This window comes from Bradyrhizobium sp. BLXBL-03 (genome assembly GCF_051853015.1).
GTDB lineage: Bacteria > Pseudomonadota > Alphaproteobacteria > Rhizobiales > Xanthobacteraceae > Bradyrhizobium > Bradyrhizobium manausense.
Genome location: NZ_CP182470.1, coordinates 7,278,775 through 7,336,445, shown reverse-complemented (window position 1 = coordinate 7,336,445; position 57,671 = coordinate 7,278,775). Strand labels below are relative to the sequence as shown.

General features: G+C 58.7%; 41 protein-coding genes and 9 pseudogenes (2 of these 50 only partly in view). 31 read left to right on the top strand and 19 right to left on the bottom strand.

The window, feature by feature from the left end; translation table 11 throughout:
• Positions 1–327 (top strand): annotated as a pseudogene (locus tag ACNJX9_RS34875) (glycoside hydrolase family 172 protein); its annotated part reaches 429 nt to the left of the window's first position; the annotation flags it as partial.
• 147 nt (positions 328–474) lie between these two features.
• Here the strand turns inward: ACNJX9_RS34875 and ACNJX9_RS34870 are convergent.
• Both ACNJX9_RS34870 and ACNJX9_RS34865 read right to left on the bottom strand, forming a co-directional pair.
• Entirely contained in the window at positions 475–855 is a 381-nt protein-coding gene (locus tag ACNJX9_RS34870) for a hypothetical protein (RefSeq protein ID WP_439406581.1), read from the bottom strand.
• 292 nt (positions 856–1,147) lie between these two features.
• A complete protein-coding gene (locus tag ACNJX9_RS34865; RefSeq protein WP_439406580.1) occupies positions 1,148–2,572 on the bottom strand; it encodes an aldehyde dehydrogenase family protein in 1,425 nt (474 codons plus the stop codon).
• A 465-nt stretch (positions 2,573–3,037) separates the two neighbouring features.
• On the opposite strand from ACNJX9_RS34865, the gene ACNJX9_RS34860 reads away from it, so the two are divergent.
• The 7 genes from ACNJX9_RS34860 to ACNJX9_RS34830 all read left to right on the top strand — a co-directional run bounded on the left by ACNJX9_RS34860 (position 3,038) and on the right by ACNJX9_RS34830 (position 10,789).
• Positions 3,038–4,723 carry an MFS transporter gene (locus ACNJX9_RS34860; RefSeq protein WP_439406579.1) on the top strand — a complete coding sequence of 562 codons (1,686 nt, stop codon included), beginning with the start codon at positions 3,038–3,040 and terminating at the stop codon, positions 4,721–4,723.
• A 1,025-nt stretch (positions 4,724–5,748) separates the two neighbouring features.
• A complete protein-coding gene (locus ACNJX9_RS34855) occupies positions 5,749–6,810 on the top strand; it encodes a polyamine ABC transporter substrate-binding protein (protein ID WP_439406577.1) in 1,062 nt (353 codons plus the stop codon).
• 205 nt (positions 6,811–7,015) lie between these two features.
• Entirely contained in the window at positions 7,016–7,189 is a 174-nt protein-coding gene (locus ACNJX9_RS34850; protein WP_439406575.1) for a hypothetical protein, read from the top strand.
• Between the two features lie 18 nt (positions 7,190–7,207).
• On the top strand, positions 7,208–8,221 hold the full coding sequence (locus ACNJX9_RS34845) for a sterol desaturase family protein (protein ID WP_439406573.1): 1,014 nt from the start codon (positions 7,208–7,210) through the stop codon (positions 8,219–8,221).
• Between the two features lie 115 nt (positions 8,222–8,336).
• On the top strand, positions 8,337–8,657 hold the full coding sequence (locus tag ACNJX9_RS34840; protein WP_439406572.1) for a Rieske 2Fe-2S domain-containing protein: 321 nt from the start codon (positions 8,337–8,339) through the stop codon (positions 8,655–8,657).
• A gap of 24 nt (positions 8,658–8,681) precedes the next feature.
• Positions 8,682–9,557, top strand: a complete 876-nt coding sequence (locus ACNJX9_RS34835) for a sugar phosphate isomerase/epimerase family protein (protein ID WP_439406571.1) — start codon at positions 8,682–8,684, stop codon at positions 9,555–9,557.
• 14 nt (positions 9,558–9,571) lie between these two features.
• Positions 9,572–10,789 (top strand): NAD(P)/FAD-dependent oxidoreductase, encoded by a 1,218-nt coding sequence (locus ACNJX9_RS34830; RefSeq protein WP_439406569.1) that lies wholly within the window; start codon positions 9,572–9,574, stop codon positions 10,787–10,789.
• Positions 10,790–10,806: 17 nt separating this feature from the next.
• On the opposite strand, the pseudogene ACNJX9_RS34825 reads toward ACNJX9_RS34830, so the two are convergent.
• Positions 10,807–11,909: pseudogene (locus tag ACNJX9_RS34825) on the bottom strand (IS630 family transposase).
• Between the two features lie 384 nt (positions 11,910–12,293).
• Here ACNJX9_RS34825 and ACNJX9_RS34820 point away from each other — a divergent pair.
• Positions 12,294–13,505 (top strand): annotated as a pseudogene (locus tag ACNJX9_RS34820) (IS3 family transposase).
• Positions 13,506–13,845: 340 nt separating this feature from the next.
• Here ACNJX9_RS34820 and ACNJX9_RS34815 read toward each other — a convergent pair.
• Genes ACNJX9_RS34815 through ACNJX9_RS34795 form a run of 5 tightly spaced genes read right to left on the bottom strand, consistent with a single transcriptional unit; the run spans position 13,846 to position 19,519 of the window.
• Positions 13,846–15,678 carry a phosphoenolpyruvate hydrolase family protein gene (locus ACNJX9_RS34815; RefSeq protein ID WP_439406568.1) on the bottom strand — a complete coding sequence of 611 codons (1,833 nt, stop codon included), beginning with the start codon at positions 15,676–15,678 and terminating at the stop codon, positions 13,846–13,848.
• A gap of 42 nt (positions 15,679–15,720) precedes the next feature.
• Positions 15,721–16,785, bottom strand: a complete 1,065-nt coding sequence (locus ACNJX9_RS34810; protein WP_439406567.1) for a Gfo/Idh/MocA family protein — start codon at positions 16,783–16,785, stop codon at positions 15,721–15,723.
• A 26-nt stretch (positions 16,786–16,811) separates the two neighbouring features.
• Complete coding sequence (locus ACNJX9_RS34805) at positions 16,812–17,441, bottom strand: cupin domain-containing protein (protein WP_439406565.1); 630 nt, start codon at positions 17,439–17,441, stop codon at positions 16,812–16,814.
• A gap of 21 nt (positions 17,442–17,462) precedes the next feature.
• On the bottom strand, positions 17,463–18,320 hold the full coding sequence (locus ACNJX9_RS34800) for a phosphoenolpyruvate hydrolase family protein (RefSeq protein ID WP_439406564.1): 858 nt from the start codon (positions 18,318–18,320) through the stop codon (positions 17,463–17,465).
• Positions 18,317–19,519, bottom strand: coding sequence for a Tm-1-like ATP-binding domain-containing protein (locus ACNJX9_RS34795; RefSeq protein ID WP_439406562.1), 1,203 nt, complete (start codon positions 19,517–19,519; stop codon positions 18,317–18,319). The genes ACNJX9_RS34800 and ACNJX9_RS34795 overlap by 4 nt, the downstream gene beginning before the upstream one ends.
• Positions 19,520–19,652: 133 nt before the next feature.
• Between ACNJX9_RS34795 and ACNJX9_RS34790 the strand changes: the two genes are divergently transcribed.
• The 10 genes from ACNJX9_RS34790 (at position 19,653) to ACNJX9_RS34745 (ending at position 31,477) form a co-directional block, all read left to right on the top strand.
• Positions 19,653–20,243 (top strand): phosphoenolpyruvate hydrolase family protein, encoded by a 591-nt coding sequence (locus ACNJX9_RS34790; RefSeq protein WP_439406561.1) that lies wholly within the window; start codon positions 19,653–19,655, stop codon positions 20,241–20,243.
• 696 nt (positions 20,244–20,939) lie between these two features.
• Positions 20,940–22,001 (top strand): ABC transporter substrate-binding protein, encoded by a 1,062-nt coding sequence (locus ACNJX9_RS34785; RefSeq protein ID WP_439406560.1) that lies wholly within the window; start codon positions 20,940–20,942, stop codon positions 21,999–22,001.
• 106 nt (positions 22,002–22,107) lie between these two features.
• Positions 22,108–22,893, top strand: coding sequence for an ABC transporter permease (locus tag ACNJX9_RS34780; RefSeq protein WP_439406559.1), 786 nt, complete (start codon positions 22,108–22,110; stop codon positions 22,891–22,893).
• A gap of 11 nt (positions 22,894–22,904) precedes the next feature.
• The gene (locus ACNJX9_RS34775; protein ID WP_439406558.1) at positions 22,905–23,717 is read left to right on the top strand and encodes an ABC transporter permease; all 813 of its coding nucleotides are present in this window, start codon (positions 22,905–22,907) and stop codon (positions 23,715–23,717) included.
• Between the two features lie 153 nt (positions 23,718–23,870).
• Positions 23,871–24,971 carry an ABC transporter ATP-binding protein gene (locus ACNJX9_RS34770; protein WP_439406556.1) on the top strand — a complete coding sequence of 367 codons (1,101 nt, stop codon included), beginning with the start codon at positions 23,871–23,873 and terminating at the stop codon, positions 24,969–24,971.
• 573 nt (positions 24,972–25,544) lie between these two features.
• On the top strand, positions 25,545–26,228 hold the full coding sequence (locus tag ACNJX9_RS34765) for a transporter substrate-binding domain-containing protein (protein WP_439406555.1): 684 nt from the start codon (positions 25,545–25,547) through the stop codon (positions 26,226–26,228).
• 580 nt (positions 26,229–26,808) lie between these two features.
• Positions 26,809–27,789: an NAD(P)-binding domain-containing protein gene (locus ACNJX9_RS34760; RefSeq protein WP_439406553.1), complete on the top strand. Its 981-nt coding sequence runs from the start codon at positions 26,809–26,811 to the stop codon at positions 27,787–27,789.
• Positions 27,790–27,869: 80 nt separating this feature from the next.
• Positions 27,870–28,820 (top strand): LysR family transcriptional regulator, encoded by a 951-nt coding sequence (locus ACNJX9_RS34755; protein ID WP_439406551.1) that lies wholly within the window; start codon positions 27,870–27,872, stop codon positions 28,818–28,820.
• A 1,196-nt stretch (positions 28,821–30,016) separates the two neighbouring features.
• Positions 30,017–30,985: a hypothetical protein gene (locus tag ACNJX9_RS34750; protein WP_439406550.1), complete on the top strand. Its 969-nt coding sequence runs from the start codon at positions 30,017–30,019 to the stop codon at positions 30,983–30,985.
• Positions 30,986–31,303: 318 nt separating this feature from the next.
• Positions 31,304–31,477 carry a hypothetical protein gene (locus ACNJX9_RS34745; RefSeq protein ID WP_439406549.1) on the top strand — a complete coding sequence of 58 codons (174 nt, stop codon included), beginning with the start codon at positions 31,304–31,306 and terminating at the stop codon, positions 31,475–31,477.
• Positions 31,478–31,482: 5 nt separating this feature from the next.
• Here the strand turns inward: ACNJX9_RS34745 and ACNJX9_RS34740 are convergent.
• A pseudogene (locus ACNJX9_RS34740) lies at positions 31,483–32,136 on the bottom strand (IS110 family transposase); the annotation flags it as partial.
• Positions 32,137–32,400: 264 nt separating this feature from the next.
• Entirely contained in the window at positions 32,401–33,141 is a 741-nt protein-coding gene (gene istB / locus ACNJX9_RS34735; RefSeq protein ID WP_439406548.1) for an IS21-like element helper ATPase IstB, read from the bottom strand.
• A gap of 307 nt (positions 33,142–33,448) precedes the next feature.
• Between istB and ACNJX9_RS34730 the strand changes: the two genes are divergently transcribed.
• Both ACNJX9_RS34730 and ACNJX9_RS34725 read left to right on the top strand, forming a co-directional pair.
• Positions 33,449–33,922, top strand: a complete 474-nt coding sequence (locus tag ACNJX9_RS34730) for a helix-turn-helix domain-containing protein (RefSeq protein WP_439406547.1) — start codon at positions 33,449–33,451, stop codon at positions 33,920–33,922.
• Between the two features lie 267 nt (positions 33,923–34,189).
• Complete coding sequence (locus ACNJX9_RS34725; protein WP_439406546.1) at positions 34,190–36,256, top strand: recombinase family protein; 2,067 nt, start codon at positions 34,190–34,192, stop codon at positions 36,254–36,256.
• Here the strand turns inward: ACNJX9_RS34725 and istA are convergent.
• A pseudogene (gene istA / locus ACNJX9_RS34720) lies at positions 36,242–37,010 on the bottom strand (IS21 family transposase); the annotation flags it as partial. The gene ACNJX9_RS34725 and the pseudogene istA sit on opposite strands and share 15 nt — an antisense overlap.
• A 202-nt stretch (positions 37,011–37,212) precedes the next feature.
• Positions 37,213–37,320 (bottom strand): annotated as a pseudogene (locus ACNJX9_RS34715) (integrase core domain-containing protein); the annotation flags it as partial.
• A gap of 77 nt (positions 37,321–37,397) precedes the next feature.
• Here ACNJX9_RS34715 and ACNJX9_RS34710 point away from each other — a divergent pair.
• Positions 37,398–37,787 (top strand): annotated as a pseudogene (locus ACNJX9_RS34710) (IS110 family transposase); the annotation flags it as partial.
• 708 nt (positions 37,788–38,495) lie between these two features.
• Here the strand turns inward: ACNJX9_RS34710 and ACNJX9_RS34705 are convergent.
• Positions 38,496–40,025, bottom strand: coding sequence for a porin (locus ACNJX9_RS34705; RefSeq protein WP_439406544.1), 1,530 nt, complete (start codon positions 40,023–40,025; stop codon positions 38,496–38,498).
• A gap of 468 nt (positions 40,026–40,493) precedes the next feature.
• Between ACNJX9_RS34705 and ACNJX9_RS34700 the strand changes: the two genes are divergently transcribed.
• From ACNJX9_RS34700 to ACNJX9_RS34690, 3 genes and pseudogenes are all read left to right on the top strand, one after another.
• On the top strand, positions 40,494–40,976 hold the full coding sequence (locus ACNJX9_RS34700; protein WP_439410181.1) for a MarR family winged helix-turn-helix transcriptional regulator: 483 nt from the start codon (positions 40,494–40,496) through the stop codon (positions 40,974–40,976).
• A 161-nt stretch (positions 40,977–41,137) separates the two neighbouring features.
• Entirely contained in the window at positions 41,138–42,157 is a 1,020-nt protein-coding gene (locus ACNJX9_RS34695) for an IS110 family transposase (protein WP_439406482.1), read from the top strand.
• 236 nt (positions 42,158–42,393) lie between these two features.
• Positions 42,394–43,406 (top strand): annotated as a pseudogene (locus ACNJX9_RS34690) (IS3 family transposase); the annotation flags it as partial.
• An 8-nt stretch (positions 43,407–43,414) separates the two neighbouring features.
• On the opposite strand, the gene ACNJX9_RS34685 reads toward ACNJX9_RS34690, so the two are convergent.
• Positions 43,415–45,484: a recombinase family protein gene (locus ACNJX9_RS34685; protein WP_439406484.1), complete on the bottom strand. Its 2,070-nt coding sequence runs from the start codon at positions 45,482–45,484 to the stop codon at positions 43,415–43,417.
• On the bottom strand, positions 45,474–45,644 hold the full coding sequence (locus ACNJX9_RS34680) for a hypothetical protein (RefSeq protein WP_439406486.1): 171 nt from the start codon (positions 45,642–45,644) through the stop codon (positions 45,474–45,476). Before ACNJX9_RS34680 ends, ACNJX9_RS34685 begins: the two co-directional genes overlap by 11 nt.
• A gap of 426 nt (positions 45,645–46,070) precedes the next feature.
• Here ACNJX9_RS34680 and ACNJX9_RS34675 point away from each other — a divergent pair.
• Positions 46,071–46,250: pseudogene (locus ACNJX9_RS34675) on the top strand (IS3 family transposase); the annotation flags it as partial.
• A gap of 138 nt (positions 46,251–46,388) precedes the next feature.
• On the opposite strand, the gene ACNJX9_RS34670 reads toward ACNJX9_RS34675, so the two are convergent.
• The 4 genes from ACNJX9_RS34670 to ACNJX9_RS34655 all read right to left on the bottom strand — a co-directional run bounded on the left by ACNJX9_RS34670 (position 46,389) and on the right by ACNJX9_RS34655 (position 51,388).
• Positions 46,389–47,447 carry a hypothetical protein gene (locus ACNJX9_RS34670; protein WP_439406542.1) on the bottom strand — a complete coding sequence of 353 codons (1,059 nt, stop codon included), beginning with the start codon at positions 47,445–47,447 and terminating at the stop codon, positions 46,389–46,391.
• A gap of 508 nt (positions 47,448–47,955) precedes the next feature.
• Positions 47,956–49,101, bottom strand: coding sequence for an IS630 family transposase (locus tag ACNJX9_RS34665; RefSeq protein ID WP_439410180.1), 1,146 nt, complete (start codon positions 49,099–49,101; stop codon positions 47,956–47,958).
• A 108-nt stretch (positions 49,102–49,209) separates the two neighbouring features.
• A complete protein-coding gene (locus ACNJX9_RS34660; RefSeq protein ID WP_439406540.1) occupies positions 49,210–50,217 on the bottom strand; it encodes a LysR family transcriptional regulator in 1,008 nt (335 codons plus the stop codon).
• A gap of 274 nt (positions 50,218–50,491) precedes the next feature.
• A complete protein-coding gene (locus ACNJX9_RS34655) occupies positions 50,492–51,388 on the bottom strand; it encodes a LysR substrate-binding domain-containing protein (protein ID WP_439406539.1) in 897 nt (298 codons plus the stop codon).
• Positions 51,389–51,531: 143 nt separating this feature from the next.
• Between ACNJX9_RS34655 and hglS the strand changes: the two genes are divergently transcribed.
• From hglS to ACNJX9_RS34630, 5 genes are all read left to right on the top strand, one after another.
• Positions 51,532–52,983, top strand: coding sequence for a 2-oxoadipate dioxygenase/decarboxylase HglS (hglS, locus tag ACNJX9_RS34650; protein WP_439406538.1), 1,452 nt, complete (start codon positions 51,532–51,534; stop codon positions 52,981–52,983).
• Between the two features lie 63 nt (positions 52,984–53,046).
• A complete protein-coding gene (gene amaB, locus ACNJX9_RS34645) occupies positions 53,047–54,612 on the top strand; it encodes an L-piperidine-6-carboxylate dehydrogenase (RefSeq protein ID WP_439406537.1) in 1,566 nt (521 codons plus the stop codon).
• Positions 54,613–54,626: 14 nt separating this feature from the next.
• A complete protein-coding gene (locus ACNJX9_RS34640) occupies positions 54,627–55,859 on the top strand; it encodes a pyridoxal phosphate-dependent aminotransferase (protein WP_439406535.1) in 1,233 nt (410 codons plus the stop codon).
• 481 nt (positions 55,860–56,340) lie between these two features.
• Positions 56,341–57,090 (top strand): electron transfer flavoprotein subunit beta/FixA family protein, encoded by a 750-nt coding sequence (locus tag ACNJX9_RS34635; RefSeq protein WP_439406533.1) that lies wholly within the window; start codon positions 56,341–56,343, stop codon positions 57,088–57,090.
• Positions 57,090–57,671, top strand: the 5' portion of a protein-coding gene (locus tag ACNJX9_RS34630) for an electron transfer flavoprotein subunit alpha/FixB family protein (RefSeq protein ID WP_439406532.1). The gene runs 363 nt beyond the window's last position; only the first 582 of its 945 coding nucleotides appear in the window; its start codon is at positions 57,090–57,092; its stop codon lies beyond the right edge, outside the window. Before ACNJX9_RS34635 ends, ACNJX9_RS34630 begins: the two co-directional genes overlap by 1 nt.

Here is a 57,671-nt window from a genome sequence, read left to right as displayed (position 1 = left end):
GCCAATCACGGCCAGAGCGGCGGGCCCGCCTCATGCTATCTCGAATTCACCACGCCGTATGCTGGGTTGCCACAGGTCATCCGCCCGGACGGCGTGTACAGATCGCAGCAGCGCTTCGGCATGTACCGCTGGCATATCCCCGATCCAGTGCGCTTTCAAAGCGATTTGCGCGTGACGATACAGGCGCTCGGTTGGCGTTCTGGCGTCAAAATGCCGAAATATCTGCCTTTGCAGGACGACGTGGCCTCAGTCGCGTTCTGGTACCAGACGCTTCCGACAATGCCGTTTCCGGAGTTGCCGGGCCCGGGCTTCCTCGCGGTGGACTGAACTCGAACCACAATGACGACGTGGTGCGCCGGAATACACTGCACTTCGCCCTTTGTCCGTGAGTACTGGGGAGAGAGTAGACAGGGTCTGTCCATCGTCAATGGAGCAAGTTCACAAGGAGAGAGCTCGCCGTGAGGCACCCACTTTCTAACCGGGACGGTACGCAGCTGATGGATCAAATCGCTCGAGTATTACAGCTGCAATCTTTGCCTCAGATGGGCTTTGCGCGCGTTGACCGAGCGACGATGCGGGCGCACGAGATGCGGCCGCTTGGCAAGCTTCATGGCGATGCGGCGGATTTCCTGGATCGACCAGCGGATCAAGAACGATGCTTCGGTCGAGGCCGCGGTCGCTTGTTTTTTGAGCACTGGCCAGTTGGCCCGATGATAGAATACCATCCGATCCGGCTGGCAGGCGGCACCCAATCGCGAACTCATAAAGCTCGACCTCCGCATAAACGAGCCCGAGTTCACCAAGCAGCTCATCCGCAATTTCCGCGAAATCGCCCAGCTTTAGTGCCGACCACAACTAAGCTTTCCCGCTGACGTCCTGACCAGGCTATGGACGCCTCGACCTTTATGGTCTTATGGAACTTCGGCCCGTAGCGTTGTCGATTTTCGAGGATAAATCCCAACTGAAAGCAAGGCTTCGCACCGGCTAGCTCGGGCTCTTCGAAGAGCCGTTACGGTGCCATCCTGAACTCGGCGCCGAACCCGTCGATCCTACTAGGATTGATGAGCGTCATGCATCCTAAGAGTGATGGCTGACAGGCAAATCTCGCTTCCGCCCCTCGAGCCCCGACGACGTTATATTCTAATGACTATTTCGGCTCGTAGCCAAGCACGGCCTTCACCTCCAAGTATTCCTCGAGTCCCCACCTGCCGTTTTCGCGCCCATTCCCCGATTGTTTGTACCCGCCAAACGGTGCCATCCTGTCGGGTCCGGGGTAGTTGAGATGAACAGTTCCGGCGCGCATGCGGCGCGCTATGCGGCGCGCACGCTCGAGATCCGCTGATTGGACGTAGGCCGCCAGGCCGTAACGGGTATCGTTCGCGATCTCGATCGCCTCTTCTTCATCGCGATAAGGCAGGATTGACAGAACTGGGCCGAAAATCTCTTCTCGAGCGATAGTCATATCGTTTTTGACATTGCCAAATACTGTGGGTCGCACGAAATAGCCTCGTTTGAGGTGCTGAGGTCTGCCGAGGCCGCCAGTGACGAGCTCCGCCCCCTCGTCGATTCCGGCCTGGATTAGCCGCTGCACTCTGGTGAACTGCGCTTCGTTCACAACGGGCCCAAGGTTTGTCCTGGGATCTCGTACATCGCCCACGACAAGGCTCTCGGCCGCTGCCTTGGCTATCGCCTTCACCTCGTCGTGCCGGTCGCTCGGAACGAGCATGCGGGTAGGCGCGCTGCACGCTTGACCGCTATTGCGCGTCGCTCTGAGCACGCCATTTGTGACGGCGCCCCTAAAGTCGACGTCGGGCAATAGAATGTTCGCCGACTTTCCGCCGAGTTCTTGCGCCACGCGCTTGACGGTAGTTGCGGCAGACTGGGCAACCAAGATACCGGCGCGGGTCGAACCAGTAAACGACATCAATGCAATATCGGGATGGGCCGACATAGCTTCGCCCACCCTGGCGCCATCGCCCTGCACCATATTATAAACGCCTTTAGGTACGCCAGCAGCATGCATCACCTCCGACCAAATGATGGCGTTCAACGGCGACACCTCGGAAGGCTTGAGCACCATGGTGCAGCCCGCGGCGATCGCTGGAGCAACCTTCATGATGATTTGGCCAAGTGGCCAATTCCATGGAGCGATCAGGCCGACCACACCAATTGGCTCTCGGATAATTTTGGTGCTGCCTTGCATTTCTTCAAAACGATAGTTCTGAAGCACATTCATCATGCTAATCAAATCGACAGGTGCAGCTTGCTGCTCGCACGCAATGTGCAGAGGGGAGCCTATTTCCCTGCAGAGAACTTCGCCGATGTCGTTGCGCCGCTTCTCCAATTCCGCAAGAATACTCCCTAGCAGTTCCAGTCTTTCTTGCGGGGTGGTTCGCGAGAAGGCAGGAAACGCCGTGCGAGCGGCGGCGACAGCACGCTCAACATCCTTTGGACCGCCCAACGCGATGTGGGTGAAAACCTCCTCGGTCGACGGATCAACCACCTCGAGGAGGGTTGGCTGTAATGGAGTTACCCAAGCGCCATCCACATAATGCTCGCGTTCGTGCAGCACTCGGAAATCCTCCAAAATTGTTGAATGTTGCGCACTTTGCGCCACAGCATCTACCTGACGCCAATACCAAGTTCGGAGAGAACGATACCATGTTGGAATTGGCTTGCGTGCGTTCCCGAAGCCCGAGATCATCGGTCAAAATTGCGGAATGGTGCGGCGCTACTTATGATGCTCGTTAAATTACGCGACGTCTTTTGACAGATTGTGAGTTTCACTAAGCGAGTACGTTCGGAGAAAGGTGCTATCTGCACGACGGTCTCGCCCGTTCGCGTTAGCTTTCGTCGTATGTCGCGCGCGGGAAAGGGTGTAGCGACACAAAACAAAGCTGATCGCACGGCCGAGCTTTAAAAACCCCCAGCCGAGCCCACAGCACTCTCGACCACGAGAACTCTGGACTGTCGCGTTCTGCCGGAACCATATTGATCTGGTCCAGAATCAGCCATCGCAGCCCACCTGGGAATTGATATGAACGTGCCAAAGCCCAACCTCTCCAGCGTCGACGGCATCACGGCGCCGCTGCGGCATACTACTTTCCGGCGAATTTGGTTCGCCAGCCTGCTTTCCAATTTGGGCAACCTCATCCAGGGCGTCGGGGCGGCCTGGGCAATGACGCAGATGACATCGGGAGCCGGAAAGGTCGCGTTGGTGCAGACGGCTCTGATGCTGCCGGTGATGATAATCTCAGTGCCCGCCGGAGCAATCGCCGACATGTATGATCGGCGTATCGTGGCACTGGTTTCGCTCGGCATCGCACTCGCCAGCGCGGCCGCGCTGACAGGCGTGGCCTGGTTTGGCTTGATTACACCTCGCCTCTTGCTGGCGCTCTGCTTTGCCATCGGAAGCGGCATGGCTTTGTTAGGACCGGCCTGGCAATCCTCCGTCAGCGAGCAGGCACCAACCGAGACGCTTCCTGCGGCCATCGCGCTCAACAGCATCAGCTACAATGTTGCGCGCAGCGCGGCCCCGGCGATTGGCGGCCTTGTTGTCGCAGCTGCCGGAGCAGTGGCTGCGTTTGCGCTCAACGCCTTACTCTATCTGCCGCTGATCGTTGCTCTGCTTTTGTGGAAACGCATATCCGAACCTTCGCGTTTGCCGCCCGAAGGGCTTAGGCGCGCCATTGTTACAGGGGTGCGCTACATCACCAATTCGCCATCGATCAAGATTGTGCTGACCCGCTCGATCATCACCGGTGTGATCGGCGGTGCGATCATTGCGCTGATGCCACTAGTCGCGCGCGACCTTCTGAATGGGGGTGCCCAGACCTATGGCATCATGCTAAGTGCGTTTGGTCTGGGCGCCGTGATCGGCGCACTTAGTATCAACGGCGTGCGCAAGCGCATGAGCGGCGAGGCGGCGATCCGCGCCTGCGCGCTTTCTCTGGGCGGGGCGATTGCCGCGGTCGCGCTGAGCCGCGAACCGGTATTAACGGCGGTCGCACTTGTTCTCGCGGGCGCGGTGTGGATGATGATGTGGGCGCTGTTCAACATTGGTGTGCAATTGTCGGCGCCACGTTGGGTAGCCGGGCGCTCGCTCGCGGCCTATCAGGCGGCCAGTTCAGGCGGGATTGCCCTCGGCAGCTGGGGCTGGGGTCATCTGACTGATGCCGCCGGTGTTGAAGCGGCGCTCTTGGTCTCGGCAGCGCTGATGTTGGCCTCCCCACTCATGGGCCTGTGGCTGCAGATGCCGCGCATCGGCGCACGGGGCGAAGAGCCCGAGGTGCCCGCAGATCCCGAGGTGCGGTTGGCGCTGACCGGGCGCAGCGGGCCACTGGTGGTCGAGGTCGAATATCGCGTCACGCAGGAGAAAACGCGGGCCTTCTATGACGCGATGCAGGAAGTGCAGTTGTTGCGGCAACGCAACGGTGCCTACGGCTGGTCAATCGCGCGCGACATCGCAGATCCTGAATTGTGGACGGAGCGTTATTGCTGTCCTACCTGGTTCGACTACTTGCGCCAACGCAGTCGCTCGACCAACTCGGACCGCGAAATGGAAAGGAGAGCCATCGCCTTTCACATGGGCCCCGAGCCGGTGCGCGTCCGCCGTATGCTGGAGCGGCCATTTGGCTCTGTGCGCTGGAAGGACGACACTCCCAACCGCGCGGCAGCCGAAGTGCTGCCGGTGATCACAAGTGGTGCGGGTGGCAACACATAGCATCGATCAATAAGGCATGTGCCCATCGGCCTGGGCGAAAAAGGACACGCGCTCGGCGGCTCGATAGGAATCTCAAGCAGCGCGAGGACGTGGCTTTCCAGCCAACCGCGGAGAAGGCGACTGACGGCCTTTTCACATCTTTGATGTTGGCATCCAAAATGGCCGTCATTTTAACCTCGCCAATCGCCAGCTGGATACTTATTGCGCACCTTTTTTGGAACGATCGGATCGCCCCCCGACTCGCGAAGCGGCAGTGCGGTCTGTTTGAGTCGAAAGGCATGATGCCAGTTCTCACCAACTCATCACAGCATTCGCGCCGCGGGCGAAGAGATCGAGACTTCGTATGGGCCCAAATTCTTAATCGTCCGGCTTAGCGGCGGCGCGCCAGAAAGGCGCCCACGATCATCCGGCTCCTCGCACATCGTTATAGCGAGCTGCCGTCGTCGCGCCACAACTGCCTATCGGTGCGTCAAGGTCGATTACTTAAAGACTGAAGCGTGTTCCTTGCGTGTTGCCGTTGATCATATTTGATACCCGACTAGTCGTGCCAGCAAGGTTGTGCTCTAAAGGTAGCGAGCGTTACCTAAGACTCTCCTCGGTTGATCATCGCTGGGCGGCGCGCAATCCCAAGCCTGAGCGGCAGCGTCGATATCAACTGCAATGTCCACTGCACCCGTTTGGAGGACGCGCTAGAGGAAGCATTGATTCTGGCGCAGCCGGGCTTGGTGCATGAAGTTCGTAGAACGCCGACGCCCGAAATCGGCGCGGGCGCGCTCACGCGGAAGGCAACGCGGGAGCGTCAGACCGCTCCGAAGCAGGCCCATGGACTTCCAACGCGGTACCAATCACGAGGAATTCGGCGCGAGAACGCGCTCGGCACCGAGGCGTCGGCCCGAGATCCTTCTTAAGGGATTGGCGCGCAAACCCACATCAATTCCAAACTGATATTGATCAGTCCGAAATTGGTATTTGTGGCAGCGGAAGCGGACCTGCCATCATTGATCAATAAAACGAGGAAACAGTCCATGAGCAAAACAGTTTCAAGAGCGTCACGTCGCTCCTTCATGGCCGCGGCAGCCGGCGTCCTTGCGGCGCCAATGGTAATCAGGGCCTCGCGCGCCGCGGCCAAGGAGAACTCCGTGACGGTCACTGCGTATGGCGGGAGCATTCAAGAGATCCTGGTCAAGACTGTGACCAATCCCTTCACCGAGGAAACAGGAATCAAGGTCAACCTCATTCCTACTCCTGACCTCGCGAAATTGAAGGCTCAGCAACTCATCGGCAATGTCGAAATGGACGTGTTTGTCACCTCAGCTGTGGGGGCGGCGTTCGGATCCAAGGAGGGTTTTTGGGAGAAACTGGATCTTTCGATGGTTGATGTCGATGATATGCCGATTCCACCGGCGAGTGATAGCATCACGTTGAACTCCTATGCGGGCGGCGTAGGATGGGATCCGGCGAAATACGGGGCAGGAAAGCATCCGACGAATTTTGCCGAATATTTCGACCTGAAGAAGTTTCCCGGACGCCGCACCCTACGCAACCAACCCAACGAGACGCTTGAAATTGCGCTTCTCGCCGATGGCGTGCCGCCAAAGGAGATCTATCCCCTGGATATCGATCGCGCATTCAAGGTGCTCGATCGGATCAAACCAAGTATCGCCTCCTGGCTCAATACGAGTACTCAAACAATCTCCCTTCTGCAGACTGGCGAAGTCGATTTCAGCTATACCTACGCCAATCGCGTCAAAGCGACGAATGAGCCGGGCGGCGGAAAACCTTTGGCCTTGTCACTTGAGCAGAACCTGTTCGGTACCAACGTAAACGCGATTCCGAAGGGTGCACCGAACAAGGAGCACGCGATGAAGCTCGTCGCTTACTTCATGCGCCCGGAAGTTCAGGCGCGGCTATGCGAGGCGGCATCCTTCACCCCAAATTCTAAGAAGGGATTTTCGATGTTGTCGGCCGAGGCACGCAAATGGCTGCCTGATTTCAGAAATCCCAATCACCTCGTTCAGGACGGCGCGTATTGGACAGAAAATCTGGAGGTGGTATCTCGCCGGTTCAAAGAATGGGTCCTGACCTGATTGGTTCGTGGCCCTGGGACGGACCTGTGGCCGCTTCGAGTCAGCATCCCACTCAAGGCTCAGAGATACTCATGATTCGTAACATTCGAGCGGAGGCCTATGTTCATATTGTCGGGGTTGTCCGGCCAGCGGACATGGCAGCGTAGGGGAGGCGCCTTACTTGCCTTGCGGCCGCCAGCACTTGCGCTGGAGCTCACGCACCAGGATGAGCATGATCGCCGAACTGCTGGCCAGCCAATTTGACTATATGAACGGTCGGTCTCAGCATCAAGAAGCCAGCCGCAAGGCATCGTGTCTCGCCCCTACTACGCAGGGCGGGCTGTACGTACCCCTGGCCAATCCGAATCCCTGCCCCCAGCGCGCTTATCCGGGCTGCTGAGACACAATGGAGAGAGACGTGGACGAGACCCTATATGGTACACGTGATAAACGAGGAAACTGGCAGCCCCACATGCGGCCGACGCGGGCGCCGGTCTTCGTCTGGCCGGTCCAGCCAAAGAAATTTTTGATTTGGCTGTTCGGTTTTCCGGGATATCTGTGGCCCTGGAACGCGCTCTATTTTGCGATCTCGCTTATCGCCTGGCTGTACCTGACGCCTTCGCTGGAAACGATGCGGGATTTCGGCGTTGGTTGGGTTTCGCTCGTTCTGCTGCGCAATACTGCGCTGGCGCTCGTCGTCTATGGCGGCTTGCATACCGTGCTTTACATCCAGCGTCGCCAGCAGACTGACTTTAAATATAATGCCAAGTGGCCAGACACCGACAATTCGACGTTCCTGTTCGGAAGCCAAACCGCGGAGAATGTGTTCTGGACGATGTGCAGCGGTGTGCCGGTGTGGACGGCGTATGAGGTGTTTACTTGGTGGATGTTCGCCAACGACTACATCCCCTGCGTCCATTTCCGCGAACAGCCACTCTATTTCATCGCACTGATGGTGCTAGTGCCGATTTGGCGTGCTTTGCACTTCTATGCGATCCATCGCTTGATTCATATGGGACCGCTGTACCACATTATCCACAAGGTGCATCACAACAACGTCAATCCGGGTCCCTGGTCTGGCCTGTCGATGCACACGTATGAACACATCGTTTACTTCTCCGGCGTGCTCATCCACTTCGTCGTTCCGTCGCACCCGATGCACGCAATGTTTCAGCTCATGCATACTGCGCTGACGCCAGCGCAGTCCCATTCCGGCTTCGAGCGTTTTGTCACCGGAGATGAGAAGTCCATCCGCAGCGGAGACTATTTTCATTACCTGCACCACAAGTATTTTGAGGTGAACTACGGCAATAATCTGGTGATCCCGCTGGACGAGTGGTTCGGCTCGGCGCATGACGGTTCGCCCGAAGCTGACCAGGCGATGTACAAACGGATCAAAGCCAAGAAATACGTGCGCGGCGGGTTGCATTGATGGTCAGGAAGCTGGACGACGCGCCCCAACCCACACCCGCTGGTTGGACCTTGGCCTTTCTGAGCCTCACCCTGGACGCTGCCGCTACCGTCAGCCAGAATCAGAGGACACCACATTGACGGCTGCAGGGGAGTGGGTGGCAGCTTGCGCTGCCGATGCATTGGAGCCCGAAGAGGCGCTCCGCTTTGACCATCAAGAGCGCACGTTTGTGATTGCTCGCTCGCCCGAGGGCGAGTACTACGCGATCGACGGCCACTGCTCCCACGAGAAAGTCCATCTCGCGGACGGCATTGTCGATGGCCATATTATCGAGTGCCCTAAACACTTCGGAAGCTTCGATTATCGGACGGGTGAGGCACGCACGCCGCCCGCATGCATCGACCTGCGCCGCTACGAGGTCAAGATCGAAGGCGACATCGTCTTCATCAAAATTTGAGCCGGGCCAGCGTCAGGAGATAGCATGTCAAAGCAGGGCTTGATTATCCTGCAGTCACTCTGGGCGATGGAGCGGCGCCATCCCGACGGGATCGAGCGGTCTGTCGAGCATAACCTGACCGCGATCAAGGAAGCGGGGTTCGACGGCATAAGCATGTCCTGTACCGATCCCGCAAGTGTCGCCCTGACTGCGCGTGCCCTGGCTGGCACCGGACTAGCGGTGGAGGCTATGTGCTTCCCGCAGACAATCGATGACCTGAAAGCCGCGATTGACCTCGGCGGGCAACTAGGTGCCTTGCATCTCAATGTCCAGGCAGACGTTCGCCCGCGCCGCGTCGCGGACTGCATCCCGCTGCTAGAAGGCTGGATCAGGGTGGCACAGCAAGCCGGCTTGCCGATCTATTTTGAGACGCATCGCAACAGGATGACGACAGACCTCTTGTTTACACTCGATCTCATTGATCAGGTCCCTGAGATGCGCATGCTGGCGGACCTCTCGCACGTCCTGGTAGGCCGTGAATTCTGGTATCCGATCTCTGATGAGGACGAAGCGCTGGTTCGGCAAGTCCTGGACCGCACATGGGCATTTCACGGCCGTGTCGCTTCCCGCGAACAGATACAGATTGAAATAAAGTTCCCGCAGCATAAGATTTGGCTCGACCTGTTCCTACGCTGGTGGGAATACGGCTTCAGAAGCTGGCGAAAGCGCGCAGGTGCGGATGCGCTTCTTCCTTTCGTATGCGAACTTGGTCCGAGGCCTTATGCCATTACAGATCGCGAGGACAACGACACTACCGACCGCTGGGAGGAGGCTCTGTTGATCAAGTCTTTAGTGCGCGACCTATTCGAGAGCACAGCAGTCGACGCGCAACCTTCTCCTGAACGTGGTTCGGTCGCTTGAGGGAGAAACCGGCGATGGTGGTCGTCGGAGCGGGCGAGGCCGGCACCGCTGCCGCGATCGCCTTGCGCGACGGTGGCTGGACGGGCTCAGTCGTTCTGATCGGCAATGAAGCCATGCTGCCATATGAGCGGCCGCCCTTGTCCAAGGCGGTCCTGAGCGAGGAGACGTTGCCTGGGCCTAAGCTGCTTGCCACGCCGGAGCGCCTTAAGAAGTTGGGAATCGACTATCTCGAAGGGCGAAACGTTGAATCGATTGATCGCGCAGCACACACGGTAGCATTCTCGGACGGCGCACAGCTGGCTTACCAACGACTGCTGCTGGCCACCGGCGCCCGGCCCCGAAAATTGAGCATTCCGGCCGCCGTAGGAAGCAGGATAGCGACGCTGCGTACGTATGCCGACGCGTTGGCTATCCGCCAGTTCATTAGTCCAGGGTGCGAGCTGGTTGTCATCGGTGGCGGCTTCATCGGGCTCGAAGTTGCCGCGAGCGCGGTGTCGAGAGGCGCCTCGGTGACCGTGATCGAGGCCGGCCCCCGGCTGCTGACGCGGGCAGTTTCGGCGCCCATTGCCGAACTCGTCAAAGCCAAGCACGAGCGTTCCGGTGTGCGCATCGAGACCGGCGCCACGGTCGAGCATATCGACGCGAAGGAAGGACGCTCCAAGGTCGTGCTAGCGGACGGCCGTACGCATCTTGCTGATCTAGTGCTCGTTGGGGTCGGCGTCGTGCCGAACGTCGAACTCGCGCAGGCGGCGGGATTGGCTGTCGACAACGGCATCGTGTTGGACGAGACGCTGGCTAGCTCGGATCCGCACATCTTCGCGGCGGGCGACTGCTGCTCGTTCCCGCATCGCCTCTATGGCGAGCGGATCAGGCTGGAGGCATGGCGCAACGCGCAGCGACAGGGCGCGGCCGCTGCAGCCAACATGTTGGGCGCGAACCGCCCCTTCGAAGACGTGCCGTGGTTCTGGTCGGATCAATACGACCAGACGCTCCAAATCGCCGGTCTCAGTCGTGAAGAAGACGTCCCAGTAGCAAGAAACCTCGGCGCGAAGGGTCAGATCTTGTTTTACCTCGCGCCCTACGGACGGCTCGTCGCGGCATGCGGCTTCGGCAGCTTGGGCGCGATTGCGAAGGAAATACGTTTCGCAGAGATGATGATCGGCCGACGGCTTGCGCCCAAGCCTGAGGTGCTCGCGGACCCGGCAGTCAACATAAAATCTTTACTGGTTTAGGATCTAGTCACGTGAATCTAAAGTTCGCCACATAAAGTCTGCTGGGCTTTGTGGCAGAAGCGTTTGACGGAAGCCAAGATCTGGTCTGCGGACTTGGTCCATTTGAAGGGCTTCGGGTTGTTGTTGTGCAGTTCGATGAAGGTACGGATGTCGGCCTCGAGCTGCCTGACGGAGGTGTGAACACCTCGCTGGATCTGCTTTCTGGTGAGCTCAGCGAACCAGCGCTCGATCTGATTGATTCATGACGCGGAAGTCGGCGTGAAGTGGACATGATAGTGCGGCCGGCGAGCGAGCCACGCTTTGATCTTGGGTGTCTTGTGGGTGGCGTAGTTGTCCATGACGATATGGACAGCGAGCCCCTCAGGGATTTGAGCGTCGATCTCTTTGAGGAACTTCAAGAACTCGACCGCCCGATGGCGCTTGTAGCATTTGCCAATGATAAAGCCGGAAGCGACATCGAGCGCGGCAAACAGCGTGGTCGTACCATGCCGCACATAGCTGTGCGTGCGACGTTCCGGCACCCCAGGCATCATCGGCAAGACCGGCTGCTCGCGATCGAGTGCCTGGATCTGGCTTTTCTCATCGACACTGAGGACAACGGCTCGGTTCGGTGGGGACAGGTAAAGCCCAACAAAATCGCGCACCTTATCGACGAATAGCGGATCGCTCGACAGTTTAAATGTCTGGCTGCGGTGCGGCTGCAAGCCGAACGCCGTCCACATTCGGCGGATCGTGGTGTGAGAAAAGCCAGTTTCCGCAGCCATCGAGCGGATCGACCAGTGCGTCGCGTCGGGCGGCGTCGTACGCAATGTCCGCTCGATTACCTCAGCAATCTGATCGTCGTCGATGGTTCGAGGGCGGCCAGGGCGGGCTTCGTCAAGCAGGCCATCACAGCGATCCTTCAAGAATCGGCGGCGCCACTTGCCAACGGTGTGTTCATGGATGCCAAGTTCGGCAGCCACAGACTTGCTTGGCAGACCATCTGCACACCGCAGGATCGCGCGGCACCGCTCAGATAGCGATCGGGCTACACGATGACGACGAACTCCAAGTACGCCCGCTCCTGCGGACTCAGCACCAACGGCGCAATCGGCCGGCCTCTTACACCTGCATTCGCCACAAGCGCTCTCCTCTCTAGAGATTCGAGCAATCAACTAATGCGACGAATTTGCGTTCCAGATGACTAGTTCCGCGCTGCTGAGCGGGCTGCAACGAAGAAATCCCCCGGCTGGCTAGGAGTAGAAGCATCCGCAGTCGGCCGCGGATTCTCTGCTTGTACGAGCGGTGACGGCAAATCGAGCGATTGGGTCCAGGATCGCGTCGATCGGCATTCTGCCGCTACCCGCATCGCAGCTACGTCGCCGCGATCGTCGCCGTCCGCGCAATTGGATCCGCCCGCTGCTGGCCCTCGATGCCGATGCTTTCAACCACTGAAATGGACCCCGATTTTGGGACCACGTGCTTAGTTGGAAGGGGCTGCTCTGTTTGATAGACGGAGCGCATGATGACGACGAAGACGAGACGCAAGATCGACGCGGCACTGAAGGCAAAGATCGCTCTGGAAGCCGTGCGGGAGCAGGCGACGGTGGCCGATCTGGCCCAGCGCTATGAGGTTCACCCGAACCAGATCTATGCCTGGAAGAAGCAACTGCTGGACCAGGCGGCCCGGGCCTTTGACGCGGGTGTCGGGCGGGAGAGCGAGGACGCTCGCGAACGCGAGATCGAGAAGCTGCACGCCAAGATTGGACAACTGACAGTCGAGCGCGATTTTTTAGCGCGGAGGTCCGGAAGATGAGCACGCCGGACCGTCGAGGAATGCTCGATCGCGCCGACATGGCGCTGTCGATCCGCCGGCAATGCATGTTGCTTGGCATCGCGCTCTGGGGTATACCGGCCGCCACGGCCAGCCAACGACAACGACCTTGCCCTGATGCGGCGCCTCGACGAGTTGTTCACCGCCTGGCCGTTCCTGGGCTCGCGGCGAATGACCGCGATGCTGAAGGCTGAGGGGCTTCCCGTAAATCGCAAGCGCGTGCAGCGGTTGATGCGCAAGATGGGCATCGCGGCGCTGGGACCAAGGCCGAACACGACGAGGCCGGCGCCGGGCCACAAGATCTATCCCTACCTGTTGCGCAACATGACGATCGACCGGCCAAACCAGGTATGGGCGGCCGACATCACGTATCTGCCCATCGGCCGCGGCTTTCTTTATCTCGTCGCCATCATCGACTGGGCGAGCCGTGCGGTTCTGGCGTGGCGGTTGTCGAACACGATGGACGTCTCGTTCTGCGTGGCGGCTCTGGACGAGGCGCTGGCGAAGTACGGCACGCCGGAGATTTTCAACACCGACCAGGGCAGCCAGTTCACCAGTGCGGCCTTCACCGGCGCGTTGGCGGGCGCAAAGATCAAGATCTCCATGGATGGCCGCGGTCGTTGGATGGACAACGTCTTCATCGAGCGACTGTGGCGGTCGCTCAAGCATGAGGATATCTATCTCAAGGGCTATGCCGACGGCCGCGAGGCCAAGGCAGGGATCGCGAGCTGGATCGCCTTCTACAACGATCGCCGCCTTCATCAGGCGCACGGCTATCGCACGCCGATGGCGGTCTGGCGAGAACGGATGCAGGCCGCGAAGGCTGTGGACATGGTGGACAACGCTGACGCGTTGACCACATGCCCACAGCAACTGCAGCAGACAGAGTCTCTGGCAGCGTGATAGAAAGGGATCAGGAGCGGTCAGTTTCCAACTAACAAACCGGTTCAAGCGGTCCCACTCCGCGGGTCCATTTCACGACCAACAGACTTGGCGCGCGTAGTATCGTAAGGATTGCATTTTTCGGTGACGGAAAGGACCCTTTGGATGTCACCAGGACCGGACGGTCGATGAGGATTGGATGCGCGAACATCTGAATTACTTCGCTCAATCGGATCTCGAGGAGGCTGCCCGGCTGAAAGCGCGAAGCAAAATCAGGATGAGTTCATGTTAGAATCGATTTGGGACTCAACAACCTAGAATTCAGCCGATAGCCCGTCTGGAGAAGTTTGATCGCTCAAGCTTACAGGTTTGTACCCGGCTGCAATGGGAGAAGCGCGTAACCTCGCATTTTATTGTAGAGGGTTTTGCGAGATATGCCAAGATAGCGCGCAGTTTCCCCGCGACGGAAGCGATGACGCTGCAAGGCGTCGAGGATCCATTCCCGTTCGTCTTCCGGGTGGGGCTTCGGCGCGGTCAAGCGACCCAGGGGAGGCAGATGCTCTGCTTTGATCCAGTCGCCTTCGCAATTCATGGCAGCGGTCTCCAGCGCAGAGCGCAACTCTCGGATATTGCCGGGCCAATCGTATGTGATGAGAATGCGATATGCTGCGTGGTCAACTGTTAACTTTCGACCGCTACGACCCTTTCGGAGCCCTTCGAGGAAGTGATCTGCGAGAAGTGGCAGGTCTTCGAGCCGGTCGCGCAGGTTAGGAAGAAAAATGTGGCCAGGGGCCAAACGCGACTCTAGCGAGGCCGTCAGTAGCCTGGCGTTGCTCAATTGGGACAGAGGTCGCGTCGCGGTCAAGATTAGCCGCCCCTCGAAGCTGCCCTTCTCGTTATCCCCCAACCGCCGATAAACACCTGATTCGATGACCTCTAGCAGCCGTTCCTGGGCATCTACGCAGAGGCGTTGGACATTCTCGATCAGCAGCGTCCCTTTGGGATAGTACTGTAGCAGCCCGAGCACCTTTTTGCCGCCGTCGTAGGGGGCGAAGCCGAACAGCGAAACTCCACTGGGATCTGCGGAGCTTTCACTGACTAACTTGCTCGTCGAGCGGTTCGCCGCCTCATGAATGCCTCGGGCCAGCAGCTTCTTGCCGGTTCCAGTTTCCCCTGTGATCAAAAGCGGCAGCGAAGAGGCCGCAAGTTTGTCGATTCGCTGCTTGATCTGCTGGATCGACGGTGATCGTCCCACGATCGAGTATTCGCGCTGCACATACTCGAGCTGGCGCTCCAGCTCATCGATCCGCCTCTGCAATATGCCTACTGATTTGAATGCCGATGTAACCTCCTCCATGGAGGTCTCGAGAGGCACTCGGTCGATCGTAGAGCCGCCTATGTAACCGTCCGCCTTGGAAACTGCCGAAACCTCGTACATTTGTTCGGGACTAACGATCGGGCCACCTTCCAAGACGCAGAGCGCATTCGCCGAAATGTCCCTTATCTGACGAAAGACTATCTTGGCATACTCAGCCGCTTGCGTGAGGCTGAGGCCGGTGCGGCTGCCCACAGTACCTCCGACGTTCCATCCGAGATTGAGGTTGATTATGTCCACGCCAGCCCGCGCAGCCTGTTTGGCCTCTGATGTTGTTCGAACATAGGCAAGAGTTGCCATGTCTCTTTTCTGAACGGCACGGAGCATCTCAAGCTCACGCTGGAAGCCCAGCCCAGCGTTCTCGATGTCGGCCCGAAAACGACCATCTAGGAAGACGGAGGTGGGGAAGTTTACGACGCCTCCAAAGCCCGCATCGGCAATTCGCTCCAATTCAGCTTCTAGCGAACGCCGGGGGTCGAAAACACAGGCCCCAAAGAAGACCGGGACCTTGGCGAACGGCAGAATTTCTGACTGCGCGAAATCCATCACGAAGTCGTTGCTGTGGCGCAAAGCGAGCAGGGAAAAGATCGAGGGGGCGCCCATGCTACGCAAACGACCAGCGTTCAGCGCAAGGATAAAGTCTGCACCCCCGCGCGAGGCCGCCTGAACGGCCAACCCGGTACCGATAGCTGCGCCCACCAGAGTAGCGTTTGGCTTGCTGAGCGTGGCTTTAAGGGTCGCAACGATCTCTGACCTCGCGCGTAGGGGCGCCGAGGTCTCGGGAGGTGGTTGCCCTGGATGCAAGATCAGATCAGCCATTAGACCAATCTTACGCCTGACTTTATTGAAATTGGAGTGCCTTTACCGAAAGGATCGGAGAAATTCTTGTACTTTGACAGGTTGTCCGAGCCGTGCACTTTCAATGGCGGAGAACACCATCGCCACAGACTGGAGATTGTCCTCGACGTTAGTAGCCATCGGCGGACCGCCGTCGAGCCAGTGGCAGAATTGCTCGATTAAAAGTGAATTCTGCCACTTTTTTCCACCGAGCAGCGTCACCTGCTGGCCTTTCCCGTGCCGGCTTCTTTGGTGAATTCGCTTCGGATCCCGATGGAATACCTCGATCTCGCGATGGTCAAGAATAGCCGCACCGGATGCCGCTTCTACCCGAAAATATTCAAACGTCCATTCGTTCAGTCCCGTCGATTGTGTTGCCGATCCTTCGTAGACTCCATGCGCGCCATTGGCGAAATCCATCAATACTATGACGTCGGTATCGCCCTTGTATTCCGCCCATTTGGGTTTCCAGCTACGGGCAAAAATAGACGTGCAGGGTGCCCCCGCCAGATCGGCCATGATATCGAGGTGATGTACCGCACCCTCGATCAGCATGGGAGAAGCCATTTCATGGCGAAAGCGCCTCCACGAATCATAAACCCGGTAGTCCCCGGCGAACCGACATGACACCGTATTGACTGGGCCAAGAGCCTCTCCACTGACGAGCCCTCTCAGTGTCGATTTATCCTGATCGAACCGATGGCTCATCGTTACGCCCATCTTGCGACCGGCCGCTTTCGCTTTATCAGCGATCCGGACGGAAGCCTCCATCGTGTCGGCGATCGGCTTCTCCGACAGAATATGCATGCCTCGAGCAAGCGCTAGATCGACAATGGATTCGTGCAGAGCAGGCGGGATCACGATGGTACAAAAGTCAGCATCCACTGCTTCGAAAGCCTCTCGTGCCGAGGTGAAACACTGCTCCGTTTTCAGACCAAGGTGCCTCCGGCCCATTTCAAGCGCTTTGGCCTCAATATCCACCAGTCCGACTACCTCGATCGTCCCGTCCGTCACGTTTGACGGCAGGAATGTATTGCACCAGCGCTCTCCAAAGCCGCCGGCGCCAATGTGCAGGACCTGATGGGTCATGAATCTTTCCTCTTAATAGAGTGGACCTACACGCGCTCCGCGCGAACGTCAGCAGGTCCGTGCTTATATTCCCAAAGGTGTCCAAACCGCTTCTTGCCTTCGAGAGTGGTCTCGAAATATGCGGCCTTAATATCGGACCGAACCTGAGGAAGATCGTGGTGGTGCCCCATCCCGATGGCAACACAATCCCCGCCCTCGACTTCGAAGCTGCGCGATCCGACAACAACGGTGCCCGCACCCTCGATGATAACCCAATATTCGTCACAGTCGTGATAATGCGAGTCGAAGTTGGTCGACTTGGGATAGCTAACCGGGTCCCCCTTTACCGCAATTGGGGTACTCGGAGTGAGCCTGAAAACGCCGCATCCCCCTAGCTCGCTGCCCCACCTGCCCGAAAGAATGAGAATCTGCGCGGGGCGGTGGCCGGGGTCAGCAATAAAGGGGCCGTTGGCTTCATCCATGTCCCAAAACTGACCTTCAGCGAGCACTTGCGTTCCCTTCGCGCTCGACAATTGGCACGATCCGCGCGTGACAAGTAGACGCTGCTTTTTGGCAACGACCGGTATTGTACGGGGTTGCTCAGTGAGTTCGACAAACTCGAACCCCATGAGTTCGCACCAGGACGGCGGCTGTTCACCACTTTTGAAGATAGACATAATGTTCCCTACATTCTGCGATTATGCTGTTTGGCGACGGATCGCCTTAAAGGCGAGCGATTGAGATTTGATGGCGTCCTCGGTGGGCAGCCGTTCCATGCTGCTTGCTCCATAGAACCCGTGACAGCGGGGGCAGACATCGAGAATGAAGCGGGCATCTTCCGGATTTGCAATCGGGCCACCATGGCAAAGTATGATGATATCGTCGCGAACCTTTCGAGCTGCCGCGGTGCACTGATCAATCAGGACCGCGCAATCCTGCAACGACTTGCCTGAACGAGCGCCAATTGCACCACCCGTGGTCAGTCCCATATGACACACGAGGATATCGGCTCCCGCTTTTGCCATTGCTGTCGCATCTTCCGGGTTAAACACGTATGGCGTAGTCAACAGATCGAGCTTGTTGGCTTTAGCAATCATTTCGACTTCTTGCGCATAGCTCATTCCGGTCTCTTCGAGGTTTTGGCGGAAGTGCCCATCGATCAGACCGACTGTTGGAAAGTTCTGCACGCCGGCGAACCCGAGTTCCCTCAATTGGCGCAAGAAGCCTGACATGACAACAAACGGATCAGTCCCGTTGACGCCGGCTAGAACCGGGGTGCGACGTACAATGGGCAGGACCTCACGAGCCATTTCGAGAACGATCTCATTGGCGTTTCCGTACGCGAGGAGGCCGGCAAGCGAACCGCGGCCCGCCATGCGATAGCGCCCCGAATTGTATATGACGATGAGATCAATACCGCCGGCTTCTTCGCTCTTGGCAGAGAGGCCGGTACCGGCGCCCCCGCCTATGATCGGCATTCCGGTGCGGATCATCTTTTGGAAACGTTCGATTAGCTCCGAGCGGGTAGGACGTTTGATGCAACTGGCAGTGCTCACGAAAGAACCTCTTGAAAGTTCGCGACAAGTAATTCCGCAAATTGCGGATCGTTTATGTGAAAAGGCACGCGCGACAACTGTCGCTTGTCGGTGCGACGTAGCGTGCGCTCAAGCGCCGAGAACAGGGCGCCATCGGCTTCGGCATCGTGGAAGGGCTGGCCCGGAGCATCGATTGCTGAGATACCTAACTCTGGAATCAGAAAGCGCACCGGTCCGTCACAGAGGTTAAGTCGTTCCCCGATCCATTCGCCAATCCTGTTACACTCATCAGGTGTCGTGCGCATCAGCGTGACCTGAGGATTGTGGACGTGCAGTCGGCGATCGCGAAACTTGCTCGGGACCGTCTCCATCCCTCCGAAATTAACCATGTCAAGTGCGCCACAGGAGCCCACATACGGCAGTCCGGTTCGGGCGAAGGCACCGAAACGGTCGGCTGTGCAGGGGAAAACTCCACCCACGAGGTAGTCACACACTTCCGTAGTGGTCACGTCGATTCCGCCTGCTAGAAGCCCAGAGTCCGCGAGCTTCTCGAACGACTGCCCTCCAGTTCCTGTGGCGTGAAAAACCAGACAGTCGAAGCTTTTCTCCAGCGTTCGGACAACCGCCTGAACACAGGGCGTTGTAACACCAAACATCGTCAGGCCAATTGCTGGCCTGTCGTCGCCGGCAGCATCCACCTTGTTGAGTACCATTCCGGCAATCGAGTAGGCCGCGTTCGCGAGGACCACTCGAGAAATTCGGTTTAAGCCGGACACGTCGGTCACCGAATACATCATGCTGATGTCGGTCGGCCCCACATAAGGCGCGACATTCCCCGAGGCGACGGTCGAGACGAGCACCTTGGGGGTCCCGATGGGGAGCGCGCGCATAGCTGGCGCGATCAAGGCCGTTCCCCCGGAGCCGCCGGCGCCGATGATGCCGTCCACGTCGTGTCGCGATCGGATGAACTCAACAAGCGCCTGCGACATGGTGGCAACTGCCTTGCCGCGGTCCTTGAGCTCCTCGCTCTTTGGCAGATCCGGATGGAAGCGCGCCACCTCCGCCGACTGAACGTCGACATCTTGCGCGTCGATTTGCAGTTCAGACACCGAAGCGTCGACCAGAACCACGCGACAGCCAGCATTTCGAATACAGTCCCGGAGATATCGCAGTTCGACGCCCTTGGTATCGCAGGTACCGACTACATAGACCGTCTTCATCGCCTTTCTCCCAACCGCTGCCGCATCGGGCAGTCCTCTTCCTGAGAAAAGGCTACGTGGCAATTGAGCGACAAAGCAATTGGCGTGGACCGCCTCATTGAGTAGAGTTGGGTAAATAGCTCACAGGTAGGAAGTGCAGCATCTTTCAACTCTTCGACCGGTCAACATCGCAACCGAGCTGGCCACCGTCCCCGACGAAACGCCTGAATCCGTTACGATTTACTGCCCTTCCTGTCGGGGATTGAAGGGCATCTCTTTCGAAAGCGTTGCGTTGCTTCCAATCCACGACGCCAATGGCCGTCTCCTCGCCGAACTGAGGCATAGCATCCATAGTCCCAGGCAAATCTTTGCGGGGATTCTTGCACTCGATCCATTCCGACGTCACGTGGACATCCTGAAGACCCTCGAGAGCGCCGGCTGTTCCGGTATTATTAATTTCCCGAGCGTCACGGCAATCGACGGAGAAATGCGCATAAGCCTCGAGGACCTTGGATACGGCATCACGACCGAAATCGACTTGTTGCGCACAGCGGTTGCTCACGGGTTTCGCGCACTCGCGTTGGTTGACAGTTTTGCCATGGCACAAGAAGCACTTGTCGTTGGCGCAAGCGGCTTGGTGGCCACCCGACACGCAAATGAGGGGGAACTCTCAAAGCTTTCCGAGCTCGCTCGAGAAACGACACTTGGGCTGTTCCGGCTACCTGATGGCGTCGGAGGGGCTTAGGCTTCTCCGTCGGTAATGGGCTTCTGGTTCCGAACTCGAGGAGCCAACTGCACCCAAGGGTCGGATTGAACCAGATTGTCATCCCTGATGAAGGTTAGCCAGAAGGGCATAGTAAGCGCGTCCACTGTGACCAGTTCTGCGTTTCTCAATCAGCGGAGTTAATCCAGCACTGGCGGAACTGCTTCAGGACATCGACAGGGTGAGGGACGATTACTTTTAGTCTCGGCTCACTCGCCAGTTTGCGGCTGCCGCCGACCTTCTTAAACCACATTCTTCACCTTATCCGAACTTCCCGTCCTGATCCCGCCGGTGCGCCCATTTTGCTTTGGCGCAATGCGTAGCAGTTCGGCTTGGCCCCGCGGTCGAAGGTGTCGGGCAGGGCGGCGCCGCAGCAAAAAATCAACTCCTCGGCTAAAAAAATCAACTCCTCGGCTAACATGTCGAGGTCAATATGAGAGATGATCTCCCTAACCGCCGGGCTGCCATATAGGACCTGGCGCCTCCGATAGTGCGCCAGAAGCGTCGCATCAAAGCGTCGGCCGAGTAAGCGCGGACATCTGCACCGCTCGCTCGCAGCCGAGGGCCACGTATATCTAGCGGTCAATTCCGCTCTGGTATTGATCCTTCCGAAATTGGTATTTGTGTCACCGGAAGCGGACCTGTCATCATTCATTAATTAAGACGGGGAAACAGCCCATGAGCAAAATAGTTCCTAGAGTGTCACGTCGCTGCTTCATGGCCGGAACGGCCGGAGTACTCGCGGCGCCAATGGTGCTCCGGGTCCCGCGCGCCGCAGCCAAGTCTGATTCGGTGACGCTCACCGCTTATGGCGGAAGCTTTCAGGAAATCTTGGTCAAGACTGTGACCAACCCCTTCACCGAGGAAACAGGAATTAAGGTCGAGATCGTCCCTACTCCTGACATCGCAAAGTTGAAGGCCCAGCAGCTGACCGGCAATGTCCAGTTGGACCTTTTTTCCGTCTCAGCGCCGGTGGCCGCGTTCGGATCCAAGGCGGGCTTTTGGGACAAGCTGGATCTTACGATGCTTGACGTTAATGATCTAGCGATTCCGCCGACGGACGAGCTTGTCACGAGACATGCGTATGCCTGCGGGATCGGATGGGATCCGGAGAAATATGGGGCAGGGAAGCATCCTGGTAATTTTGCCGAATATTTCGACCTCAAGAAATTCCCGGGGCGCCGCACCTTCCGTAACCAACCCAACGAGACGCTTGAAGCGGCGCTTCTCGCCGATGGTGTGCCGCCAAAAGACATCTACCCATTGGACATCGAGCGTGCATTCAAGGTGCTCGATCGCATTAAGACAAGCATTGCCTCCTGGATCACTGCGACTACTCAAACGATCTCCCTTCTGCAGACAGGTGAAGTCGATTTCAGCTATACGTATGCTAATCGAGTAAAAGCGACGAATGAGCCGGGCGGCGGCAAGCCCTTGGCGTTCTCGTTTGAGCAAAATCTGCTCGGCACTGAAGTGTTCGCAATCCCCAAGGGCGCGCCAAGCAGGGAGAGCGCGATGAAGCTTATCGCCTATTCCATGCGTCCGGAGGCTCAGGCGCGGCTTTACGATGCGGCTTTCCTTGGCCCTAATTCGAAGAAGGCATTTTCGATTATGTCGGCTGAGTCTCGCAAATGGGTGCCTGATTTGGGCAGTCCGAACGGCTTGGTTCTGGATGGCGCGTACTGGACGGATAATCTAGAGGCAGTATCGCGCCGATTCAAAGAATGGGTTCTGTCCTGAGATCGGTCGACCCTGGGCGGGTCTCTGCCCGTTTCGAATATACTTCCTATCAAAACCAGGGACACTTATGAGTCGGATTGGTGGCATTCGAGCGCAGGCTATATTTATGTCGCCGGCGGCATTGATCTCGGCTGGGATAGTGCTGCCGCCTCTCGTGTACGTCATTTATACCAGCGTCCATGGGGCATCATTATCGTTGACTGCTTACGGCGACGTTTTGACGAGCAGTTTGTTCCGGCACACGTTTGGTACTACGCTCGCTATTGCTGGCTCAGCGTCTCTTTTGAGCGTGCTTCTTGGATTCGTCGTGGCGCTGCACCTTGCTCGTCAACACCCGCGGCGAAGGGCGGTTTTGATGGTGCTCGTGCTTCTTCCGCTCTGGACTAGTGTCTTGGTTAAATGCTTCGCGTTCACCATCATCTTGGGGCGCGACGGGGTCATCAACAATTTCCTCAGTTGGATCTTGGATACGAAAGTCCAATTGCCGCTGGTTCTCAATCGAATCGGCCTGCTCGTAGGCATGACTAACTTCCTAATTCCTCTCGTCGTCTTGCCAGTTCTCGCAAGCCTGCTCGCTATCGATGGCGCCATCTATCGCGCAGCGTCTATCATGGGAGCAAAACCCGCCCGCATATTCTGGACGGTCACCGTTCCCATGAGTCTGCCCGGCGTAGTCGCTGGTCTGTTGAGCATCTTCGTTATGTCTCTCGGCGCCTTTATCGTCCCAGCGTTGCTAGGCGGGCCGCAGGACCAAATGCTGTCGAACCTAGTCGATTTTTACAACCGCGAGATATTGGACTGGCCCAAGGCATCGGCAATCGGCGTTGTCCTGCTCGGCCTGGTGTTCATGTTCGCAATTCCCCTGGCGCTATGGCGCCGGCGTAAGATCTAGGGAGAAGGGCTGTGTCCGAACTCATTCGTGACCCGCATTCGCGTCGCTACCGTGCAGCGGGCACCGGACTCGCAGTGGCAGTCTATCTTTTTCTGTGGGCGCCGATCATGGTTGCAGTGCCGATGGCGTTTGGCACAAAGAATGCGCTGAGCTTTCCGCCAACGAGCTACTCACTTGACCTGTTCAGAATTTTCTTCACTTCGTCCGATTGGCTGGGGCCGCTTTCCGTCAGCCTTAAGATCGCCGTAGCCTCCACCGCGGTTTCACTGCTTGCCGGTGTACCCGCAGGCTATTGGATCGCGCGCCATGAATTCCTCGGGAAGAGCCTGATTACCGGCGTGATCATGAGCCCGATCGTCATTCCCCACGTTGTCATAGCCCTTGGTCTTTTTCTCTATTTTTCGTTGATAAAGATCAGTGGAACAGCGATTTCCATTGTTCTCGGTCATGTCATGTTCAACTTGGCTTATGTTGTTGTCATGATCGTGGCGGGCGTGAACAAACTTGATCGCAACCTTGAGTTTGGCGCCGAATTGATGGGGGCTGGTCCGATCCGGATGTTTATTACGGTCGTGGTGCCACAGCTCGTGCCCTCGCTCGTGAGCGCTGCATTGTTCGCCTTTCTGCTGTCCTTCGACGAGGTCATCGTTTCTTGGTTCTTGGCCAGTCCGGGCATGGTGACCCTTCCCGTTAAAATGTACAGCGCCATCCAATGGGAGGTGTCGCCGGTTATCGCAGCCGTTTCTACCATGCTGACGGCGCTTTCCCTTTTAGTTTCAATCGTCGCGATCGCATTGAAAAAATCGGGACCAATCGACGCATGATCGTTTGAGCAAATAGCGCAGTTCCGCCTGATGGCTCACATCAGGAAAGACCAAGCTTTGAAGAGAGACAGCCACATGACGGGCCAGATAGTGTCTGCGGCACGGCCGAACTCCGTGCTTAACCTATACCGTTCCCGCAACGGAGTTAGATTGATGCGTGAAGGCATCGTTGATGAAGTTCACACCGCTCACGCGATTTCGCTCAAGAGCATATCGAAGACCTATGGTCTGATGACCGTCCTGCATCCGACCGATCTCAACGTCCGGAAAGGTGAATTCCTCACCCTGCTTGGTCCCTCAGGCTCCGGCAAGACTACGCTACTCAACCTAATCGCAGGTGCGACCGCCCCAACCACGGGCAGCATACTACTTGACGGACGTGACATTACCGCGATGCCTCCGCGCGAGAGGGGGATTGGCATGGTCTTCCAGAATTATGCCTTGATGCCGCACATGACCGTATTCGAAAACGTCGCTTATCCGTTGCGTGCACGCCGCCAGCCCGCCAAGGCGATCCAGGCCAAGGTAACCGAGGCGCTCGAACGTGTAGGGCTGCGCGGCTTTGAAGATCGAAAGCCGCGCCAACTATCCGGGGGCCAGCAGCAGCGCGTTGGTATTGCACGCTGCATCGTCTATTCGCCCGCGATCATCATGATGGATGAGCCGCTGGGGGCACTGGACAAGAACCTGCGCGAGCAGATGCAGGGGGAGATCAAACGTCTTCACAAGGATTTGGGAACGACATTCATCTACGTTACCCACGATCAGGAAGAGGCGCTGAACATGTCGGACCGCATCTGCCTTTTGAACTTGGGCGAAATCGCCCAATTGGGGTCACCGGATGAATTGTACTTCCGGCCGCGCAATCGTTTCGTAGCGGAGTTTGTCGGCGAATCGAACCTGATCAGCGGACGGAGCAACGCTGAAGGAAAACTCGTCATCGCAGGAAACCATTTGCTTGCCATTCCTGGGGGCGCCCGGAATGAAGGGGCGGAACTGCTCGTGATGATCCGACCCGAGAAAGTACGCATCTGCGGCATCAATAATGCCGTCGCAAGCAGTGATAATGTCCTGAACGGCGAGGTGACAAGCGTCTCTTTCATTGGTGGCATGACCCGTCTGGCTATCAAGACCGAGAACGGTCTAAGCATCACGGCCAAGATGATTTCCGGCCAAGCTGCTTCCAGACCAGAGCTTGGGGCCCAGGTGCGGCTTTGCTGGTCACCAACGGATATGGTGGCTCTCGAGGGATGAAGACCGTTGCTCTGTCGAACACTGTTTGGCGGCCTCACTGATTTGTGCGCGAAGGTGCCAGCGGCATGGCTCGGGGTCGAAGAATGCGATCAGATCGCGGCGCTTTCAGCGCAAAAGCTCCATCGGGTGGGCAACCGTCATTCGACCAGATAGCCGCTGGTTGATCGTCGCGCTCGGCTCCTGCGACGGCCGCGGATGTCTCTGCCGAGAGTTGTTGCCCAGTGGCTGGCTAAAAGTGTTTCAAGGGAGACCATTGTCATGAGCGTCGATCGCGATGAAAAGGTCACGCCGCCGACGCCAAAATTCAGCGCGGGACGCTCTCCTGTGTAAATCCGCCGGCTCTCTGGTTCCGTAAGATGCTGGAGGAAGCACAGCGCTGACGGTGCGCCATTTGCGGGACTTCGACCGCGAACAGCTACAGCGGATGTTGAGCACTATCCGAATAGACCCAGCAGGCTAGAAGACCTATTCCGAGCTGGTATCGCTGCTTCCGAAATTGGTATTGGCCTGTCCGAAGGCGATTAGCTCACAACTGCAGCAATTGATCGATTGGGCGATGAAGGGGAAGATAGTGTGAGCTGGAGAACAAAGCCGTTCCTGGTCCTGCTGCTCACATTGATCGGTCATTCGCTTCCGGCGCGTGCAGGCACTGCGGATCCGCTCCTTGCATCAATCCGCAAAGCCGGTCAGGCGAAGGTGGCGCTCGGCTCGGCTCCCCCTTACATTGCCGTATCGCCGGATGGGAAGGCAACAGGTTACGTTATCGAGGTGATAGATCTGGCGCTCAAGGGCATGGGCCTACCAGCGCTTGCGCCCGTACTCACCGCGTGGGACGCACAGATCCCTGGGCTGCAGGCCCACCAATTCGATTTTTCGGGAGCCAACGTGATCACTGAGGCGCGCTGCAAGGCGGTGTTGTTTACGGCGCCCTTTTATGCAATGCGTGACGCGCTTTATGTGCTGCCGGGCAATCCGAAGCATTTGACTGGCTTCTCGGAGCTTGCGCGCAGCCCCGAGATCAAACTTGCGGTGGTTAGGGGGTCAAGCCAGGAAGCCTACGCTCTGAAGAAAGGGCTGACGCCCGAGCGACTCGTGCTTGTCACTGACATTCAGGCTGGTGCCGCAACGGTCATCGGCCATCGGGCGGACGCATTTGCGGTCGGTCAGTTCACTATCGTTGCTCCGGAGCAGAAAGGCCTTGAGGTAGTCGTGGACGAACAGGCCCCCCCTGCATGGGTGGGGTGCGGTATTTCGTAAGGAAGATGTGCTTTTCCGAAACGCATTCAGCGAGCAGATCAACCTGTTGCGCAGTAATGGGACGTTGCAGCGGCTGTATGCGGTGAAGTACGGGATCTCCAACTGGGATGCGCTTGCAAAGCTCACTAAACCTAGCGACACCGAGCCAAGCTGTGAATAGGACGGCAACTGCCGTCACGGCTGCGACAACCGGCATGAATGCCTCTTCAAGATTGTCTGAGGGATCTTTTGTGTGCCGGCGCACTCTGCCCAGTGCGTTTGCGAATCGGCCGTTCCTTGTATTCGATACCCTCTCCATGCAGCCGAGAGCAGTGCGCCTCAAAGGGCGATCAGTCAGCTCTTCGAGAGTCACGAGCGCCAAACCGGCGATGCGCACAGTGCCTGAATCTCAAGCTCGGACAGCTCATGCCCGTCAGCGAGGCTCGAATGTCGTTACACCGCGTCGAACGGTTGGGAACGGCACGACCAATTCCATCGGCGGCTGTGCCCGATGCCTTTCGTCTACAGATCCGCCCCAATCATCGCGAGCTATTCTATACTCACCTCCAGCCGCCGCCCCACGATCATAATGAGCTTAACCATGGCCTCAAGAACTCCACTTTATTTGAGCGCAGCCGCTGTCAAGGCGTGCCTTCCCGCTGTCGAGGTCTACGAAGTCGTAACCCAGACGCTTCGCGACTTGACAACAGGTGGGGTGGTCAAGGGCCCGAAAACCGGCTTCGGGGTGGACGTTAACGGTGAACACCTCCACATGGGGAGCGTCTGCGGCTACGTGCGCTCTGGCCCTGTGGCAGGCATCAAATGGTTCACAGTCTCGAGCAAGAACCCGTCCCGGAACTTGCCACGCTGCCCCACGCCCATCTTGGTGTGTGATGGGCAAACGGGTTTGCTCGATGGTGTGCTGGACGGCACACAGCTGACGTCAGACCGAACCGCCGCGATGGCTATCGTGGCTGCCTCGGCATGCAGCAAGCGTCCTCTGCGCCAAGCTGCCGTGGTCGGCGCCGGAGCCGTCGGTCACGCCCTAGTGAAATTCCTGGCCACGATAGAGACGGTGGATCGTATCGCCGTAGCCTCACAGAGAGAGACAAGCGCACGGCATGCCTGCGACGCTGGAGCGGCGTCACCTCGGCGTGAGGTGAGGTTCCTCGCTACCTCGGACGTTCAACGAGCGGTGCATGACGCGGATGTCGTCTTCACGGCTACCGGCCTTTCCAAAGATAGCGATCTGGTTCGCGCGGCTTGGCTTAAACAGGATGCGATTGTTTGCTCCCTCGGGTCATGCCGAGAAGTCGATCTCGAGCTCATCTCGCAGGCCTGGATCGTCGTCGACGACCCTGACGGCGTGAAGCTGCGGCGCAGCGATTTTCGTGAGGGCGGCGCAGGCTACGATCGTATCGCAGGAGATACCGGCAGCGTGCTGTCGGGCCAGCTTCATCTTCCCCAAGAACTTACCAGAATTCATCTTATCCTTGTAGGGCTCGGGGTCCTTGACGTTGCGTTGGGCGCTCGTGCGATCCAAAACGCAAGGCTTATGGGCCTTGGCGTTCCGCTCGAGTGAGTCCTGAAGCGTTAGCACTCGAGCAGCTCGGACTGAACCTCATACTGCTGGCCCCGTGAGTCGGGGCGACGGGCGCCGCGTTGGACATCAGACACTTCCGTTATTTTGTGGCAGTTGCGGAAGCCCTCAGCTTCGCGAGGGCCGCTCGCGCCCTGCACATGAGCCAGCCGCCTCTTTCGAAGCGGATTGCCGACTTGGAGCAAGAGCTGGGGGTGAGACTGTTTAATCGTACCAGCAAAAGGGTGGAATTGACCACAGCCGGCGAAGTGCTCCTGCCGCAAGCGCGCGAAGCTGTCCGAGCATTTGACGCGGCTCTGCGCGTCGCGCGATCTCTATCGCCGACCCAATCACGCCGCCTTCGGATCGCGCTTCCTCCCGAAACGTCACGAAGCGTGCTGTTGGAGATCGTAAGCCGTCTACAGGAGCAGGTTGAAGTTCAATTGGTTGAGGCTACCACAGCAGAGCAACAACGTCTCCTAGCGGCTGGAGAGACAGATATCGCTGTTCTTCGCCACCCGTTCGAAAAACGGGGGCTTCGGGTATCAGCGCCGCTTGGGCAGCCGCTTGGCATCGTGGTTGCGGCTGAGCATCCACTTACAAAGCTAGATAAGCTGCATCTTTCCGACCTAACTCCCTATGCGCTAGTGCTGTTTCAACGTCACCTAGCGCCAGGCCTTTACAACGAATTGCTAGATCTGTGCCGCGCGGGAGGTTACGTTCCGAGACGTATTCTCCACTGCGCGAGGATGACTCAGGCATTGCTCAGCACAGAGTCTGCAGTGACACTCGTGCCAGAGCGTCTTCTTAGGCGACGCGGGGAAGCCGGATCGAAGGAATTTATCTGGCGACCACTGGAAGGCTCGCCGATCCACTGGTGGACATCGGTCGTCTGCCGATCGGATGAGTGCGTTGGATTAACGCGTGTAGCTGTCGATGTGATTTTTGCTTCGTTGCAGCAACACGAAGGGTGGGTTCCTATGCCGCGTCCAGTTTCAGCTCGAGTCGGTGAGACCGAGTTCACGCCCGATTAAGGCGATGGAGTGAGCAAAGTGGTGCGCGTCGAGGTAGCAAGCGCGTTGATCTCCTATTTCACGTCGTCGATCGATTGGTGACCTTCAGCCTTGCGCAACGAAGCAGGCGAGCAGCCTGATACAATTGCGTTATCAACGAGCTTTGCAACCGCGTGTTCGGCTTGCGGTAAGCGTGCGCCAAGAAGAAGCGATGTTCCGTTTTGGCAACGTTCTTTTTGGACATCACGCGCAATTATTTTCGTGGCCTGCCACGAGCTTTGTTCTATCGGCGTGGGTCGGAAGATTTGAGACCGGCAATCGGCGACGTTTCAAGGCGGGCTTTTCTGGCTGGACATCCACGCCGAGGTCAGGGCCTCTATAGGTAGGTCGAAGCGAACAATTCCGATCCGATATTGCCTTCTCCAAAATTGGTATTGGTCCCACATAGGCGGTTCGTTCAGAATTCATAAATTCATAATTTCATGAATGTGGGAGAGGAGACAAATGTGCGTGTTCCAACACCAAAATCCCGCTGCTGACACGCTATTCGCCTCTGCCGTTTGCATCAGTCAAGAGCAGTCTCTTCGCTGCTCGGCTCGCTATTACAGCTGCAGAACGTCGCGGTACCTCTAAGATGGTCGTAGAGAAAAATGCACGCCCCCTAGTTTCGGCAAGGCTCAAGGAGTTGCCGCCGGGAGGGGGGCGCCTGAGTGTTCTTGGACCGCGTCACGAGTCGCGAAGCTGGGCCGACCAATGTTCAAGACGTGTACGAAATCAGTCGAGGATCTCTTGGCGCCTCAACGGCTCGCAGGTGTAGCTTTGACGAGCTCGGAGGTCTCAGGAGAGGAACGTCGCCGTGGGACGCCGGGCATTCTGTGCAGATCGTTTGCGAGCTGAAATTAACATGAGAGCGCTTGTCAAAGCAGGAGTGTTGCGCATGCGCAAAGGCGCAATAGCAATCTGCTGAAGAGCGGATGGCTACGAATGGTGCGGGGAATGCAATTATTTCGGCGATCCTAAGCTTACGGCATCTTCCAATAATCTCCACACAAGCGAACTGAATTACCTGGTGAATGCGGAGCGCGGGGTGAGGACCTGCAGCGAGGGGGGCGAAACGGATGGACTGCGCTACTTGGCCCGATCTAAGGAGTGATCTTGCCTCCACAAGACGAGAAGCCGCGGTGTTCTTGGGCAACCTAGATGAGGTCTATCGGGCCATGGGCCGGCAGAACTGGGCCGCAACATGGACAAAGATTGGAAATGATCACTGCCTTCTTGGTGACGTGCATATCAATAAAGGCTCCTTCGATGAAGCCGCCGAGGCTTGTCTTTGCGCGCTAACCGCCTTCGAAGTTGCCAGACGGCTGGTTGATGAAGACGATCCGCAGAACAAAGCTCTCTCGACCAAAATCGACGCCGAAATTCACAAGTTCGGATCATCTCTGCAGCAGAAAATAGAATGCGCACGAATCGCGTGCTGTGACCAAATCGAATTTCGAGCATACCACGTACCCGCCGCTAGCCCCGACACATGTGCCCCGGCAGTCATTTGCATCAGTAGGGAAGACGAGACGGGAGCAGCGCTGCTCGGACGGCTCTTGCCCGCAGTGATTGGTCGAGGCATGTCGATTCTCGTCATCGCGCACGACGATGTTTCCAATCACCCATGCGGCCACTCGAACTTGTTGTCGTGCTGTTTGGACTACTTGTCGATCCGGCACGGCGGTGATGCAAGTAGAATTGGCATTTATGGTGAGGGCTTGTCGGCGGTCTTCGCAACCGACTTCGCTGCATCTGATCGCCGTGTTACTGCAGCGGTTTGCGACGGCGGGCTTTGGAATTGGGCCCGCGCTCTAGCATCTGTTCGATGGCTGACGAAGAATATCGATGGACTGGACAGCAACTTATTAACAGCGCGTCGATCGAGATACGTACGGCAGTTGCGATGCCCGGTTCTTGTGGTCGCCGGTGGGCGCGGTATCGTCAGTGTGTCGGAAGCGATTAAACTAAAAGCTGAGTGCATGGCGCCGCTCCTTGACCTGGAGCTGACTATCGCGCGCACGAGCCAGACCCCTATAGGAGAGATCGAAGATTTCGTTTCTTCCGATGATCGTATCTTCGGATGGCTTCAGCATAAACTCGCAAAACTCGAGCTGCATAGCAATTGTTGGCCAAGACAGAAGTGAACCTTCGACACTTTGATGTTAACGAGCTTCCGGCCCGGCTGATGCAGACATTTCAAAAGGGGCTCAGACGCAAACAAAACGGAAATGGGTTAGGTTGGTCGATTTGGGATTCAGCTTACTCGATCCACCATGCTGACTGGGGCGGAGGCCAGCATAGATGGGCAAGCCGTATTCTTTGGATCTGCGCAACCATGTCGTGCCCCCGATCGAGGCGGGATATCCGCAATCAGGCAGCCAAGCAGTTCGGGGGCGCGATCAGCACCGCAATTGATTGGATGAAGAGGGGGCGTTGAGGCCGGCACCGTTGCTCCGGGCCAGATGGACGGTCACAAGCCGCAGGCGGTTTCGGGAGACCACGCGGTCTGGCTGTCACCATGGATGAAGGACGGCGATTTCACCGTACGCGGGCTCGTTGCCGAGCTTGCCGGACGCGGGCTGAAGGTCGACTATTACTCGGTGCGAGACTTCGTGCATGCCAAGAGGCTCAGCTAACAAAGCTGCCACCCGCCAGGATCCGGCACGAGCGCCTTGATGGTCGCCGCTGTGATGGCGCCGACGCCAGGGATCGTGGTCAACCGACGCATATCCTCGTCATGCTTGGCCTCCACGACGATTGCGCGCTCGAGCCTGTCGATCTGGTCGGCTGAAGCTTCAATTTCATCGGCAACAGCCCTCAGGGCGAAGCGCGCTGCTGCGGGCAGGCGGGCATCTGTTTCGTCCCGCACGATCGCGACCAGCGCCTCAACCTTTGCCAGGCCGGCGGTGGCGATGATGCCCAATTCGGCCAGATGCGCGCGCAGGGCGTTGACCGCCTGCGTTCGCTGCCGCACCAAAAGGGCGCGGGTCTTCAGCACCATCGCGGCAGCCTGCTGCTCGGCCGTCTTGATCAGGACGAAGCGCATGGTCTTTCGGGTCACCGGTTCGCTGATGGCCTCTGCGTCCGCCGCATCCGTTTTGCCTCGCTTGACGAAGGGTTTGACATAAGCCGGCGGAATGAGACGCACCTCATGACTGAGAGCTGCGATCTCGCGCGCCCAATAGTGGGCGCTACCGCACGCTTCCATCCCCACCAGGCATGGTGGCAGTTTCTCGAAGAAGCGCAGAACCTCGCTGTGCCGCAACTTCCTGTTGAACACGGGCGATCCCTCCGCTGCGGATTCCAATGATCGCGCGCAGGTATTCCAATCTGATGCCGCGCAGCGTTCCAATCTGATCGCGCGCAGGTGAAGCGCCCGATCGTTAAGGTAATTGGCATCATCGTTAGCCCATGGTCAAGCGGCTGCCGAGGAGATCACGTCACGTGTTTGGTGTCGCTCGACGGAGCGAAGCTGACCGGACGCGCACCCCCAACAGTGCCGTAGCGGCCGGTCAGCTTCGCGGGCTGCAGCCTCGGTCTTCATCGGTCGATCACGTAATCAAGGCCGAGGAAGAACGGGCGAGCGACGCATGGAGTCACCGTTCAGTTCGAGCCTGTGAGCGTTGTGAAGCAGGCGATCAAGTATGGCATCAGCGTAAGTTGGGTCGTTTATGAGCTCATGCCATTTGGCAATTGGGAGCTGGCTGGTGACGAGTGTTGATCGACGGCCGTAGCGGTCTTCAAGGATTTCGAGCAGATAATGACGGGCATTGGCGTCGATAGCCTGGAGGCCCCAATCGTCCAAAATCAGGAGCTCGATGGCGGCGATGCTCTTCATCCGCGAAGTGAGTCGGCCATCGCCCCGGGCAAGGTCCAGCTCTTCGAACAACCGCGGCAGCCGGGTGTAAAGTACAGAGTGGTTGTCCCGGCAGGCCTTGTGACCAAGCGCACAACCAAGCCAGCTTTTCCCGACGCCGGTTGGCCCGACAATGGCACAATTCTCATGGTTTTTGATCCAGTCTCCCTTGAGCAGCATGTCGAACAAGCGGCGATCGAGCCCACGGGAGGCGCGGTAGTCGATATCCTCGGGCACGGCATGATGACGCAGCTTTGCCTTACGAAGACGAAGCGCCAGGCGCCGGTTGTTACGCCAGGTCGCTTCATGATCCAGCAGCAACGCCAGCCATTCGGCGTGAGCGAGACCATGGACCTCCTCGTTGTCTGCGAGGCTCGTGAAGGCATCGGCCATGCCGGTAAGGCCGAGCTCGGTAAGCAAGCGGAGTGTGGGGTGTGTCAGCATTTTCTTCCCTTTTGGTGGTAATAGTCCGAGCCTCTGATGTTGGTGTGTATGATCGGCTCGTGCTCGGGGGACGCAGGCGTTGCAACGCGATCCTGTGCGAGGCGCTGGAGCAGCTTACGCGGCAGTTCCGAGCCACCGATGCGTAAAGGTAATTACGCCCCTTGTGTAAAGAGAATCATGCCGCGATGCAGTCGAGCCACGGTATTAACTTACGGGTTTGAGGCCACATTCGCTGCATATGGCGCTGCAACGGCAATTGACATCCTGCATATTGAGGCGTGTTTTTGTTTACGTACCGGAGCAGCGCATGGCGAAGGCAAAAACGCGGGATCCGAAGAGCGAGATGCTAGCACGAGACGGCGTCCTCAACCCCAATCCCGGCGCCGTTCGCGACGTTGTGTTCACCGGCAATCCGTTTTTCGATGCCAAGGATCTGGTCCAGGTGCGCTACGAGATGGTGCGGCGCCATCAGATCGATGGCATCGCCATCAGCGAGGCCGCCGCGGCGTTCGGCGTTACCCGGCCCACCTTCTACAAAGCTCAGAGCGCATTAAAGACAGGTGGGCTCGCCGCTCTGCTGCCGAGCCGGCGAGGCCCCAAAGCCGGCCACAAGGTGTCTGGCGAGGTCATTGCCTTCGCAACCGAACTCAAGATAGCAAAGCCCGAGCTGACGACATCTCAGTGCCTCGAAGCAATCGAGTCACGCTTCGGCATCAAGGTGCACCGGCGCAGCCTCGAGCGGGCGCTGGCGCGCAAAAAAAAACGAATCCATCCAGCCTGATTGTGGCGCCAGCGCGGGCGGCGGCCTACGAGAAGCTGCGCACCGCGGCCCTGTCGGGCGAGCCCGTCGCAACTCCTGGTCTCGGCATTCTTCGCCGCCAAGGTTTGGCTGCGTGGATGCGGGCGGTGGGGCACGAAGCTCCTGCCGCAGCTGCTTGCCGCGACCCCGACCCCGCGCCTTCCGTCAAGCCCGATCTGTCCCCGCGGGCGAGCGACGTCACCCGTCTCATCGCCGGCATTCTTGTCTCCCTCGCTATGGAGCCCATGCATGCCTGAGCTCAAGGTCACGGCCGACCATCTCAAGCGTGATGCGTACCTGTATGTTCGCCAATCCACGTTACGGCAGGTCGCCGAACATGGCGAGAGCACGCAACGCCAATACGCGCTGCGTGATCGCGCAATTGTAGCGGGCTGGCCGATCGGTCGCATTCATGTGATCGATCGCGATCTCGGCAAGTCCGGATCGAGCACGACCGCGCGCGACGGCTTCCAACAGCTCGTGGGCGAGGTAGCGCTCGGCAAGGCCGGCATCGTCATGGGCCTGGAGGTCTCGCGATTGGCGCGCAACTCTGCAGACTGGCATCGCCTCATCGAGCTGTGCGCGTTGACTGCGACGCTCATTCTCGACGAAGACGGCATCTATGATCCGGCTTGCTTCAACGATCGTCTGCTGCTGGGTCTCAAAGGAACGATGAGCGAGGCCGAACTGCACATCCTCAAGGCGCGCATGCGTGGTGGTCAGCTCAATAAGGCCAGGCGCGGCGAGTTGGAGATGGGGCCGCCGGTTGGGCTGGTGTACCGGGCTGACGGTACGATCGGTCTCGATCCGGACGCTCAAGTCCAGAATGCCATCCGGCTGGTCTTCGAGACCTTTGAGCGCACCGGTAGCGCCATGCAGACAGTCCGCTTCTTCCAGGAGCAAGGCCTGCAGTTCCCACGCCGGCTGCGGACGGGTGCCAACAAAGGCGACCTCTTGTGGGCGTCACCGCAGCATTCACGCATCCTGCAGGTGTTGCACAATCCCCGCTACGCCGGGGCATTCGTCTATGGGCGCACGCGCACACGCCACCGCCCCGACGGTGGAAGCAGTGTCGTCAAGATTCCCCGAGCGGACTGGCAGTTCGTCATGCCGGGCATGCACCAAGGCTACATCGACTGGGAACGGTTCGAAGCCAATCAGCGACGCCTTACCGACAATGCCGGCGCATTCGGTAGCGAACGGCTGTCGGGGCCACCGCGCGAGGGACCGGCGTTACTGCAAGGGCGCGTGCTATGTGGCTTGTGCGGCGAACGCATGGGCGTGCATTACAGTCGCGAGCATGGCAGCACGGTTCCTACCTATGTCTGTCAGGAAAGCGCGGTACGCCGTGCCGGAAAGACCTGCCAAACGGTGCCCGGCAAGATCGTCGATCCAGCGATCGCCGCGCTGCTAATCGAGATGACGACGCCGATGGCGCTGGCCGTCACTCTGGAAGTCCAGCGCGAGCTGGAGACGCGGGCCCACGAGACAGATACCGCGCGTCGCCAGCACGTCGAACGACTGCGCTACGATGCCGAACTTGCCCGCCGACGCTACATGAAGGTAGACCCCGACAACCGTCTCGTCGCAGATACGCTTGAGGCCGAGTGGAATGACAAGCTGCGCCGTCATGCCGAAGCTGCTGAGGAATACGAACGCCGCAGCAAGCAGCAGGCTGCGACGCTTGGCGCCGAGGCCCGCCAACGTATTCTCGCTCTTGCCGAGCAGCTGCCGCAAATCTGGAACGACCCACGCGTCGACTCCCGTGAACGCAAACGAATCGTACGCTTGCTCATTGACGACGTGACGTTGATCAAGGCGGAGAAGATCACTGCCCATGTGCGTCTGTCCGGCGGGGCTACCCGCACGTTGGAGCTCGAACGACCGCTGCCAATTGCCCAGCTGCGCAAGTTCAAGCCGGAGCTTGTCGCGGCCGTCGACCGGTTGCTCGAACAGCATTGCGACCGTGAGATCGCCGAGATTTTTAACCGAGATGGATGGCACACCTGGGAAGGCAAGCCCTTCGACCTGAAGAAGGTCGCCTTCATTCGCGGTGCCTACAAATTGGCGAGCCGATACGATCGCTTGCGCCGACGTGCCATGCTCACAACCCGCGAGGTCGCCGCCAAGTTCGGCATCGCCAAAACCACCGTGCACGAGTGGGGTCGTCAGGGACTCATCAAAAAATGCTATGCAGACAGCCTGAACCGTGGCCTCTGGGAGATAACATCAGAAACGATTATCCTCAAAGGCCATGGCGGCCGCCGTTCCCGCAAACCACAGACAACGCCTATCACCGCACAACCACCAGGATGAGGTGCAGTATGAAGCAATCTCCTTATCTCTCGGGCGCCGCGGCCGTGCCGGCAAAATCGCCGTGCCGTAATGCTGTGCCATATCGCCATAGCTGCGGTTGACCATAGGGTCATAGAGGCAGGCCTTGATCACCGCGACCTTGGCGTTGTCGGGCACCAGGAGTTGCGTGGCGCCGCCAAAAAAGCTGTAGGCCGCGTTATGTCCCGCGATCCAGTCGCCGAGCTGCTCGGTCCACGTCGCCAGCGCGAACGACAAGCTGGATGCGCCCATGACCGCGACGAAGATGTGCGCGTCGCGCACCTCGCCAGTCTTGCGGTCAACCACCGGCACCATGTCGCCGGCATAGTCGACAAACAATTTCTCGCCCCCGCCGTGGTGCTGGCGCATCACCTTCCCAGTTGCGGAACAAGTCACAGAAACGGCTGTACCGGTACCCGTCCGGATGCTCCGCAATGTACTCGTCCCACAGCACCTGCAAGGTCACGTGCTTGCGCTTGAGCTCGCGGGCAATAACGGACCAGTCAGGCTCGGGCACCTTGCGCCGACCCCGCTTCACGCCCGGCACCCCGTACAACCGTTGCTCCAGCTCGGCGTCGCCTATCGCTTCCGGGACGGGCCACGCCAGACCCGCGCGCGCAAACCGCTTCAGCGTGTCACGCACCGTCGTCGGTCCGACGCCTAGACGCTCGCCAACCACGCGCGTCGAGAGCCCAGCCTCAAGGCTCAATCTCACAATCTCGCGCACCTGGCGCATGATAACCCTCCTCGTCGGCATCCAATTCTCCAAGCTGTTTCCAGCCGGAGAAATGACCAACGATCAGGCCTCACACCATCCGAAACTGCGCGCGATCAAGTCGGAATGCTGCGCGGAGAATGCTCGGGATGCTGCGCGCGATCATTTCGGAACCCCGCGGCCATCAACTGGGTACGGTGCGCGCGATGACCTCGGAATCGGCAGGTCGTGTGTCGTTGTAATCGGCGCGCCAGCATCCGAGCGCGACGCGGGCCTGGACCAGCGAGGTGAACAGCGTCTCGTTCAACAATTCATCCCGCAGCCGACCGTTGATGGGGAAGACGGCCCCGCTCCCTCGGAGCCGGCGCTATGCTGGCGACACCCGTAGCGCTAACAGGAGCAATCAACATGGAAGTTGCGACAGTTGGGTTGGATATTTCGAAGCACGTGTTTCACGGTCATGCGGTCGATGCTCAAGGACAAGTGACCGGTCGCCAACGCCTCCGGCGCGGCGAGATAGTCTCCTTCTTCTCCTCGCTGTCGCCCTGCCTGGTTGGCATAGAGGCTTGCGCGACCGCCCATTACTGGGCACGCGAGATTCAGCGGTTTGGGCATGACGTGAGATTAATTCCGCCAGCACATGTGAAGCCCTATGTGCGGCGAGGAGCAAAGAACGACGCCGCTGATGCGGCCGCAATCTGCGAAGCAGTTACTCGCCCCAATATGAGGTTTGTTCCCATCAAGAGCCTCGAGAACCAGGGCTTCTTGATGCTTCATCGTGCAAGAGGCCTGCTGGTCACTGGGATTGAACGCGGCCATAAGCTTCGATCGAAGGCGATCGGCCGCCTAAGCGAGATGATCGATCGAGCCGCCTGCTTGAACGGCTTGGTTCAGCTTGCGTCAAGCTTGACCGACTGCGCAGCTTTTTTGCTTCCGGTCTTGCAAGGTGCCGGGGCGCAATACCGGTCGAGTGCCGGGGGTTGTTGGATCTGAATGATCAGATGCTAGTGATCCATCACGAGACGACTAGTGACGATCGCTAGATCGCAGTCTTGGTGATCTTAGAGGAGATCCTCGTGGGGCCCCTCGCCAGGTAAGCGGAGCCAGCTGGCACCACCATAGGCGTCCTCGTAGGGCGTCGAGAAAGCGGCACCGATCGTACCCACCGGCAAGCTACCACCTCAGCTCCAGCTATTTTCCGACAGGCGTGGGGCGCGGACCGGTTTGTCTTCAGCGCGCACAATGGCGGCTATTCGAGTAGGAGTGACCGCCGCTTTTGCTGTGGGGAGGTGTTTTTTCGACGCGGATTAAATCCTTTTGCGACGCTTGCGCTTCTGCGCCGCTCTTCTGGTCTGCGAGACCACCTAAGTTCATGTCGGGGCTCGAAGCGCAACTTGAGGTAGTCCAGGTCTTCAACAGAGGCCTCACAGGCATATGGCGACAAGCAAAAACCTCCGGCGGTTGGACGCCGGAGGTCTCGTCAGGAAAAGTTCCTCAGACCGCAGTTTACCAGTTGCGCTGAGCGCGGAACAGGAACGAGACGGTGCCCTGATCCTTGAGCTCGTAGACAGCCGGCGGCTTGGCCGCGCCCGTCGAACCCGGGAAGTTCACCGCTCCCGCGTATTTCTGGTCGAGCTGCGAATAGTTAACTTCGCCCGAGAAAGTTAGGTTCTTGACCGGACTCCAGGCCGTCTTAGTGCCGATCACCCAGAAGTTGAAGTCCGGGTTGCAAGTCGAACCGGCCGTCAACAGTGCCGCCATGGCGGCGCTGCCGCAGATGTAACCCTTGGCCGTGCCGTTGTAGCGGACCGCAGCCCACGCACCATAGACCGAGGTGTTCCATTTCGGATCCCAATTGTGGGTGTAGCCACCGTTCATTCCGTAGGTCGTGGTCAGCTCCATGCCGGAGCCAGAAACAAAGACGGCGTCAGATACGCCAGCGAATCCGATGCTCCCATAAGCACCGGCGAGGCCAGTACCGCCGAACATCGAATAGCTCGTCGATGCCAAATCCTGGAAGTTATAGCGGCTTGCGCCATTCGTGTAGACGCCCTGCAGGTTGATGGTGTCGCCCGGCCCGGTCGGGATATTCTTGATCGACAACGCCAACTGTCCAGCCCAACCCCATTTGTCTGCCGGATAACCAGAGGTTTCGTATTGGCCGTAGTAGCCGGCGTGGTTGTCATGTGCCGCGAACGATGCCTGGAAAAGCCCCCAAGACTGGTCGACCCGGACCATGGCGACCAGATCCGGCGCCCTGTTGCCGCCGAAGTCGTTGGCGCCGTAAGCGCCGCCCGCGATGCCCGCGGATGTAATGGCGCTAACGTTCCAAAGGTTGCTCTGATAGTACTGGATCGGGTCCTGCGCTGACGCCGAGAACGTGACGCCCTGACCGAAGTCGAACGTGTAGCTCAACTGGTTGACACCAGTAACCGAGCCGCCACCGCCCGGCAGCTGATCGAAGTTGTTCGCCGGATAGTTGGTCCAGGGCACGGAGAATTGCGAGACCGCCTTACCAATCGTGAACCCGGCGAACTGGATGAAGGCGTAGTAGACGCCGAGCGCACCCGCCGCGATGTTGCCATCGGCCTGCGCCCCCGGCGCACCAGCGGTCGCGTAAGCCGTTGCACCGCCAGTGAGGCCCGTGCCGGCGCCACTGTAACCTTTACTCGACCAAGTGAACGTAAGATCGGCAAATGTGCGGAGCACGCCGTATTCGGTTGCGGTCCGGGTGTCGATGTTGAGATCCTCGCGAGCGCGGGTGTAGAAATAATCGCTCAGGCGATTGTTCGCGGCGTTTGCGCCACTGTAGTAGCCGCCGAAGTCCGTGGCATGACCAGGAATATCCATGCGCACATATCCGCCCAGCTTCAGGCAGGTATCAGTACCCGGAATGTAATAGAAGCCGGCTCCATAAAGGGAGCAAATCTTGACGTACTCGACGGCCTTCGCCTTCAAAGGAAGATCGGCCGCCTGCACCCCGGCTCCGACAAACATTGCCGCAGAACCCAGGATAAGACTCTTCGTCAGTTTCATTGATGAACCTCCAAGTTGGAACGTCTGCTCCGTCTTTCAACAGATCCGCCGCTACTAGCGCTCGCCCCACGGGCGGGTGCTTGACGGAACGACTCGAGGCGCCCCCTCGCTGTCCACCGAGCTATAATTAGACAAATCAACTTCTTCAAATAATTAAGAATTACAATTACTATTTAGGCGGTCGGCGTTGTTTCTTGGCAACACTCGCGCGGTTCGCGCCCAAGTATGCAAATAAGAAAGCCCCCGGGGGGCATCCCGGAGGCTTTGATTTGGAGATTAACATGACCGCTGGGTTCGAAAATTTTAGCAGTCGGGAATTGTAATATCTCAGATCAATTGTTTATGTCAATTGTTTTTTTCATACCAACTGCGCTGCGGGAAGCCTAGTTCGGATGGCCAGACATGGAATACTTGTTTTCGCTAATGGGTAGGCGCCAGTCGAGGACAGAGCGGGTGGAAAAGACCAACATGGCCGAACATGAACAACTCGATAGAGCCGTCAGGGACTTCATCTGGAACATTGTCGAGATTCACTCCCAACTCGAGGAAATACATAAGAGCTGGGCCCAGATGTTGGGAATAACCGAGCCACAGTGGTTGATTCTTATGGCGATCGACGAGCTCGACGAAGGCCGCGGCGTGTCGGGAATAGCGGTAGCGAACAAGCTGCGAATCCATCCCGCCTTTGTGACGAATCAAACGAAAAAACTCGAGAGCGTAGGGCTGCTAGCCCGCCTAACATCGCAAGATGATGCAAGATTTCTACAAATGTCGCTAACCGAAAAGGCGCGGGAGGAAATCACGAAGCTATCGATCAAGAGACAGGCTCTCAACTCAACGATGTTCGCTGGGCTAGATGAAGAGTCGCTTCACTACCTCAATAAGCGGCTAGTCTCGATTGCCAAGAATAGTCGGTTGGCATCTAAAAAACTAAGCATAGGCATATTGTAAGGCGCGAATTGACCAGTGCTGTGTTGGTCTCGGACCAGAGCATGAAGCGCAGTCGCTTTACGGAAGAGATGGGGTATTCGGTCACGATCGCCTGACCTATTTGCTGCGCGGCACGTTTTGACTGACGATCGTGGACCAACTCTATCCGAAGGAGAAACGTCATGATCTACGTCGGCCTCGATGTTTCGCTGAATTCCGTTGCGGTATGTGCGGTGGATGAGACCGGAAAGCTTATCCGGGAGGGAACGACGTTGGCGGACGCGCCATCGATTGTGCAGTACCTCGAACCATGGGCTGGTCAAGTTGAACGGGTGGGCCTTGAGGCAGGACCGACGTCAGAATGGCTGACCGCAAATCTAATCGAACTGGGGCTGCCGGCCGTCAGTTTGGAAGCCCGCCAAGTTAAGGCGGCGCTTTCGGCCATGCCGGTGAAGACCGATCGGAATGACGCCCGTGGGATCGCGCAGGTGGTGAGAACGGGATGGTTCAAGCCTGTTCACGTCAAGAGCATCGGCAGCCAAAGGGCGCGGACGCTGGCCGCGGCTCGCAAGCATATCATCCGCTCCATCGCTGCCACAGAGCAAGTCATCCGCGGACTTCTGCGTCCGCTCGGTCTCAAAGTCGGAATCGTCTCGCGGACTCTGTTCGCGACGCGAGTTCGTGAGTTGGTCGGCGACGACGCCTTGCTGGAGGCGATCATGAATCCACTGCTTGCCGGACGTGAAGCGCTGATGCGGGAGTACGCCCGACTGCATCGTCTGGTTCTGAAGGCCGTGCGCAGTGACCCGGCTTGTCGGCTCTTGATGACGATGCCAGGGATCGGCCCGGTCTCTGCGTTGACCTTCCGCTCCACTGTGGACGATCCCAGGCGATTCCTGCATTCCCAATCCGTCGGCGCCTATCTCGGGTTGACGCCCCGGCGATACCAATCTGGCGAGGTTGATCGGGTGGGACGGATCACAAAAGTCGGAGATGGAGAGACGCGCACAGCCCTGTTCGAAGCTGCCAACGTCGTTCTCAGGCCATCAACCCGATGGTCTCCGATGAAGGCTTGGGCGGTGCGTGTTGCCCACCGGCAAGGAAGCAAGCGTGCGAAGGTCGCGCTGGCCAGAAAGATAGCTGTCGTCCTTCACCGAATGTGGGTTGATGGAACCGAATTCCGATGGACGGCGGTGGCGTAAGGACGCCATCGTCATCCCAAGAGACGCCCGTCGCGGGGCGTGGGGATGGTCGAGTTCGTATGATCTGTCGTGGCGTCCGCCCTCCAGGTCGGGTGACTACGCCGAAGAGCTTGAACCGACCATTCAACCGAATCCCATCGTGTGGCGGCTTTGCCGACCACGAACAGAAGCAAGGTACCCGCGGCACGCGCACTTAAGGGATTGACAGAAGCAGACCGAATACAGAAGCAGACCGAATACAGAAGCAGATCATCGGGATTTTGAAGGAGCACGAGGCTGGCGTATCGGTTGCCGATCTGTGCCGCAAGCATGGCGTCAGCGATGCAAGCATCTACAAATGGAAAGCCAAGTTTGGCGGGATGGAGGTCTCGGAGGCCAAGCGGCTGAGGACGCTGGAGGATGAGAACACGCGGCTGAAGCGGCTTTTGGCCGACGCCATGCTGGACAATGCGGCGTTAAAGGACCTCCTGGGAAAGAAGTGGTGACGCCCGCGGGGAAGCGGAAAGCTGTCGCCCATCTCGTGGACGCCCACGGGATGAGCGAACGGCGGGCGTGTAAAGCCATCGGCTGTTGCCGCATGTCCATCAGATATCGGGCGACCCGGGCGGACGACGCGGCCCTACGCCAACGCATGAGAGCGATTGCCGAGGTGCGCCGTCGCTTCGGCTATCGGCGCCTGCATGTTCTGCTCAGGCGGGAGGGCTATCTGGTCAACCACAAGAAACTGTTCCGGCTCTACCGGGAAGAGAGGCTCGCGGTCCGTCGCCGTGGTGGCCGCAAGCGGGCGCTCGGGACCAGGGCGCCGATGGTGGTGCCGATAGCGCCGAATGACCGCTGGTCGCTCGACTTCGTCTCGGACCAGCTCACCGATGGCCGCCGCTTCCGCATCCTGACCGTGGTCGACGAGTGCACGCGCGAATGCCTGGCGTTGGTGGCCGACACCTCGCTGTCGGGCTCCCGGGTGGCGCGGGAGCTGGACCGGCTGATCATCGAGCGCAGCAAGCCCAAAATGGTGGTCAGCGACAACGGCACCGAATTGACCAGCAACGCCATCCTGACATGGGCCGATCAGAGCCGCGTCGCCTGGCATTACATCGCGCCCGGCAAGCCGACGCAGAATGCCTTCATCGAAAGCTTCAATGGCCGTCTCCGAGACGAATTGTTGAACGAGACGCTGTTCACGTCGCTGGCCCAGGCCCGGGTCGAACTCGGACATTGGCGGGCCGACTACAACTGCGCATCAGAACACCCATCTGGCTATGTGATTGAAGAGAAGAGATTTTGCTGAGCGGGATGCGATCCCGCGGGGTATTTTGGGTTCTGTCGCGCTCGTTCGGCGATAGATTGAGCGGCAGTTGTTATCAGCCAGGTGCGGGCGAAGATCCAAGGACCATCCGGGAGAGGATGGATGGATTCGATCTCGCCGGCTTCAGCGGCGAGCCGGAGCGTCTTGGGCGCGATCTTCAGGAGCTTTGCTGCGTTGCCAAGGTTGAGCCATGGCTCGATCCCGTCCTCGGCGGGCTTGAACACCGGGATGTGGTAGTTCGAGCGCATTGATGTGACGCGCTCGCGGGTCCAGCGATTGCCATTACCGGTCTTGAGGCCGTTGCGATTGAGGAGGCCGGCAATCAGATCGTCGCTGGCGATCAGCACGAACTGACGCACGGCCTGGATGATGTCGGCGGAGGTGCTGTTGCGCTGTCCGCGCCGGCGCTTGGGCAAGCGCAACTCGCTGTGGGCGCCCCCCACCCAATGGACGATGAGAACGATCTCCGAGGCCGCGTCGTCGATATCGGCCACGACCTCATGGATGAGGGTCCGCACAATGCGCTTCTTGAGGCGAGCATCCGTGGTCGGCGCATCCCAGACCGTTTTGAGGTTCGAGGCCAGAACGCCGAGCGAGGCTGGATCAGCAAGGGGTGCGGGCGTCGCCGCATCATGCATGGCGATCTTGGCCTCAACCTCCGCCGCGTGAGCGAGCGACCTGTTCCAGCGGGCTTCCAGCTCACTGGCCACCAGCCGGTTCGCGGGATCAGTGGCATCGTATTGCCGGAAGGCTCGGTCGGCGGCATAGCGCGCCGCTTCGAGGTCGCGACTGAGAGCATCGCGTACCTGATCGCGCCGTTCCCTGGCTCCCTTGGCGGCAGCGGTTGCGGCGGCGACAGCGCCCGGACCGACGACGCCAAGCAGTGCTTCCTCGATGGCATCATCGACGCGCAGTCCGCCGAAGGCGATGCAGTGGGCCCCGCCATTGTCCATCCAGGCGCGGCTGCAGCTGTAGCGAGGGATATGGTTTTCCATGCCGGAGTACCGGAGTGTGAGCTTGCGACCGCAGCGCTTGCAGCGGATCAGACCGGCCAGCAACGCGTCACCATGCTTGGGCGCGCCGTGATGCCGACTGGTGGGAACATTGCTGCTGACCATGGTGCGAATCGCCTCGAACTTCTCCCAGCTCACATACCCTTCGTGAGTGTTGGGCTTCAGCGTCAGCCAGTCGTTCCGCGCCTTGCGGCGGATCTTCACGCTCACGCCCGCGGTGCTGTATCCCGCCGCCACAGCTGTCTTACCATAGGCATAGGCGCCGCCGTAGACCGGGTTCTCAATGATCCGGTGGATGGCAGAGTAGTTTGGTCGCCGCCAGGCCGTGTCGCCGTTGGTCTGCTTCACCGGCAAATCGAGATTGTACTCGTGGAGCCAGCAGAGCGCCTGCCGCGCGCTGCCCAGTTCCTCGACCTTGTCGAACACCAGCTTGATCGCTTCCTGGACACGCCGATCCGGGTCTTTCTCATAACGGTCGCCGGCCTTCACGAAGCCGACGGGCGCTGTCACAACCAACTCGCCCCGGCGTGCCTTCTCGTAGCGGGCCGAGAGCGAGCGCTGGCGCAACAGATCCAGCTCGTACTCGTTGAGGCTGCCCTTGAGCCCGAGCAGCAGGCGGTCGTTGCCGTGCCTTGGCGCATAGATGGTCTCTTGATCGACCAGAACGGTATCGACCACGCGGCACATCTCGATGAGTTGCTGCCAATCCCGGCTATTGCGGGCGAAGCGCGAGACCTCGCGGGCGCAAACCGCACCAACCTTGCCGAGGCAAACCTCCGCCACCATTCGCTCGAATCCGGCGCGTTGTATGCCGCCGGCGGCTGAACGACCGAGATCATCATCGATCACTTCAATCTCTGACCACCCGAGTGCCGTCAGTCGGTCTCGCATGGCGTATTGCAGCGCGCTGCTCTCGCGATTGTGCAACACCTGATGGGCCGAAGATTGACGCACGTAAAGAATCGCCTTGCGCTCCAGATGATGAGGCCTGACCTTGTCAGAGATCATGATCGACCTCCTTCGCGCGCGGCGTCGCTGTCATCGCAGCATGGTCGAGGATCAATTGCGTCATCAGGCTCGTGAGCGCTGCCCGCGCTTCTGCTGGCAGATCCAGCCATGTGGGCGCGCCGACGGCGCCGTTCGACAGGCCACTCCCGAACAGATCCATCTGATGCTGCGGCCGCGGTTGTCGATTGCGTCGGTATCCGCTCCCTGGCACTGCCGTCTGCCGTGACATGAGTCTCTCCCCGATTCTGGTCGTGAGAGGCTCTGGATGCGCCAGAAAGCAGGGCAGCTGATGGCGTTCGATCCTTCAACGCCCGATCGAGAAGCGCAGAGAGCGCCGCAAGTGCGTCAATGCTGACAAACGGCTGAGCTGTCAAAGGCTCAGCGTCAGGGCATGCTGTCCGATCGAACATCCATGCTGGAACCTCCAACCATCGATCCGCTTGCGATCCATCAAGAGAGCAGCGGAAAGCGACATCATCAGCCTTCTCGACCCTTCCATGAACGCAAACTCGGCGACCAAACCAGGGATGATGTCGGTAAAGAACCTCGCGAAGAACCGTCCTGTGGGCGTTCTTGAGCCTTGTTGTACAACGATACGCGACCTCACTCGCAACTCGGATGGAAAACACCATCGGAGTTTGCCTTCACCTGCAACCCGCGACGGGATCTGGCGCTGCGCTATGCCGATGGCTCCGCACCAGCTCCCGTCGCTACCACCGCCCATTCGGGTAAATCCAACAGCCGGGGCGAACTCAGGACTAGATAAAACTTGGGGGCAAGGTCACCGGTTACTTGGCATGCAAATGCGCGGCGGCGCTGCTACCGCGCTGGGACACGCCAAACATTGAGGCGTTCAATCCTCTCAAGCCGTGCGTGAGCAGCGCGGCTGTTGGGATCTCTTTTATTAGAAGAGCCGCCGGTCTGAATTGCTCAAGCACCAGACCTCAGTTCGCCGGCCGTTTCTTCTTTCGACAGATCGAGCAAGCCTCACGTGAGCGGTCAACACTTTCAGCATGCCAGTGAACATCGCGAAATACGCGTCAAACATCTCATCGACTTCATTCTCCTGAATGGGAGAAAAGGTCGACCTTGTGATCTCATATCTGTCACCGTTCTTCGCAAGTTGCACCTCGTCGCCGAGTGTGCGCAAGACTTCGAAAAACAGTGAGGCGATTGCGCCTGCGCTTCGCTCCGAGATTCCCATCCGGTCTGCGATAGCTCGTGCATACTGCGTGCCCAAGCCAAGCATACCCTGTTCAACCAGATAGGAGGCGTAAGGGACGCCGTACATTTCAATGAGCACTTGTGCGGGCACTGCGGCATAGCTCTCCGCATACCGCCGGCGGGCCTTAAGCAGGCGCACGTCCGGCCACTCGGCAGGGTCTAGCTTCGGGGCCGCATCCCTGTCAAAGTCTGGCGAGATTGATACTGGCTGAAATTTGAATGCCTGTTCTAACGGTATGTCGGCATCATACTCGATGAAGTACCCTTCATCATATGGATCGCCATATTGATAAAGCTTTGTGCAAACATAACCCAATCTAGGACAGCCTAGCCACGTACCGTTGTTCCTGTGCCAAGCTTTAAAAGAACCGAGCTGCACAGATGCCGGACAGGCCAAAAGACCCGATCCTGAATAGGCCCATGCTGGAGCCAGATAACGAATCCAGACCTTGCGGTCTGTTTCGCGAACGTACTCCATAGGAACATCGCCAATGAGATCGTTTCCCATGTAGTGATATTTGGCTGCAGCCACCGCAGGTGGATCATTGCGGATACCAAGCTTATCCAGGCCGGCAAGAAAGTGCTTCTTTCCGTGGCCATTCATGAAATCGTATTTGAGACGGATAATGCCTTCGTGACCCTTTTCCCTCAAGGTCACCATCTGTAGGGCGGCATATGCTCTGGACCATAGATAGGTCGAAAACTCGACATTCTTGAAGGTACTTGCGTCTTCAGCCATTAACCTGCCCCACCATCTGGTGCACTTCGAAAACGATTAGTCTTTTTGTTCACCACATCGTGGTGCAGCTTTGCTAGTCCGCGAAATCGGGGAATCTCAGCCGGATCAAACCAAGTTGCTTGGTTGCGCCGGGTGCGCGATTGGGCACCGAATCGCTGAAGAAAAGGGCGGCAACTGACTTCCGCAAAAGCATATCGTCTCCTCTTTCGCCTATTTTGGAATTGTGAACGAAGCGGCTGTAGTGAGGCCAATACCAATTTCGGCAGGAATGATGCCGAATTGGAATTGGTAAGTCCCAAGTGATTTCCAGTTCGACTAAAAAACAGCGGCAGCCGGTCTTCGCTGAGAACCGCGGAGTTGCTGGTGGGGCTGCCAGCTCAGAAGAGCTTCTATCGAAAGAGTGACCCGAGAGGCTGAGGGTGGTCCTCAGTGGTTCTGTCGCTCGCGACCACGCTCCGGATCGCTACTGGGCGGCAACTAGGTCAGCGTTTTCTTGGTTGGAATCATATCAGGCAGCCTCGGCGAGTTTGTAGGACCACCTGTGGATGACCGGATGGCGATTGATGTCGTCGATACCAGCCACGATGCGTACCTTGAGTTCATGTTTTGAGGCCACCCGGATATGGCGCAGGACTGAACGGGCGAACTTGGAGAAGAATCCCTCGATGAGATTGAGCCACGAACCGTGCTTGGGGGTGAAGGTGAGCTCGAAGCGTCCGACCGGTCGAGTGGCGAGCCAGGCTCTGGTTTCTCTCGATATGTGCGCGGAATGATTGTCGAGGATCAACTTGATCGCAGTGTTCGGCGGAAAGGCAGCATCGATAAGCCTGAGGAGTTCGATGAACTCTCGACTGCGGTGGCGATCTTTGACAAGGGCATGGACCTTGCCGGTGAGCAGATCAATCCCAGCCAACAAGCTGAGCGTGCCGTGGCGTTTGTATTCATGGTCGCGCGCAAAGGTGGCGTGGACGCCAGGCTTGGGCGGCAAATCCGGCGCCGTCGTTGCGATGGCCTGGATTCCCGGTTTCTCGTCGCAGGAGACGATCGTCACCGGCTTTCCCCGCCTCTTTGCCTTGGCAGAGGCTTTCTTCAGGACTTCGACTTCACGATAGACGCACAGGACCTCCGCCATCTTCTGTTCGAACTCGGCGTCGCGATTTTCAAGATAGTAACGCACCTTGTGCGGCTTGATTTCCTCTTGGCCGAGGATCTTGCACACCGTTCCCTGGACCAAATTGGCCAAACACGCATGCCCTGCCGCCGGCCCGTGTTCGCGCGCATGGCGCGCCAAAAGCCGCGTCGTCCACAACTCATGTGGATAGCCGTGGTCCTTGGCCTTGTCGCACGCCAGCGACACCAACCAGGCTTTGGCTTCAGGCGTGATGGTTGGTTCCTTACCCGGTCGCGGGCGATCGTCGAGGGCTGCCAGAGGGCCATCGGCCAGCGCCCGCTCGACACAGCGCTGCACCGTCTGATGATGAACCCCGAGCCTCTGGCCCACCGCGCAGAACGAAGGATTTTCCCGATACGCCAGCAGCATCTGCGCCCGCGACACTCGGCTCGCCAGTTCGATCCTCGACCGCGAAAGCGTCGTCAACGTCGCAATCTCTTCATCACTCATTGCCAATTCGACCGCTCGCCGCCTTCCTGCCATGATACAACTCCTCGCTTCGCCGACCGCAAACGAGGAATCCGCCAACAACCCGTCCGTTCCACCAATCCAGCCCCGCTCAATGAGCGCAGGTTTCATGGAATCGGTCGTCTAGTGCCCTCGTGCGGTCAATAGATGACCTCGCGCGGCAACACCCGCGCCGGCTGATTTGCCGGGCCGCTTGGTTGACGGACGTTTACTGTCAGGGCGCTGCATCGGGACCCAGCCGTCATGTTGCTGAAGTGATGTCAATATTGTGCTTACTGCCAGTCGAGACAGGCGATCCCAGCTATCAGAACGGCAAACGGCAGAGGTCCACCAATGGAGCGGCGAACCCCCAAGCGGCTTCCAGGTCAATTCGCCAGATCCAGCATGACCTCGCCTCTTTAGCAGCCTCTCGGTTGTGAACGTCAGGGCCTGCTCCGAGGTCAGTAGAGCCGCGGTCGTCCTCACACCGTGAAGGACTGTTGGAGGATCGTATCCCCCAGCTCGACAGAGCTCCAAAATGTCATCGTACACGCCTGGGGCGAGGTGGCGATGAAACATGACCAGCGGGTAGGGCCGCAGGTCCGGCAATTCCAACTTCTCACGCTTTGCTAATGGATGATCGGTATGCATCACCACACCGAGCGTCTGGCCCAAGGACAATGATATCCTCAATCCACGCGCATCGAACGGATGCCGAAGCACCGCCACGTCGACCTCGCCTGCACCGAGCAGCTGCTGCTGTTCAGCCGTGGTTGCTTCAGTCATGTGCACTTCTACGTCTTCTCGCCGTAGCTGATTAACGACGTCGAGCAGCACGCTCCGTGAAGTATCCGGAGGTAAAGAAATGCGCAATCGTCTAGACTTGCTCGGAGAGGTAGCCCGCGCAACTCGCATTGCAGAATCAAACGCTTCAACCGCAGCTCGAGCTTGGGGCAGCAAAGCTTGCCCTGCCGCTGTCAGGCTGACGTGCTTGCTTGAACGATCAAACAGACGCACGCCGAGCTCTTTTTCCATGTCGGCGATCCGCTTGGATAGCGGAGGCTGGCTCATGTGCAGGTCGCGCGCTGCCTTCGCGAAACTCAAGCCCTCAGCTACCGCCACAAAATATCGCAGGTGCCGAATGTCCATCATATGACTATTTTAGGACACCAGCTCAATTGAGCGCAACGAAATTCCAGCGGTAGCAATGTCGAATTGAGCCGGGAAGGAGCCGGGAAGGTGTCACGGCGACCTCCAATACGGCAGTGGGAGGAGCGTTCGACCCTGGTTGCGCTTACCCTCGAGTTCTATGACCGAGTCAAAGCGCTTGCCGCAGGGGCGAGTATTTTGCAAAGCTGCGCAGCTGCTAGCCCAATGGCGCGGATCGCATCCTCGCTCCGGTGATGAATGCGAGAGATCAGCAATCTCATCGGTCTGCGACGGTTTCGGCGAGCAGCCACTCGCGAAATGCGACAAGGGGCGGGTGGGTTGATCGCTCGGGCGGCCATACCAGATAGTATCGTTCGGCGCTTTGCATCGGCAAATCAAGGGCGAGAACGAGATTGCCGCTCGCCAATTCCTCCTGAATTAGGAACGTAGGCAGTAGCGCAACGCCGACGCCGACCATCGCGGCTTGGGCGACCGTTGCAAACTGATCGAAGTACATTGTCTGTCCGGATCCGCCCGGCACGTCATGTGCCGAGAACCACCGATCCCAGGCATTGGGTCGGGTGGCGATGCTGAGCAGCGGCGCCTTTCTCAGATCGCTTGCCCCGCAAAATCTGTACTGATTCTTCAGCTCGGGGCTGCAGGCGGGGACGACCTGTTCAGAGCGCAGCAAGGCCATCTCAACACCTGGCCAGTCCCGTGGCCCGAAATGAATGGCTGCATCGAGGGCTTCTGTCCGGAAATCGAAGTAGGTCAGACGAGTCGCAAGATTGATGGTGATTCCGGGATTCTGTACCAGAAACTTGGGAAGCCGTGGCGCAAGCCAGCGTGTGCCAAACGTTGGCAGTATGGCGAGATCGAGCGTGCCTCCCCTGGGATTGGCGTGAAGGTTGAAGGACGCTGTGCTGATCTTGCGCAGCGCTTCGCGTATCTCGCGCGCATACGCCGCGCCGGCGGCGGTCAGGCGAATAGATTGCCGTTCACGTGCGAAGAGCTCGACCTCGAGCTGCTCTTCCAGGAGCTTGATCTGCCGGCTGACCGCGCTCTGGGTCAGGCTGAGTTCCCGGGCGGCCGTAGTGACGCTGCCCGTTCTGGCGGCCGCCTCGAAAGCTGCGAGCAGCGCTGTAGATGGGAGGAATCGTCGCGGCGTATGCATCTCTCATTCCAATATAGAATGATCTATTGAGAAATATCGTTTGATTGCATTGAAAACACGAGTGTAATCTCAAAGTACCATACCGATTTAACATGATCCAGTGAAGCTTCCTCCGAGTTGGGGGGAAGACCAAGGAGTTGCCAATGGCCGGGCGGTACGCTCATCCGGATTATACTCGCGATCTGTTCTCGCGTGCGATGTCCGACATGTATCGCGCTGAAGTTCCGCAATATGGGGCGCTCCTGGAGCTTGTCGCTGACGTCAATGCCCAGACATTGCGTGCCAATGCTAGCTTGCGTGCGAGCCTTGAGCAAAGCGGCGAATTGGAAAGATTGGGTGTCGAGCGCCACGGTGCGATCCGGCTCGGCACGGCGCGGGAGCTGTTTGATATCGCGCGCGTCTTCGCCGTCATGGGCATGCGCCCGGTCGGCTATTATGATTTATCGGTGGCTGGGGTTCCGGTCCATTCCACTGCGTTTCGTCCGATCACGGAGGGCGCTCTTCGCCGCAATCCGTTCCGGGTATTCACGTCCCTTCTCCGCCTCGAATTGATCGAAGACCGCGCGCTTCGCGCCGAGGTAGAAACGATCCTAGCTGCGCGCCAGATTTTCACGCCCCGTGTTCTCGAGCTCGTGGCGATATTTGAAGCCGAAGGCAGGCTGACTTCACCGGAAGCGCAGGAGTTTGTTCGCGAGGCGCTGGAAACCTTCCGTTGGCACAGTGACGCGACTGTTGATCTGGCGGCCTATCAAAAACTGCACCGTGCCCACCGGTTGATCGCTGATATCGTTAGCTTCAAGGGCCCGCATATCAACCATCTCACGCCGCGGACTCTCGACATCGACGCCGTTCAGGCTGGCATGCCTCGACACGGCATCGTGCCCAAAGCAGTTATCGAGGGACCGCCGCGGCGCAATTGCCCAATCCTCCTGCGCCAGACCAGCTTCAAGGCGTTGGAAGAGCCGATCGCTTTCAAACAAAATGCAAGTGAGCCCACAGCGGGAACCCATACCGCACGCTTTGGCGAAATCGAGCAACGTGGGGTTGCGCTGACCGCGAAGGGGCGGAGATTATACGACGAGCTACTTGCATCTGTCCGTCGAGATGTCCAACTCGGTGCCACGAAATCGAGCCCCTCGACCTACGGCGCCATGCTCTCGGAGTCCTTTAGGTCATTTCCGGACGACTGGGCTGAGCTACGATCACAAGCGCTCGCGTTCTTCCGCTATTCGGCGACTGAGGCTGGTCTCGCGTCGGCCCATAGCGACAAGTCGGCAACGACTGTCGATGAACTGATCGCCAATGGCTTTCTGCAGTTTGATCCGATCATATACGAGGATTTCCTCCCCGTCAGTGCCGCCGGCATTTTCCAATCGAATCTCGGCGCGGAGGAGCAGAAAAGCTACGCCGCACAATCAAGTCGAGCTCAGTTCGAAGCGGCGCTTGGCGGCGCGGTGCACGATGAATTACATCTCTATGCACTAGCGGAAAAAGCCTCGCTGAAATGTGCTCTGGAGCAGCTCGGGGCGCCCCAAATCGCCTTTGCGAGAGAAGAAAATATGGTTCTCGCGTGCGCGGCTTTAGCCGACTCTTGAGCCCGGGTACTGGCTTGTGACGCATGTATGATCGGATCAAACGCCCGAATGAGGGAAGACGTGATGTCCATTAAAGCGGGCGCGCACACGCAAGTCCGAAAGCTCGAGCTTAGGGGGGCAGTTGTAGGCTTATTGACCGAACTCGGAGTGACTCGAGACCGCTACACGGAAGGTGCACTCAAAGTGCACTCGCCCATCACGGGCGAGATCATTGGAGAGGTCCAGGCGACGGGCGCTCGCGAAGCTGCTGCGGCTATTGAAGAGGCGCATGCGGCTTTCCGCGCATGGCGGTTGGTACCAGCCCCCAAGCGTGGTGAGCTCGTACGCTTCCTTGGCGAACAGTTGCGAGCAAATAAGGAGGCTCTGGGGCGGCTAGTCTCGATAGAGGTCGGTAAGATCATCTCGGAAGGACTTGGTGAAGTCCAGGAGATGATCGACATTTGCGACTTCGCGGTTGGGCTGTCTCGCCAACTCTACGGGCTCACTATCGCGACAGAACGAGGCGAGCATCGAATGATGGAGAGCTGGCATCCGCTAGGCGTCACCGGAATCATTTCGGCCTTCAACTTCCCGGTCGCAGTGTGGGCATGGAACGCAGCGCTTGCACTCGTGTGCGGCAACAGCATCGTCTGGAAGCCATCAGAGAAAACACCTCTCACGGCTCTGGCCACCCAGGCGCTGCTCGAACGCGCTGTGAAGCGTTTTGAACGAGAAGGCGGGGTCGTGCCGGAAGGCCTTTCGGCCGTATTGTTCGGCGGTCGCGAAATCGGCGAACTTCTCGTCGATCATGACAAGGTCGCGTTGGTGTCGGCTACCGGATCGACTGCAATGGGCCGCGCGGTCGGACCCCGCCTTGCCAAACGCTTCGCGCGCGCAATTCTAGAACTCGGTGGCAACAATGCAGCAATCGTTACGGCCACTGCCGATCTCGACTTGACGCTACGTGGGGTCGCCTTCGCCGCGATGGGAACGGCAGGCCAACGCTGCACGACGCTTCGGCGATTGTATGTGCATGAGGGGATCTATGATGCCTTCGTCTCGTGCCTGAAGCGCGCCTATAAGTCAGTGACGGTCGGCAATCCGCTGGAGGGCGATACACTGGTTGGTCCACTGATTGATGAGGCAGCCCATCGGGGAATGCAAAGCGCGCTTGAAGCGGCGAAAGCCGCCGGTGGTCTCCTGCATGGCGGCGAACGCGTGACCATCGGCGGCGCCGCTGATGCCTACTACGTGCGTCCGGCGGTGGTCGAAATGCCCGCACAGACCGGGCCCGTCGAGCATGAGACCTTCGCGCCCATCCTTTACGTCATGAAGTATAGTGACCTGGATACCGTGCTCGAGCTTCACAACGCTGTTGCCCAGGGCCTTTCTTCCTCCATTTTCACAAATGACCTGCGCGAAGCCGAAACCTTTCTGTCAGCGCGTGGCTCTGATTGCGGCATTGCCAATGTCAATATTGGCCCGTCCGGTGCAGAAATCGGCGGCGCATTCGGTGGCGAGAAAGAGACCGGCGGCGGCCGAGAATCTGGGTCCGATGCCTGGAAGGCCTATATGCGCCGCGCGACGAACACCATCAACTACGGCCGGACCCTGCCGCTCGCCCAAGGCGTCAAGTTCGATGTGGTCTGAGTGAGGGTTCGGGCGTGAACGCTCCTGTTCAAGTACAATCATCCGTGTTCCGACCGGCGAGCCGCTTGGCACCGATCGGCGTCTCGAAAATCCTGAAAATTACAGGCATGGCCGAGGAGCTCAAGCGCCGGGGTGGGGATATTATCGTGCTCGGGACGGGCGAGCCTGATTTTGACACTCCCGACTACGTGAAAGACGCGGCCAAGCGCGCCATGGATGGCGGTGCGACGAAATATACGGCGCTCGATGGTACTCCTGAACTGAAAGCTGCTATCCGCGCGAAGTTCGAGCGCGAGAACGGTCTTGAATTCGCGCAGGATGAGATCACCGTCTCGGCGGGTGCCAAACAGGTTCTCTTCAACGCCATGATGGCGACGCTCGACATCGGCGACGAAGTCATAATCCCTACGCCGTACTGGGTAACTTATGCGGACATGGTCTTGCTCATGGGCGGCAAGCCGGTGTTCGTACCCTGTCGAGAGGTTAATGGTTTTCGCTTGACCGCGGAGGATCTCGTCCAAGCGATCACGCCGCGGACGCGATGGCTCATATTAAACTCACCATCGAATCCATCTGGTGCCGCCTATTCCGACGCAGACTACCGGCCGATATTTGACGTGCTGATCGCCCATCCGCACGTCTGGCTCATGGTGGATGACATCTATGAGCACATTGTCTACGACGATTTCCGCTTCGTGACGCCCGCCGCGATCGAGCCTTCTCTTCGTAACCGCACACTGACGATCAACGGCGTCTCCAAGGCCTATGCTATGACGGGATGGCGAATCGGCTATGCTGGCGGGCCAAGCGAGCTTATTCGCGCGATGGCGGTCGTTCAGAGCCAATCAACCTCGTGCCCATCTTCGATCAGCCAAGCCGCTACCATTGCAGCGCTCAGTGGCCCTGCGGAGATTGTGAGAGAGCGATGCCGGTCCTTTCAGGCACGTCGCAACTTGGTGATAGGTGCATTGAACAAGGTCGACGGTATAAGTTGTCGGATGCCAGAGGGCGCGTTCTACGCCTTCGCCGGATGCGCCGGCCTGATCGGTAGGATCACGCCGGATGGTCAGCTCATCACTAGCGATGCCGATTTCGCCGAATATCTCCTGCGCAGCGTTGGCGTGGCTGTCGTTCCGGGCTCCGCTTTCGGGCTCGAGCCGTATTTTCGGATCTCCTACGCCACCTCAGTTTTGGAGCTTGAGGAAGCATGCCGCAGGATCGCGCATGCCACGGGTAGATTATCTTAACGTGGAACGCGTTCTCAGACGTAGCTCGACCGCTCAGCTGCGCCATTGGTCAAGTCCTCGGACCAAGTTGTTGTGGGACCGATTTTCTGAGGTTGTTCGTCGCACTACTCCTCCACGGACTATCACCGGTCGCCCCCTTCGCGGGCGGCCACTTTCTTCCTCGGCCGACCTAAGCCCGCGAACCCACTTTCATACCCAAACCTGGGTTAACTGGCTTGACTGATGAACAGAGCAATATGGCGATCTCGTTTTCCAGGGGTGCCGATCAGCTGGACCATCCGAAGCACGCCATCCCCAGTTCATGCCCAACGAAGTGCGATCAAAAAGTCCGCAAACTCTCGATAGCTTATTCAACGCTACACCCATAGCAAACTGCAGCCAAGCTTCTGCGCGTAGCTCAGAATAGAGCGAGTTCAAGTCGTGCTGAACAGTACGGCGTTAGTTGATAACTCCCCTTCCCAAAATAAGTGAAAGAGGATCGATGAAGGTCTTAGTGCCGGTAAAGCGGGTGGTCGATTACAACGTCAAGGTCCGCGTCAAGGGCGATGGATCGGGCGTTGAACTCGCCAACGTCAAGATGTCGATGAACCCATTCGACGAAATCGCGGTCGAGGAAGCGCTGCGCCTGAAGGAAGGCGGCAAGGCCACCGAGGTCGTGGTGGTCTCCATTGGACCGGCGCAGGCGTCGGAGACGATCCGCACCGGTCTTGCCATGGGCGCCGACCGCGGCATCCTGGTGAAGGCGGACGGCAATGTGGAGCCCCTGGCGGTCGCCAAGATCCTGAAGAAGGTCGCCGACGAAGAACAGCCGGGCCTGATCATTCTGGGCAAGCAGGCGATCGACGACGACTCCAACCAGACCGGCCAGATGCTGGCCGCGCTGCTCGGCTGGTCGCAGGCGACGTTCGCCTCCAAGCTCGAGGTCGAAGGGAGCGACTTCAAGGTCACTCGCGAGGTCGATGGCGGCCTGCAGACGGTGAAGCTGAAGGGACCGGCGATCGTCACCACCGATCTCCGCCTCAACGAGCCGCGCTATGCCTCGCTGCCCAACATCATGAAGGCGAAGAAGAAGCCGATCGCGGAGAAGGTCGTCGCCGATTACGGCGTCGACGTCACCGCGCGCCTTGAAGTTCTCAAGACGACGGAGCCACCGGGCCGCAAGGCCGGCGTCAAGGTCAAGGACGTCGCCGAGCTGGTGTCGAAACTCAAGAACGAAGCCGGGGTGCTCTGATGACGACGCTTCTGATTGCTGAACACGACAATGCGTCGCTGAAGGATGCGACCAATAAGGCCCTGACGGCGGCCGCCGCCCTCGGCGCCGAGGTTGACGTGCTGGTCGCAGGCCAGAACGCCAAGGGCGCGGCCGACGCCGCCGCTAAGCTCGCTGGCGTGAAGAAGGTGCTGCTCGCCGACGGCGAGGCTTACGCCCACGATCTCGCCGAGCCGCTGGCGGCGCTAATCGTCTCACTGGCGTCCGGCTATGACGCGATCGTCGCGCCTGCGACCTCGCGCTTCAAGAACGTGATGCCGCGCATCGCAGCCCTGCTCGATGTCATGCAGATCTCGGAGATCATCAAGGTCGTCGCGCCCGACACCTTCGAGCGGCCGATCTATGCCGGCAACGCCATCCAGACGGTGAAGTCGAAGGACGCCAAGAAGGTCATCACGGTGCGCACCTCGACCTTCGCCGCTGCGCCGGCCGGTGGCGGCGCGAGCGTCGAGAGCGTCGCGGCGGCGGCCGATCCGGGCCTGTCGTCCTTTGTCGGTGAGGAAGTCGCCAAGAGCGACCGCCCCGAGCTGACCTCGGCGAAG

Coding starts and splice junctions, on each gene's coding strand:
- ACNJX9_RS34860 (WP_439406579.1), top strand. CDS start 3,038: ATGAACGTGCCAAAGCCCAACCTCTCCAGCGTCGACGGCATCACGGCG.
- ACNJX9_RS34855 (WP_439406577.1), top strand. CDS start 5,749: ATGAGCAAAACAGTTTCAAGAGCGTCACGTCGCTCCTTCATGGCCGCG.
- ACNJX9_RS34850 (WP_439406575.1), top strand. CDS start 7,016: ATGAGCATGATCGCCGAACTGCTGGCCAGCCAATTTGACTATATGAAC.
- ACNJX9_RS34835 (WP_439406571.1), top strand. CDS start 8,682: ATGTCAAAGCAGGGCTTGATTATCCTGCAGTCACTCTGGGCGATGGAG.
- ACNJX9_RS34830 (WP_439406569.1), top strand. CDS start 9,572: ATGGTGGTCGTCGGAGCGGGCGAGGCCGGCACCGCTGCCGCGATCGCC.
- ACNJX9_RS34815 (WP_439406568.1), bottom strand. CDS start 15,678: ATGGCTGATCTGATCTTGCATCCAGGGCAACCACCTCCCGAGACCTCG.
- ACNJX9_RS34810 (WP_439406567.1), bottom strand. CDS start 16,785: ATGACCCATCAGGTCCTGCACATTGGCGCCGGCGGCTTTGGAGAGCGC.
- ACNJX9_RS34805 (WP_439406565.1), bottom strand. CDS start 17,441: ATGTCTATCTTCAAAAGTGGTGAACAGCCGCCGTCCTGGTGCGAACTC.
- ACNJX9_RS34795 (WP_439406562.1), bottom strand. CDS start 19,519: ATGAAGACGGTCTATGTAGTCGGTACCTGCGATACCAAGGGCGTCGAA.
- ACNJX9_RS34785 (WP_439406560.1), top strand. CDS start 20,940: ATGAGCAAAATAGTTCCTAGAGTGTCACGTCGCTGCTTCATGGCCGGA.
- ACNJX9_RS34780 (WP_439406559.1), top strand. CDS start 22,108: ATGTCGCCGGCGGCATTGATCTCGGCTGGGATAGTGCTGCCGCCTCTC.
- ACNJX9_RS34770 (WP_439406556.1), top strand. CDS start 23,871: ATGCGTGAAGGCATCGTTGATGAAGTTCACACCGCTCACGCGATTTCG.
- ACNJX9_RS34760 (WP_439406553.1), top strand. CDS start 26,809: ATGGCCTCAAGAACTCCACTTTATTTGAGCGCAGCCGCTGTCAAGGCG.
- ACNJX9_RS34750 (WP_439406550.1), top strand. CDS start 30,017: ATGGGCCGGCAGAACTGGGCCGCAACATGGACAAAGATTGGAAATGAT.
- ACNJX9_RS34745 (WP_439406549.1), top strand. CDS start 31,304: ATGGACGGTCACAAGCCGCAGGCGGTTTCGGGAGACCACGCGGTCTGG.
- istB (WP_439406548.1), bottom strand. CDS start 33,141: ATGCTGACACACCCCACACTCCGCTTGCTTACCGAGCTCGGCCTTACC.
- ACNJX9_RS34730 (WP_439406547.1), top strand. CDS start 33,449: ATGGCGAAGGCAAAAACGCGGGATCCGAAGAGCGAGATGCTAGCACGA.
- ACNJX9_RS34725 (WP_439406546.1), top strand. CDS start 34,190: ATGCCTGAGCTCAAGGTCACGGCCGACCATCTCAAGCGTGATGCGTAC.
- ACNJX9_RS34705 (WP_439406544.1), bottom strand. CDS start 40,025: ATGAAACTGACGAAGAGTCTTATCCTGGGTTCTGCGGCAATGTTTGTC.
- ACNJX9_RS34700 (WP_439410181.1), top strand. CDS start 40,494: ATGGCCGAACATGAACAACTCGATAGAGCCGTCAGGGACTTCATCTGG.
- ACNJX9_RS34695 (WP_439406482.1), top strand. CDS start 41,138: ATGATCTACGTCGGCCTCGATGTTTCGCTGAATTCCGTTGCGGTATGT.
- ACNJX9_RS34685 (WP_439406484.1), bottom strand. CDS start 45,484: ATGATCTCTGACAAGGTCAGGCCTCATCATCTGGAGCGCAAGGCGATT.
- ACNJX9_RS34680 (WP_439406486.1), bottom strand. CDS start 45,644: ATGGATCTGTTCGGGAGTGGCCTGTCGAACGGCGCCGTCGGCGCGCCC.
- ACNJX9_RS34670 (WP_439406542.1), bottom strand. CDS start 47,447: ATGGCTGAAGACGCAAGTACCTTCAAGAATGTCGAGTTTTCGACCTAT.
- ACNJX9_RS34665 (WP_439410180.1), bottom strand. CDS start 49,101: ATGGCAGGAAGGCGGCGAGCGGTCGAATTGGCAATGAGTGATGAAGAG.
- ACNJX9_RS34660 (WP_439406540.1), bottom strand. CDS start 50,217: ATGATGGACATTCGGCACCTGCGATATTTTGTGGCGGTAGCTGAGGGC.
- ACNJX9_RS34655 (WP_439406539.1), bottom strand. CDS start 51,388: ATGCATACGCCGCGACGATTCCTCCCATCTACAGCGCTGCTCGCAGCT.
- hglS (WP_439406538.1), top strand. CDS start 51,532: ATGGCCGGGCGGTACGCTCATCCGGATTATACTCGCGATCTGTTCTCG.
- amaB (WP_439406537.1), top strand. CDS start 53,047: ATGTCCATTAAAGCGGGCGCGCACACGCAAGTCCGAAAGCTCGAGCTT.
- ACNJX9_RS34635 (WP_439406533.1), top strand. CDS start 56,341: ATGAAGGTCTTAGTGCCGGTAAAGCGGGTGGTCGATTACAACGTCAAG.